Source organism: Klebsiella sp. CN_Kp113, from assembly GCF_040064585.1.
GTDB classification, from domain to species: domain Bacteria; phylum Pseudomonadota; class Gammaproteobacteria; order Enterobacterales; family Enterobacteriaceae; genus Klebsiella; species Klebsiella michiganensis.
Genome location: NZ_JBEAID010000011.1, coordinates 55299 through 112437, shown reverse-complemented (window position 1 = coordinate 112437; position 57139 = coordinate 55299). Strand labels below are relative to the sequence as shown.

The 57139-nt window shown below is 56.6% G+C and carries 55 protein-coding genes, 1 tRNA gene and 1 other RNA gene (2 of these 57 only partly in view); 28 read left to right on the top strand and 29 right to left on the bottom strand.

Translation table 11 applies throughout. From position 1 onward, the window contains the following. The 3 genes from ABLV30_RS05615 to ABLV30_RS05605 form a co-directional block, all read left to right on the top strand. Positions 1–1104: the 3' portion of a glycerate kinase gene (locus ABLV30_RS05615; protein ID WP_032751158.1), read on the top strand. Its footprint begins 72 nt before the window's first position; 1104 of the gene's 1176 nt are visible here — the last part of the coding sequence; its start codon lies off the left edge, out of view; the stop codon is at positions 1102–1104. Then, positions 1101–2258: a sugar diacid recognition domain-containing protein gene (locus tag ABLV30_RS05610; RefSeq protein ID WP_025106025.1), complete on the top strand. Its 1158-nt coding sequence runs from the start codon at positions 1101–1103 to the stop codon at positions 2256–2258. The genes ABLV30_RS05615 and ABLV30_RS05610 overlap by 4 nt, the downstream gene beginning before the upstream one ends. Positions 2259–2538: 280 nt before the next feature. Then, positions 2539–4188: an OFA family MFS transporter gene (locus ABLV30_RS05605; RefSeq protein WP_025106024.1), complete on the top strand. Its 1650-nt coding sequence runs from the start codon at positions 2539–2541 to the stop codon at positions 4186–4188. 28 nt (positions 4189–4216) lie between these two features. On the opposite strand, the gene ABLV30_RS05600 is transcribed toward ABLV30_RS05605, so the two are convergent. Then, the gene (locus tag ABLV30_RS05600) at positions 4217–4747 is read right to left on the bottom strand and encodes an AAA family ATPase (RefSeq protein WP_224254823.1); all 531 of its coding nucleotides are present in this window, start codon (positions 4745–4747) and stop codon (positions 4217–4219) included. Positions 4748–5114: 367 nt separating this feature from the next. On the opposite strand from ABLV30_RS05600, the gene ABLV30_RS05595 reads away from it, so the two are divergent. Beyond that, on the top strand, positions 5115–5543 hold the full coding sequence (locus ABLV30_RS05595; RefSeq protein WP_227627263.1) for a tyrosine-type recombinase/integrase: 429 nt from the start codon (positions 5115–5117) through the stop codon (positions 5541–5543). Positions 5544–5557: 14 nt separating this feature from the next. Here ABLV30_RS05595 and ABLV30_RS05590 read toward each other — a convergent pair whose 3' ends face one another. The 5 genes from ABLV30_RS05590 to ABLV30_RS05570 form a co-directional block, all read right to left on the bottom strand. Further along, positions 5558–6334 (bottom strand): hypothetical protein, encoded by a 777-nt coding sequence (locus tag ABLV30_RS05590; protein WP_265802137.1) that lies wholly within the window; start codon positions 6332–6334, stop codon positions 5558–5560. Positions 6335–6352: 18 nt separating this feature from the next. Beyond that, complete coding sequence (locus ABLV30_RS05585; RefSeq protein ID WP_265802136.1) at positions 6353–6925, bottom strand: hypothetical protein; 573 nt, start codon at positions 6923–6925, stop codon at positions 6353–6355. A gap of 520 nt (positions 6926–7445) precedes the next feature. Continuing rightward, a tRNA-Gly gene (locus ABLV30_RS05580) sits at positions 7446–7519 on the bottom strand. A gap of 80 nt (positions 7520–7599) precedes the next feature. After that, entirely contained in the window at positions 7600–8325 is a 726-nt protein-coding gene (actS, locus tag ABLV30_RS05575; protein ID WP_004124922.1) for an amidase activator ActS, read from the bottom strand. Positions 8326–8413: 88 nt separating this feature from the next. Continuing rightward, positions 8414–9310: a LysR family transcriptional regulator gene (locus ABLV30_RS05570; protein WP_103813942.1), complete on the bottom strand. Its 897-nt coding sequence runs from the start codon at positions 9308–9310 to the stop codon at positions 8414–8416. 216 nt (positions 9311–9526) lie between these two features. Between ABLV30_RS05570 and ABLV30_RS05565 the strand changes: the two genes are divergently transcribed. From ABLV30_RS05565 to idi, 4 genes are read left to right on the top strand one after another with little or no spacing between them, the layout of a single operon-like run. Continuing rightward, entirely contained in the window at positions 9527–11020 is a 1494-nt protein-coding gene (locus ABLV30_RS05565; protein WP_064404217.1) for a UbiD family decarboxylase, read from the top strand. A gap of 12 nt (positions 11021–11032) precedes the next feature. After that, positions 11033–11611 (top strand): UbiX family flavin prenyltransferase, encoded by a 579-nt coding sequence (locus tag ABLV30_RS05560; RefSeq protein ID WP_064404219.1) that lies wholly within the window; start codon positions 11033–11035, stop codon positions 11609–11611. A 14-nt stretch (positions 11612–11625) separates the two neighbouring features. Then, a complete protein-coding gene (locus ABLV30_RS05555; RefSeq protein ID WP_038423599.1) occupies positions 11626–12342 on the top strand; it encodes a DUF554 domain-containing protein in 717 nt (238 codons plus the stop codon). A gap of 52 nt (positions 12343–12394) precedes the next feature. Beyond that, positions 12395–12943, top strand: a complete 549-nt coding sequence (idi, locus tag ABLV30_RS05550; protein WP_025105973.1) for an isopentenyl-diphosphate Delta-isomerase — start codon at positions 12395–12397, stop codon at positions 12941–12943. 77 nt (positions 12944–13020) lie between these two features. Here idi and tnpA read toward each other — a convergent pair whose 3' ends face one another. From tnpA to xerD, 6 genes are all read right to left on the bottom strand, one after another. Further along, positions 13021–13458: an IS200/IS605 family transposase gene (tnpA, locus tag ABLV30_RS05545; RefSeq protein ID WP_064404340.1), complete on the bottom strand. Its 438-nt coding sequence runs from the start codon at positions 13456–13458 to the stop codon at positions 13021–13023. A 159-nt stretch (positions 13459–13617) separates the two neighbouring features. Next, positions 13618–15135 (bottom strand): lysine--tRNA ligase, encoded by a 1518-nt coding sequence (lysS, locus tag ABLV30_RS05540; RefSeq protein ID WP_014226789.1) that lies wholly within the window; start codon positions 15133–15135, stop codon positions 13618–13620. A 9-nt stretch (positions 15136–15144) separates the two neighbouring features. Beyond that, a protein-coding gene (gene prfB / locus ABLV30_RS05535) for a peptide chain release factor 2 (RefSeq protein WP_100248296.1) occupies positions 15145–16243 on the bottom strand; the annotation gives its coding sequence in 2 pieces (ribosomal slippage) (positions 15145–16167 and positions 16169–16243; 1098 coding nt in all). Positions 16244–16328: 85 nt separating this feature from the next. Next, complete coding sequence (gene recJ / locus ABLV30_RS05530; RefSeq protein WP_265802006.1) at positions 16329–18062, bottom strand: single-stranded-DNA-specific exonuclease RecJ; 1734 nt, start codon at positions 18060–18062, stop codon at positions 16329–16331. A 5-nt stretch (positions 18063–18067) separates the two neighbouring features. Next, positions 18068–18781, bottom strand: a complete 714-nt coding sequence (gene dsbC, locus ABLV30_RS05525; protein WP_064381439.1) for a bifunctional protein-disulfide isomerase/oxidoreductase DsbC — start codon at positions 18779–18781, stop codon at positions 18068–18070. A 22-nt stretch (positions 18782–18803) separates the two neighbouring features. Then, a complete protein-coding gene (gene xerD, locus ABLV30_RS05520; RefSeq protein WP_004105555.1) occupies positions 18804–19700 on the bottom strand; it encodes a site-specific tyrosine recombinase XerD in 897 nt (298 codons plus the stop codon). Between the two features lie 121 nt (positions 19701–19821). On the opposite strand from xerD, the gene fldB reads away from it, so the two are divergent. Next, positions 19822–20343: a flavodoxin FldB gene (gene fldB, locus ABLV30_RS05515; protein ID WP_014226792.1), complete on the top strand. Its 522-nt coding sequence runs from the start codon at positions 19822–19824 to the stop codon at positions 20341–20343. 8 nt (positions 20344–20351) lie between these two features. Here fldB and ABLV30_RS05510 read toward each other — a convergent pair whose 3' ends face one another. Both ABLV30_RS05510 and sdhE read right to left on the bottom strand, forming a co-directional pair. Beyond that, a complete protein-coding gene (locus ABLV30_RS05510; RefSeq protein ID WP_004854060.1) occupies positions 20352–20762 on the bottom strand; it encodes a protein YgfX in 411 nt (136 codons plus the stop codon). After that, positions 20743–21009, bottom strand: coding sequence for an FAD assembly factor SdhE (sdhE, locus tag ABLV30_RS05505; protein WP_004124953.1), 267 nt, complete (start codon positions 21007–21009; stop codon positions 20743–20745). The genes ABLV30_RS05510 and sdhE overlap by 20 nt, the downstream gene beginning before the upstream one ends. Positions 21010–21253: 244 nt before the next feature. Here sdhE and ygfZ point away from each other — a divergent pair, with 244 nt between their 5' ends. The 8 genes from ygfZ to ABLV30_RS05465 all read left to right on the top strand — a co-directional run bounded on the left by ygfZ (position 21254) and on the right by ABLV30_RS05465 (position 29916). Further along, complete coding sequence (gene ygfZ, locus ABLV30_RS05500; protein ID WP_014226793.1) at positions 21254–22237, top strand: tRNA-modifying protein YgfZ; 984 nt, start codon at positions 21254–21256, stop codon at positions 22235–22237. Positions 22238–22430: 193 nt separating this feature from the next. After that, positions 22431–25229, top strand: a complete 2799-nt coding sequence (gene dagR / locus ABLV30_RS05495) for a transcriptional regulator DagR (protein ID WP_265802010.1) — start codon at positions 22431–22433, stop codon at positions 25227–25229. 120 nt (positions 25230–25349) lie between these two features. Then, on the top strand, positions 25350–25775 hold the full coding sequence (locus ABLV30_RS05490) for a PTS sugar transporter subunit IIA (protein WP_004854067.1): 426 nt from the start codon (positions 25350–25352) through the stop codon (positions 25773–25775). Between the two features lie 12 nt (positions 25776–25787). After that, complete coding sequence (locus ABLV30_RS05485) at positions 25788–26273, top strand: PTS system mannose/fructose/N-acetylgalactosamine-transporter subunit IIB (RefSeq protein ID WP_004854068.1); 486 nt, start codon at positions 25788–25790, stop codon at positions 26271–26273. A 145-nt stretch (positions 26274–26418) separates the two neighbouring features. Next, positions 26419–27168 carry a PTS sugar transporter subunit IIC gene (locus ABLV30_RS05480; RefSeq protein ID WP_004124968.1) on the top strand — a complete coding sequence of 250 codons (750 nt, stop codon included), beginning with the start codon at positions 26419–26421 and terminating at the stop codon, positions 27166–27168. Beyond that, positions 27165–28025, top strand: a complete 861-nt coding sequence (locus tag ABLV30_RS05475) for a PTS system mannose/fructose/sorbose family transporter subunit IID (RefSeq protein ID WP_014839507.1) — start codon at positions 27165–27167, stop codon at positions 28023–28025. The genes ABLV30_RS05480 and ABLV30_RS05475 overlap by 4 nt, the downstream gene beginning before the upstream one ends. Before the next feature lie 3 nt (positions 28026–28028). Continuing rightward, positions 28029–29138 carry a D-glucosaminate-6-phosphate ammonia lyase gene (gene dgaE, locus ABLV30_RS05470; RefSeq protein ID WP_046878349.1) on the top strand — a complete coding sequence of 370 codons (1110 nt, stop codon included), beginning with the start codon at positions 28029–28031 and terminating at the stop codon, positions 29136–29138. Then, positions 29125–29916 carry a 2-dehydro-3-deoxy-phosphogluconate aldolase gene (locus tag ABLV30_RS05465; protein WP_265802012.1) on the top strand — a complete coding sequence of 264 codons (792 nt, stop codon included), beginning with the start codon at positions 29125–29127 and terminating at the stop codon, positions 29914–29916. The genes dgaE and ABLV30_RS05465 overlap by 14 nt, the downstream gene beginning before the upstream one ends. Positions 29917–30074: 158 nt before the next feature. Here ABLV30_RS05465 and ABLV30_RS05460 read toward each other — a convergent pair whose 3' ends face one another. Continuing rightward, positions 30075–30734, bottom strand: a complete 660-nt coding sequence (locus ABLV30_RS05460; protein ID WP_014839509.1) for a hemolysin III family protein — start codon at positions 30732–30734, stop codon at positions 30075–30077. A gap of 161 nt (positions 30735–30895) precedes the next feature. Beyond that, positions 30896–31207, bottom strand: coding sequence for a N(4)-acetylcytidine aminohydrolase (yqfB, locus tag ABLV30_RS05455; RefSeq protein WP_122117311.1), 312 nt, complete (start codon positions 31205–31207; stop codon positions 30896–30898). 50 nt (positions 31208–31257) lie between these two features. On the opposite strand from yqfB, the gene ABLV30_RS05450 reads away from it, so the two are divergent. The 3 genes from ABLV30_RS05450 to ABLV30_RS05440 all read left to right on the top strand — a co-directional run bounded on the left by ABLV30_RS05450 (position 31258) and on the right by ABLV30_RS05440 (position 34223). Continuing rightward, positions 31258–31986 (top strand): MurR/RpiR family transcriptional regulator, encoded by a 729-nt coding sequence (locus ABLV30_RS05450; RefSeq protein WP_025105967.1) that lies wholly within the window; start codon positions 31258–31260, stop codon positions 31984–31986. Between the two features lie 121 nt (positions 31987–32107). Further along, positions 32108–33541, top strand: coding sequence for a 6-phospho-beta-glucosidase BglA (gene bglA, locus ABLV30_RS05445; RefSeq protein WP_025105966.1), 1434 nt, complete (start codon positions 32108–32110; stop codon positions 33539–33541). A gap of 190 nt (positions 33542–33731) precedes the next feature. Further along, a complete protein-coding gene (locus tag ABLV30_RS05440) occupies positions 33732–34223 on the top strand; it encodes a protein disulfide oxidoreductase (protein WP_004854083.1) in 492 nt (163 codons plus the stop codon). A 106-nt stretch (positions 34224–34329) separates the two neighbouring features. Here ABLV30_RS05440 and ABLV30_RS05435 read toward each other — a convergent pair whose 3' ends face one another. The 8 genes from ABLV30_RS05435 to ABLV30_RS05400 all read right to left on the bottom strand — a co-directional run bounded on the left by ABLV30_RS05435 (position 34330) and on the right by ABLV30_RS05400 (position 44390). Continuing rightward, entirely contained in the window at positions 34330–35073 is a 744-nt protein-coding gene (locus tag ABLV30_RS05435; protein ID WP_025105965.1) for an SDR family oxidoreductase, read from the bottom strand. A gap of 60 nt (positions 35074–35133) precedes the next feature. After that, positions 35134–38007 carry an aminomethyl-transferring glycine dehydrogenase gene (gcvP, locus tag ABLV30_RS05430; RefSeq protein WP_265802014.1) on the bottom strand — a complete coding sequence of 958 codons (2874 nt, stop codon included), beginning with the start codon at positions 38005–38007 and terminating at the stop codon, positions 35134–35136. Positions 38008–38150: 143 nt separating this feature from the next. Then, on the bottom strand, positions 38151–38540 hold the full coding sequence (gene gcvH / locus ABLV30_RS05425) for a glycine cleavage system protein GcvH (RefSeq protein ID WP_004854088.1): 390 nt from the start codon (positions 38538–38540) through the stop codon (positions 38151–38153). A 22-nt stretch (positions 38541–38562) separates the two neighbouring features. Next, complete coding sequence (gene gcvT, locus ABLV30_RS05420) at positions 38563–39657, bottom strand: glycine cleavage system aminomethyltransferase GcvT (protein WP_265802016.1); 1095 nt, start codon at positions 39655–39657, stop codon at positions 38563–38565. A 421-nt stretch (positions 39658–40078) separates the two neighbouring features. Beyond that, positions 40079–41281: an FAD-dependent 2-octaprenylphenol hydroxylase gene (gene ubiI / locus ABLV30_RS05415; RefSeq protein ID WP_004854091.1), complete on the bottom strand. Its 1203-nt coding sequence runs from the start codon at positions 41279–41281 to the stop codon at positions 40079–40081. A gap of 10 nt (positions 41282–41291) precedes the next feature. After that, entirely contained in the window at positions 41292–42470 is a 1179-nt protein-coding gene (gene ubiH / locus ABLV30_RS05410; RefSeq protein WP_049083217.1) for a 2-octaprenyl-6-methoxyphenyl hydroxylase, read from the bottom strand. Next, positions 42467–43783, bottom strand: a complete 1317-nt coding sequence (pepP, locus tag ABLV30_RS05405; protein ID WP_014226807.1) for a Xaa-Pro aminopeptidase — start codon at positions 43781–43783, stop codon at positions 42467–42469. The genes ubiH and pepP overlap by 4 nt, the downstream gene beginning before the upstream one ends. A 28-nt stretch (positions 43784–43811) precedes the next feature. After that, the gene (locus ABLV30_RS05400) at positions 43812–44390 is read right to left on the bottom strand and encodes a YecA family protein (RefSeq protein WP_004133578.1); all 579 of its coding nucleotides are present in this window, start codon (positions 44388–44390) and stop codon (positions 43812–43814) included. A 165-nt stretch (positions 44391–44555) separates the two neighbouring features. Here ABLV30_RS05400 and zapA point away from each other — a divergent pair, with 165 nt between their 5' ends. From zapA to ABLV30_RS05385, 3 genes are all read left to right on the top strand, one after another. After that, the gene (gene zapA / locus ABLV30_RS05395; RefSeq protein WP_004105598.1) at positions 44556–44885 is read left to right on the top strand and encodes a cell division protein ZapA; all 330 of its coding nucleotides are present in this window, start codon (positions 44556–44558) and stop codon (positions 44883–44885) included. A 41-nt stretch (positions 44886–44926) separates the two neighbouring features. Then, positions 44927–45110: non-coding RNA, 6S RNA (gene ssrS, locus ABLV30_RS05390), on the top strand. Between the two features lie 100 nt (positions 45111–45210). Continuing rightward, positions 45211–45807 (top strand): 5-formyltetrahydrofolate cyclo-ligase, encoded by a 597-nt coding sequence (locus ABLV30_RS05385; protein ID WP_047722932.1) that lies wholly within the window; start codon positions 45211–45213, stop codon positions 45805–45807. A gap of 377 nt (positions 45808–46184) precedes the next feature. On the opposite strand, the gene serA is transcribed toward ABLV30_RS05385, so the two are convergent. Beyond that, complete coding sequence (serA, locus tag ABLV30_RS05380; RefSeq protein ID WP_004115297.1) at positions 46185–47417, bottom strand: phosphoglycerate dehydrogenase; 1233 nt, start codon at positions 47415–47417, stop codon at positions 46185–46187. Between the two features lie 269 nt (positions 47418–47686). Continuing rightward, the gene (gene rpiA / locus ABLV30_RS05375) at positions 47687–48346 is read right to left on the bottom strand and encodes a ribose-5-phosphate isomerase RpiA (protein WP_004125006.1); all 660 of its coding nucleotides are present in this window, start codon (positions 48344–48346) and stop codon (positions 47687–47689) included. A gap of 169 nt (positions 48347–48515) precedes the next feature. Here rpiA and argP point away from each other — a divergent pair, with 169 nt between their 5' ends. The 5 genes from argP to ABLV30_RS05350 all read left to right on the top strand — a co-directional run bounded on the left by argP (position 48516) and on the right by ABLV30_RS05350 (position 55027). Further along, positions 48516–49409 carry a DNA-binding transcriptional regulator ArgP gene (gene argP, locus ABLV30_RS05370; protein ID WP_004105608.1) on the top strand — a complete coding sequence of 298 codons (894 nt, stop codon included), beginning with the start codon at positions 48516–48518 and terminating at the stop codon, positions 49407–49409. A 198-nt stretch (positions 49410–49607) separates the two neighbouring features. Then, complete coding sequence (scpA, locus tag ABLV30_RS05365) at positions 49608–51752, top strand: methylmalonyl-CoA mutase (RefSeq protein ID WP_348865567.1); 2145 nt, start codon at positions 49608–49610, stop codon at positions 51750–51752. Beyond that, positions 51745–52740, top strand: coding sequence for a methylmalonyl Co-A mutase-associated GTPase MeaB (gene meaB, locus ABLV30_RS05360; protein WP_064375475.1), 996 nt, complete (start codon positions 51745–51747; stop codon positions 52738–52740). Before scpA ends, meaB begins: the two co-directional genes overlap by 8 nt. A 10-nt stretch (positions 52741–52750) precedes the next feature. Continuing rightward, positions 52751–53536, top strand: coding sequence for a methylmalonyl-CoA decarboxylase (scpB, locus tag ABLV30_RS05355; RefSeq protein ID WP_265802022.1), 786 nt, complete (start codon positions 52751–52753; stop codon positions 53534–53536). A gap of 24 nt (positions 53537–53560) precedes the next feature. Continuing rightward, positions 53561–55027 (top strand): acetyl-CoA hydrolase/transferase family protein, encoded by a 1467-nt coding sequence (locus ABLV30_RS05350; RefSeq protein WP_154920032.1) that lies wholly within the window; start codon positions 53561–53563, stop codon positions 55025–55027. Here ABLV30_RS05350 and ABLV30_RS05345 read toward each other — a convergent pair. The 3 genes from ABLV30_RS05345 to argO form a co-directional block, all read right to left on the bottom strand. Then, entirely contained in the window at positions 55024–55920 is an 897-nt protein-coding gene (locus tag ABLV30_RS05345; protein WP_014226814.1) for a LysR family transcriptional regulator, read from the bottom strand. The two genes, ABLV30_RS05350 and ABLV30_RS05345, sit on opposite strands and share 4 nt — an antisense overlap. 120 nt (positions 55921–56040) lie before the next feature. After that, a complete protein-coding gene (locus ABLV30_RS05340) occupies positions 56041–56808 on the bottom strand; it encodes an oxidative stress defense protein (RefSeq protein WP_265802024.1) in 768 nt (255 codons plus the stop codon). Between the two features lie 90 nt (positions 56809–56898). Next, a protein-coding gene (argO, locus tag ABLV30_RS05335; RefSeq protein WP_014226816.1) for an arginine exporter ArgO crosses the window boundary here: on the bottom strand, positions 56899–57139 show its 3' end. It continues 395 nt past the right edge of the window; 241 of the gene's 636 nt are visible here — the last part of the coding sequence; its start codon lies beyond the right edge, outside the window; the stop codon is at positions 56899–56901.

Below are 57139 nucleotides of genomic sequence, written 5' to 3'. Positions count from 1 at the left end.
CAGGGGTTGCGCCGGGTTGACGAGGAGCTGGAGCTCGTCGAAATGCCCGTGTCGGACGGCGGAGAGGGGCTGCTCTCGGCCCTTGCGGAAAGTCCGCAGCTGAAGGGCGCAAGGTGGCAGCAGCAGCGTTGCGCCTCGCCTTATGGTCTCTCCGTACAGGCCGCGTTTCTGATCCTGCCCGGCGAACGGGCCATTATCGAGATGGCGCAAAGCTGTGGGCTGGAGCTCACGCCGAAAGCGCAGCGGGATGTGCGCCTGGCCAGCAGCTTTGGGCTGGGTGAGCAGGTAAAAGCGGCGCTGGATGCCGGGTGTCGGCGTTTGATTATCGGGCTGGGCGGCAGCGCGACCAACGATGGCGGCATCGGTTTTGCCCAGGCGCTTGGCGCCCGCTTCTGGCGCGAGGACGGCACGCTGCTGCCGGTTCCCGCGGCGGGCAAGGACCTAGCGCATATTCAGCGCATCGATTTAAGCGCCATGGACCCGCGCTTACGACAGGCCGAAATACAGGCCTCCTGCGACGTCACAAATCCTCTACTCGGGGAAGATGGCGCCACCCGGGTGTATGGCGCGCAGAAAGGCGCGGACGAGGCGGCGCTCAGGGAGCTGGAGGCGGGTATGGCGCACTACAGTCGGCAGCTTAAGCAAACGCTCGGCTACGACGTCAGCGAACGGCCCGGCGCCGGGGCTGCGGGCGGTATGGGGGCCGCGCTAATCGCCTATGCGGGCGCCACGCTGCGCCCGGGCATTGACCTGGTGCTCGAACTGCTTAACGCCGACCGTCATCTTAGCGATGCCGCGCTGACCATCGTCGGGGAAGGCTGGCTCGATCGTCAGAGCGCCTTTGGTAAAGCCCCGGTGGGCGTGGCGGGCAAAGCGGCGCGCCACGGTGTACCGGTTGTGGCCCTTTGCGGCGGACGCGATGAGAGCAGTCGGCAATTGTATCAACACCATATTGACGCGATGTGGTCTATCTGCCAGCGCCCTATGCCGCTGGCGGAGTCGATGAACACATGCGAACAGCTCCTCGCCGACGCAGCGGAGAATGTTCTACGAACCTTTCTGAGCGGGCGGCGCGGAGAGGCACATAAGCGGATAACTGTATGATTATTACGACGGCGCTGGCTAATGAAATTGTCGCCCGGGCAATGGCGATAATTCATCATAACGTGAACGTGATTGACCATCATGGACAGATCATTGCCTCAGGTGAACGGCATCGTATCGGCGAGCAGCATGAGATCGCCCGTGAGGTGATACGCACCGGTAAACGTATTTGTATTAACAACACCGCGGAAGCCGCGCGTTTCCAGAATGTGCATCCCGGTATTAATCATCCCATTATCTATGACGATCGCGTGGTGATGGTGGTGGGCATCAGCGGCGATCCCGCAGCGATCAGCCGCTATGCTGAACTGGCGGTACTCACCGCCGAGCTGCTGGTCCGCCAGGCCGTGGAGATGCGGGAAACCAACTGGCGACAGCGTCTGCGCGATACACTGTTTGGTCAATATCTTGATCAAGGCGCTTCGCCCGCCGGACAGGAAGCGCTGCATCGCCTGGTGGAGCTTGGCTTCGCTTTTGATGCGCCGCTGGTGCCGGTCGTGGTAACCGTCCAGGTCGAACAGCACCAGCTAAGCGAAATACTGAGTACGCTGCTGCGGGAATTCTCGCAGCTGTCCGGGGTAAGAGACGTGATTTTGCTGGGCAGCAATGAAATATTGCTCCTCAATACGCTGAGCGAATCCCAGGAAACGCTGCTGCGGGGCATCGAGTTTGTCCTCAGCAATCAGATCAGCCATTACCATATCGGCATTGGCGTGCAGGCGGACAGCGCTCCGGATATTCGCGAGGCCATCCGATTCGCCCGTTCGGTGATTGAGGTGGGGAGCAAAGTGCAGCCGCAGCGGCAGATCTACTACTTTCGTGAAATGGCGATGCTCTGCCTGTTCCGGGTGCTGGAAGACAGCTATATGGTCAATTTTTTTATCAATAACGTACGCCAGCTGCTTGAGCATGATTCCGGCGAAGTGCTGCTGGATACCCTGAGCAGCTTTATTGCCAATAACGCCGAGCCGGGCAAAACGTCGCTGCTGTTGGGGATTCATCGCAATACGCTCACCTACCGGCTACAGCAGATTAAAAAGCATATTCAGCTCGATCCGATGGTCTTCACCGACCTGACGCAGCTGGCGGTGTCGGTACACTGCTATCGTCGGCAGAACCCGCGCCAGAGCGAATGGATTGATACCTTAAGCTAACGTGCGGCGGGCGAGCAGGCCGGTACGCGCCCTCGCCACCTGGTACCGCGTATCACTCTGAGATCGCCGTTTATCAAAATAATAGCGCGCCCGGCGATTTTATCGCGGGCGGTGCCTCCTTCGCCGATGGAGGGCTTTTCGCCTCAGCCGTTCGGCGAAGCTTGCTCGCTTCAGTCGCCATTTTTGTACACAATTTAATCAAATGGCACCGTTCTTGCCTTTTATCTACGTTCCCCGACCGCAGCATTCGTCGGCCAATATCGATAAAAAGGACAGGAAAATGGCGCAAATGAATGAAAACATCGCGACCGCACCGGTCTCTCCTCTCCGCGATTTTTTCGCGAAACCCCGTATCATCGCCAGGCCCGGCTTTAACCGCTGGCTGGTGCCACCGGCCGCGCTGGCGGTTCATCTCTGCATAGGTATGGCCTATGGATTTTCCGTTTACTGGCTGCCTATGTCGCAGCTCATAGGAGGAAGCGCGTCCTTGCAATGCCCCGTCACGATGTCGTTCTGGCAGCAGCTGTTTACCCGCGATTGCGACTGGAAAATCTCCATGCTGGGCTGGACCTACACGCTGTTTTTTGTTTTTCTCGGCTGTTCGGCGGCGCTGTGGGGCAGCTGGCTTGAGAAGGTTGGACCGCGGCTGGTGAGCTTTATTGCCACCTTGTGCTGGTGCGGCGGCCTGCTGCTATCCAGCGTCGCTATCTATTTCCATCAGCTATGGCTGCTGTGGCTGGGGGCCGGGGTCATCGGCGGAATCGGTCTCGGACTGGGCTATATTTCACCGGTTTCGACGCTGTTACGCTGGTTTCCTGACAAGCGCGGAATGGCGGCCGGGATGGCGATTATGGGTTTTGGCGGGGGAGCGCTGGTGGGCGCGCCGCTGGCAAACGGTCTGATGAATTACTTCGCCGGTCCGGCCGGCAACGGGGTATGGCAAAGCATTCTGGCGCTGGCGGCGATTTATGCGCTGTTTATGCTCGCCGGTACCTTTGGCTATCGCCTGCCGCCCATGGGCTGGCATCCTTCGGGTGAGAAGGCGCAAAAAACGATCCGCAATAATCCCACGATCCAGGTGCACGTCCGCGTTGCCTGCCGCACTCCGCAGTTCTGGCTGCTGTGGATGGTGCTGTGGCTCAACGTCACCGCGGGGATCGGCATTCTCGGTATGGCTTCGCCGATGCTGCAGGAGATCTTTGCCGGCAAACTGCTGTCGCTCGATCTCAGCTGGCATGAGCTGAACGGCGAGCAGCTGAAACGCATTGCAACCATGGCCGCAGGATTTACCGGTCTGCTCAGCCTGTTTAACATCCTGGGACGTTTTTTCTGGGCATCGGTATCCGACCTGTGCGGGCGCAAAATGACCTTTGCGATCATTTTCTGCCTGGGCGCCGTGCTGTACGGCACGTTGCCGCTGGTGAATCACGGCGGCTATATCGCGCTGTATGTCTGCGCAATGTGCATTATCATTTCGATGTACGGCGGAGGCTTTGCCAGTATTCCCGCCTATCTGGCCGACGTCTTTGGCTCACAAATGGTGGGCGCGATTCACGGGCGCCTGTTAACCGCCTGGTCGGCGGCGGGGATCAGCGGCCCGGTTCTGGTGAACTATCTGCGCGAGTATCAGCTGACGCACGGGGTTTCGCCCGAGCGCGTCTACGATATTACGCTGATGGTCCTGACCGGCCTGCTGGTGTTGGGTTTTATCTGTAATCAGCTGGTGCGTCCGCTGACGGAAGAGCATGCGATGACCGCGGAACAGCAGCAGCAGGCGAAAGGACTGTATACCATCAACAAGGATGCCCAGCTCACGTGGGAGCCCCGCCCGTCCACGCTGCTGTTAACCGTAAGCTGGCTGGCGGTGAGCGTGCCGCTGTTATGGGGCGTCGGCACCACCCTCCAGCAGGCCGTGAAATTCTTTATGTAGATTGTTGCCGCCGATGGCCCGGCGGCTTCTATGAACCTACCGGCGCGTGGCGGCCGCGTAACGCAATATGCTCAACGATCCGCTCTACCGCCTCTTCGGCGGTCAGCACCGAGGTATCCAGAGTCAGGCTGGCGGTGCGCCAGGGTTCGTACTCACGGGCGATAACCTTTTGCCAGTCCGGCAGGATATGGCCGCGAATGTCCGCTGCGCGGTTTTCCACGCGATACCGATGCTGCGTTTGGTCGGAGCAGGTCAGTTCTATCTCCAGATAAGGCGCGGCATTCTCGGTCGCGACCTCTCTCCAGGCCTGGCGGGTAATGGCGATGGGATTCACCGCATCGGCAATCACCACGTTGCCCAGCCTGAGGTTATCCGCAGCAATGGCATACGCCACCAGATATCCGGCCGGCCCTATATCGTGCCGGGTGACGGTTTCGGCGCGAATCAGCGCCTGTTCAATTGAATCAATCCGTAACCAGACGGCCCCCAGCCTGGCGGCCAGCAGGCGAGCAATGGTTGATTTCCCGGTACCGGGCAGGCCGCCAAAGATCAGTAACATAGATATCCCTTAGATAAATTCGCCTTAATGAATGATAAATGCGGATGTTTATAACATGAGACTTATCGCTGACATTACTCGCTTACGCAGGACGTATCATATTAACCCTGACAGGTGAGACAACGCGCTGATATGCCTCTACGGCAACACCAATTATAGGGAGACAGTAACGATCAGAATGTCAGAATAGTGCAGAGACCGCCAAAGGCTGGAGAAATTCAGTCTTCCCTAACGTTTCCTATCCGGGAGTGAGGATGCAACTGCCGCGGGCTTTACGCATGGTGATCTCCTCAGGGGACATAATCAGTATGTCGGAAGATCTCTAAAAGAGAATGGTCCGGTTTACCGGGATGCTTACAGTGACACGGTGAATTTGAAGTTCAGCCAGTTCAAGGAGGGAAATACGCTGGAAGTGCTGGAGAGTAAGACGGGCAAGAAGAAGGAAATCATAGTCCCTGCGAAGGTGTGGGAGATTGTAGAACGTCGCCGCCAGGCATTCCCGAAAGACGAATATGTTTTCACGTCACACAGCAATCGTGCATCAGGAAAAGCCCCTGTCAGCCGTGAACAGGTGAACCGTGAGATCAAACAGGCTGCTGAGAATGTGGGGATCAAAGGAACTGTAGGGTGCCATTCTTTCAGAAAATTTTCTGCAACCCAAGTTTGGGAGAAGTCTAACGGAAATCTCGCTTTAGCAATGAAAGCGCTGAACCACTCAGATCCTAAAGTCACCATGAACTATTTGAAGATTGACGTTAAGAGCGTGGGCGCTGCCCTTGCAAACATTTGGGAGTGATCAACATGAAATAATTATTTATTTTCATTAGCAGCAGTAAGCAAATCAATAAAAATTTCGGAAAAGAGTGCGTCTTTAAAAATATCAATTTTAAAGATCTTCTGATGACTACCAGAGGCCAATTGTGATTTTAATCGCATTCTCATAACTTCATGGTAATCTTTTGAAGCGGAGAACACATAGAATATAGCAAACCCTTCTACTACAAAATACCAAAGTACACTATCTGCTTCATCTTTTCTTATAAATGCAAAATTGCTAAGAATAGATTTAATAACATGGTCAGGAACGTTGTTCGTGGTGTCAATCAATCTAAAAACACAAATTCGAATGAAATTATCCACCTTCAAGTGACTTAATTTATTTATACGAACTTGCTTATTTTTAATACAATGTCTCATCAAGTCATCCAACTCAGGAACGCCATTCACGGTTGAATAATTAACGCTTTTAGAGATGGATGCTCGCCATAGTATGCTCAACAAGAATAGATAGAATCGCTTATAATCAAATGAGTTGATGATTATATGGTCAGAGTTTTTACGAATATTATGATGGTTTCTCAATAACCTTGTTCCATACGATTCATACTCATTGCTGATAAACTGCTCACATTCGAAACATAGTAGCGGCTCTTTAGGGTCTACATTTTCTCGTTTTGGTTTGCTTCCTTTTTGAAATATAATCAATTGAGAGTCATTTTTCTTCAACCGCTTGAAATAACTTCTCGGAATGCTATGCGATTCCATTAAATCTTTCTCTTCAAGGCATAGCTTACAGATACCTTTCATTCTTGCATACTCTCTATTTTAGTCACCAAACCGTTGAAAACAACGTCGATCAATTTCTTGCTCTAATTTAATACGCATATCTCCATAAGTTAAACGTTCAAAATCACGCGATATCTTCCAATCACAACCATGTATTTGACATTTTATAAGCAGGTACGGATTTAAATTATAGAGATCATTTGCATGCTGAACCAGCATTCCCGAACAAACTGGACATCTCATTGTGAGAGAGTCTAACGAATAATTCTGACTCCCTAATCTTCTTACCCAGCGCCAAGAAACTAAAATCCCAAAAATGGTATCGGTTTTGTAGTCCAAAAAACTCTTTAAATGATTATTCGCTTCTGATGTGACTTTCCGCCGCAATACGAATCCAACAGTTGGCAATAAAACTAATAGGGAAATAGAAATGAGAAGTAAAGCCCAAACAGGCAATGTTACAGGGTAAACAAAAATATCTACCAGCCAATGGAAGAACTTTTTAATGTAGTTCCATAGCCAAACAATAACGGCAATCCCACTACCGCCAGTGACAAGTGTAACGATAACACCCGATATGCTGTCTTTGCTAAGGTCTTTCCACCATGCCATAAAAATTCTTCTTATTTAACCTGTTCTTTATGTTCAATTTTACAGCGAACCAGATTTAAGACAATAGCTACCATAAAGCCCCGTTAGTGGTACAAGCAACAAGCGGAGCGTAGCGACTTCATCAGATTGTCAGATGGATCACACCTTATCAGGGTGCTCGTGTACCGTAAGGAGCGTGAGCGAAGCGCTGGCAGAGCCTGCATATCGTGTGCAGGTACGTTTACCACTATTCACCTGTTTACGCAGGCACAAGGCCGCACATCGGGCTTAAAATGCGTATGATCAGTCTGTCGATGACATAACGATGCCTGGGTGGGCTTTTTCTTCACGTTTTACTGTCGCGGTGTGAGGATGCAACTGCCGCCAATGCTGAGTTATACTGTCATCTCACCATGTAACTTAGCGTGACAGTTACCAAGGGCGGATCACAATGGTAGACCCCACAGGCGGCTAAAAAATAGATAACGATTTTAGTTGCTGATAGAGGAGGCTTTTAAGGCTTCTCCACAAGGGAGAGATCTGGAGCGGGCGAAGGGAATCGAACCCTCGTATAGAGCTTGGGAAGCTCTCGTTCTACCATTGAACTACGCCCGCAAGGAGGTGCGAGGGTCATTATAGACCTTACGCACCCGCTGACAAGCCCAAACCGGGCTAACTGCCGATAAAATAACCTTTTAGCACTTAGGCTTACTGCCCTGTGGCGGCAAATAGCGCAGCGGGTCGATCGCCGTCGCCCGGTAGCGGATCTGGAAGTGCAGGCGCACGGAATCCGCGTCCGAGCTGCCCATGGTGGCAATCTGCTGGCCAATCTTCACGCTCTGGCCGTTATTCACCATCAGCTTGTCGTTGTGCGCGTAGGCGCTGATATAGTCCTCATTATGCTTAATCATAATCAGGTTGCCGTAGCCGCGCAGCTGGTTGCCCACGTACACCACTTTGCCCGCCCCTGCCGCATACACCGGCTGGCCGCGCTTACCGGCGATATCGATACCTTTATTGCCGCCATCGCTGGTGGAATATGGCAGCACTACTTTACCGCTGGTTGGCCAGCGCCAGCAGCGTTGCCCGACCGGTGGCCAGGAGGATTGCGGCACCGCCGAAGATGGCGTCACGGCGGCGGTACGTTTCGCTGACGATTTCTTGCCGGATGCCCCCGCCTTCGCCGTGGTCCCGGAACCGCTGTTTAGCTTCAGCTTTTGCCCGACTTCGATGGTATAGGGAGGTGAAATATTATTGAGACGGGCGAGATCCCTGACGCTGGTGCCAGTGGAACGTGAGATAGCGTACAGCGTGTCGCCGCGCTTCACGGTGTAGGTGGAACCGGAATCGGATGAGCTGGAACACCCCGCGACGATCAGGCTGCTCAGCAACATTATTGCAATAACAAAGCGTTTTCTCATCAGGCGTCCTGCGCTTAACACTAACATTCACCTCAAAACCAGGGCGATTATCATACCAGTCCCCAGGGCATTCCCCAATCGCTACCCGTCATACAGAAGTATTAAACGGATAGCCATGCGCAATAATATCCATCAGCGCGGGCAGATAAGGCATAGACGGTAATTTGACCAGCGCCGGGTAGAATATTTGCGGCGAGGGGAAAACATCGACTACGTAACACTGGCTAAGTTTATCGGCTTCCACTTCAGAAGAAGGTAGCAGCGTCGCCGCCTGAAGTCCTGACTCCAGCCAGTCGAGGATAACGCCCGGCTGCGTAATATGCATAATTACCTTCGCGTTGATTCCGGACTTACGAAATAGCTCCATAAGCATCTCATAAGTCCCTGAATCCTTTGCTCTATGGAGCAGCACCAGCGGCAGTGCCGCCAGCGACGTGTAGCTATAAGGATTAGACGGCGGCCCCGGCAGGCACGTTTTATTGATCACCGCAACCAGCTTAATCGGGTCAAAAGAGACATAATCAAAGCCTTCGCTGCGATAGGGGCGCTGGATTAAGGCGAAATCAATTACGCCCTCAGTTAATAACGTCTCGAGATGGCTGGAGTCGGTAACGGAAATATTTATGGAAGTATCCGGATGACGTCGATATACCTCCATCAGCAACGCTTTAAAATAATTCTGATAGAGGTGAGTTAAGCCGATTCGCAATTCAGTTCTGTTTTTATGCGCAATATCCGCCGTTTCCCGCGCCGTATCTTCTACCTGGCGTAATATTTCACAAGCTTTCCGATAGAGGAAAAAACCGGCTTCCGTAGGCTCAATGCGGTTTCCCCGGCGAACAAACAGCGATACCTGAAGCTCCTCTTCCAGCTCCTGAATCCGCTTGCTGAGCGGCGGCTGAGCCATGTTCAGCGACTTCGCCGCCTGGCTAACCGAACCTTTTTCCACCACCCGACAAAAATAGCGTAAGCGCTTTAAATCCATCACCATCATCCGTAGTTTAATTTATCACCAGTATCACACTTAGCCGGAGAAATAAAAAGCCGCAGCGCTGCGCCTCATACTAATTAATCATTATTTAACACCTTGTTAAAATAAACTTTTTTGATCTACTGACCATCCGGTAAACGGTATTTGTTTATGCGCACCAGGGAAAATATTGTGCAGGGAGCAAAACTTTTTTTCCGAAGGAAACATCCCATGGCAAATAGTGATAACAAAACCCCCTCATCGGTACATGATTTACGCTCCGCGCTGGAACTGCTGAAAACGCTTCCCGGCGAGTATGTTGAAACCGATACCGAAGTCGACCCGCATGCTGAACTCTCCGGCGTCTATCGTTACGTAGGCGCCGGCGGGACCTGCCAGCGTCCGACCCGCAAAAATGGCCCGGTCATGGTCTTCAACAAAATCAAAGGCTTTAAAGATATCAGCGTGGCGATTGGCCTGAATGGCTCACGCCAGCGCGTCAGCCATTTCCTCCAGTGTGAATCGGCAAAACTGGGGCATCTGCTGAAGGATTCGGTGGAGAATGCGATAGCGCCGGTGATGGCTCAGGACGCAGCGGTCTGCCAGCAAGTGGTCCACCTGGCGAGCGATGCCGATTTCGATCTGCGCAAGCTGCTGCCGGCGCCGACGAATACCGAAGAGGACGCGGGCCCCTATATCACTATGGGTCTGTGCTACGCCTCCGATCCAGAAACTCATGAGTCCGATATCACCATTCATCGCCTGTGCGTCCAGAGCCGCGACGAGCTCTCCATGTGGCTAACGCCCGGCCGCCATATTGATGCTTTTCGCATGAAGGCGGAAGCGGCAGGCCAGCCGTTGCCGATTTCAATCAGCATCGGCGTCGATCCGGCCATTGAAATTGCCGCCTGTTTTGAGCCGCCGACCACCCCGCTGGGCTTCAATGAGTTAAGCATCGCCGGCGCGCTGCGCGGCAAAGCGGTGGAGATGACGCAGTGTAAAACTATTAACGAGAAAGCGATCGCCCACGCTGAGATCGTGATTGAAGGCGAACTGCTGCCCAACGCGCGCGTACGAGAAGATCAGAACACCCATACCGGCCGCGCGATGCCCGAATTTCCGGGCTACACCGGCGAAGCTAAAGAGGCGATCCCGGTCATCAAAGTGAAAGCCGTCACTCACCGTATCAATCCCATCTGGCGCACCACCGTAGGACCAGGTGAAGAACACGTCAATATGGCCGGTATCCCGACCGAAGCCAGCATTCTGGATATGGTCGAACGCGCGATGCCCGGCAAGCTGCTGAACGTCTTCGCCCATTCCGCGGGAGGCGGCAAACTGCTGGCGGTGCTGCAGTTTAAAAAATCCTCCCCGGCGGACGAAGGGCGTCAGCGTCAGGCAGCCCTGCTGGCGTTCTCTGCCTTCCCGGAACTGAAGCACGTGATTCTGGTCGATGAAGACGTCGATATTTTCGATAGCGATGACGTACTTTGGGCCATGCAAACCCGCTACCAGGGCGATGTCGATACGATCGTTATTCCCGGCGTACGCTGCCATCCGCTCGATCCGTCGCAGGTACCGGAATACAGCCCGAGCATCCTGCAGCAGGGAATGTCCTGCAAAACGATATTCGACTGCACGGTGCCGTTCCATCTGAAGCACACCTTCCAGCGTTCCAGATTTAAAGAAGTGGATGTGAAGCGCTTCCTGCCGGATTTCGAATAAAGGGAGAACACCATGACGACACGCATCATCATTGGTATCAGCGGCGCATCCGGGTTTCAGTACGGCGTTAAGGCGCTGGAGCTGCTGCGCCCGCATCCCGTTGAGGTCCATCTGGTCGTCTCTAAAGGCGCGGAAAAAACCTGCGAGCTGGAGACGGATTACCGCCTGGACGACGTGATGGCGCTGGCCGACGTGGTGTATCCCATCGCGAATCTTGGGGCGGCTATCTCCAGTGGTTCGTTTAAAACGCTGGGAATGTTGATCGCGCCGTGTTCAATGCGTTCTTTAGGCGCCATCGCCCACTGCCTGACCGACAACCTGCTCACCCGCGCTGCGGACGTGGTGCTGAAAGAGCGTCGCCGCCTGGTGCTGCTGGCCCGGGAAACACCGCTGAACCTTGGCCACATCCGCAATATGGCCGCCGTAACCGAAATGGGCGGAATTATCTTTCCGCCGGTCCCGGCGCTTTACCAGCGTCCGCAAACGGCGGACGACATCGTTACCCATAGCGTTAATCGCGCGCTCGATCTGTTTGACCTGCAGGTCAACAACATCCCCCGCTGGGGTGAAGGCGAGCTACGTATTAATTAACCGGAAATGACTCAATGTTAATTGGCCCATATGTAAACGGAGCCGCCGTGATTATCGGCGGACTCATCGGCGCTGCGGCGGGCGGCAAGCTCCCCGAGCGCGTAAAAACGGCGCTGCCGATGACCTTCGGCCTGTGCTCCGTTGGTCTTGGCATCACGCTGGTGCTCAAAGTGAAATATATGCCCGCCGTCGTGCTGGCCATGGTGATTGGCGCCATCCTCGGCGAACTGCTGCATCTGGAAAAAGGCATCGGTAAAGCCGCAGGCTCCACGCGCGGCTTGATCAACAAGGTGCTGCCGCCGGTCAATGGCCTCGGCCACGAAGAGTTTACCGAGAAATTCGTCGCTATCCTGGTTCTGTTTTGCGCCAGCGGCACCGGCATTTTCGGCGCGATGACCGAAGGCATGAGCGGCGATCCGTCGATTCTGTATATCAAAACGATTCTCGATCTGTTTACCGCCGGGATCTTTGCGACGCTGCTGGGCTACGCGGTAATGACCATTGCTGTCCCGCAGGTCATTATTCAGGTGGCGCTGGCGATGCTGGCGGTGGTTATTCTGCCGTCGATCTCGCCTGACATGATGGCGGATTTCTCCTGCGCCGGCGGACTGCTGATGGTGGCGACAGGGTTGCGCATCTGTAACATTAAGCTCTTTCCGGTAGCCAACATGCTGCCAGGGCTTGTTTTGGTAATGCCTTTGTCCCATTTATGGGCTACCCTAGTGGCCTGAGTACATGACCCGGCGGGTTTGTGCCGGGTCATTTTTTATTTCAGGAGTTGTCATGGCCGGGGAACATGTCATTTTGCTGGACGAGCAAGATAAGCCTACAGGTATGCTGGAGAAGTATGCCGCCCACACCCTCGATACCCCTTTGCATCTCGCGTTTTCCTGCTGGCTGTTCAATGAACAAGGTCAGCTGCTGGTCACGCGCCGTTCGCTGGGCAAAAAAGCCTGGCCAGGCGTATGGACGAACTCAGTCTGCGGGCATCCGCAAACCGGCGAAACCTTCGAACAGGCCGTTGAGCGCCGCTGCCGCTTTGAGCTCGGCGTTGAGATTACCCGCATCGCCCCGGTCTTCCCGGGGTTCCGCTATCGGGCCGTTGCGCCGAATGGCATTGTCGAAAACGAGGTCTGCCCGGTCTATGCGGCACGAGTCGCCAGCGCGTTACGGATAAATCCTGACGAAGTGATGGATTTTCAGTGGAGCAATCTTGCGGATGTGTTAAGCGGGATTCGCGCGACGCCCTGGGCTTTTAGCCCGTGGATGGTGCTGCAGGCGGCGGACGATAATGCGCGTAACGCATTAATCAGCTTTAGCAACCAGGCGTAAAAAACCACCTGCATAGCAGGTGGCATTGATTTCGCCCCATAGGGGCGCACTAAGTCCAGACTCAGAGAGCCTTCCCTTCACACTTCTTTCAGTGGAAGCTGGCTCTCTTCAACTTCATGTTTTTCCTGATACTTCACGTACTTTCTTATCATTTCTTCGTTTATACCTACGGTGTCGACACAATAACCTCTTGCCCAAAAATGATTCCCCCACAGCTTGTTCTTACGCAAGTAGGGAAATTTACTGAACAATCGAAGGGCTGTTTTACCCTTTAAGTGGCCTATTACATGGGAAATCGAAAGCCGTGGAGGCACTTTTACCAGCAAATGGACATGGTCTATCTGGACATTCAGCTCCACTACTTCTATCCCGAGCTGCTCACTTGAGATCCTTATCTGCTTATAGACCTCTTTACCAACATTGTTCCTAAGGATGCGAAATCGGTACTTGGGTGTCCATACGATATGATATTGACAACACCAGTGCACATGAGATGCTTTCTGGAATCTACTCATGGTTAAATCCTTATCAGTTATGGGGATAACAGATTCGGATTTTCCCATGAGTAGCATTACTGGCAGAGCCAACTTATTGCTGACCACCTCCATAGGAGGTGGTGTTCATGCAGGGATAAAAAAACCCAGCTCTGCTGGGTTTTTTTATTCGCGTAATGCTTATTTTACCGGACGCATCGCCGGGAACAGGATCACGTCGCGGATGGTGTGGCTGTTGGTAAACAGCATCACCATACGGTCGATACCGATACCGAGGCCCGCAGTCGGCGGCAGGCCGTGCTCCAGCGCGGTAACGTAGTCTTCGTCATAGAACATCGCTTCGTCGTCACCGGCGGCTTTCGCGTTAACCTGATCGAGGAAACGCTGCGCCTGGTCTTCCGCATCGTTCAGCTCGCTAAAGCCGTTACCGATTTCACGCCCGCCGATGAAGAATTCAAAGCGGTCGGTGATTTCCGGGTTCTCGTCGTTACGACGCGCCAGCGGAGAGACTTCTGCCGGATATTCGGTAATGAAGGTCGGCTGAATCAGGTGCGCTTCCGCCACTTCTTCGAAGATCTCGGTCACGATGCGGCCCAGACCCCAGCTCTTCTCAACGTGGATACCGATGCTTTCCGCAATGGCTTTTGCGGAATCGAAGTTATCCAGATCGGCCATCTCGGTTTCCGGACGATACTTCTTGATCGCTTCGCGCATGGTCAGCTTTTCAAACGGCTTGCCGAAATCAAAGGTCTGATCGCCGTAAGGCACTTCAGTATGGCCCAGAACGTCCTGCGCCAGGGTGCGGAACAGGGATTCGGTCAGCTCAATCAGATCTTTGTAATCCGCATACGCCATGTAGAGTTCCATCATGGTGAACTCTGGGTTATGGCGAACGGAGATACCTTCGTTACGGAAGTTACGGTTGATTTCGAACACGCGCTCGAAGCCGCCAACCACCAGACGCTTCAGGTACAGTTCCGGCGCGATACGCAGGTACATGTCCAGATCCAGCGCGTTGTGATGGGTGATGAACGGACGCGCGGACGCGCCGCCGGGGATCACCTGCATCATCGGGGTTTCAACTTCCATAAAGCCGCGGCCGACCATGAACTGGCGGATGCCCGCCAGGATCTGCGAACGCACTTTAAAGGTGTTGCGCGATTCATCGTTGGAGATCAGGTCCAGGTAGCGCTGACGATAGCGCGCTTCCTGATCCTGCAGGCCGTGGAATTTGTCCGGCAGCGGGCGCAGGGCTTTGGTCAGCAGACGCAGCTCGGTGCAGTGAATAGAGAGCTCGCCGGTCTTGGTTTTGAACAGCTTACCGCGCGCCGCGATGATATCGCCGAGGTCCCACTTTTTGAACTGCTCGTTATAGACGCCTTCCGCCAGATCGTCGCGGGCGACGTACAGCTGAATGCGGCCGCCAACGTCCTGCAGCGTAACGAAGGAGGCTTTACCCATGATACGACGGGTCATCATGCGGCCAGCGACGGCGACTTCAACGTTCAGCGCTTCCAGCTCTTCGTTTTCTTTGCCATCGAAGTCAGCGTGCAGAAGGTCTGAGGTGTGGTCACGACGGAAATCATTCGGGAACGGGATACCCTGCTCACGCAGCGCGGCCAGCTTCTCACGACGGGCTTTCAGTTCATTATTAAGGTCAATTGCCGCGTCAGCGCCCTGTGCTTGTTGTTCAGACATGTTGGTTCCTCATAACCCTGCTTTCAAACTTGCTTCGATAAATTGATCCAGGCTGCCGTCCAGCACCGCCTGAGTGTTGCGGGTTTCCACCCCGGTGCGCAGATCTTTAATGCGGGAGTCATCCAGCACGTAAGAACGGATCTGGCTGCCCCAGCCGATGTCGGATTTGGTATCTTCCATCGCCTGCTTCTCGGCATTTTTCTTCTGCATTTCCAGCTCATAAAGCTTCGCTTTCATCTGCTTCATGGCCTGGTCTTTGTTCTTGTGCTGTGAACGGTCGTTCTGGCACTGGGTCACTAAGCCGGTCGGAATGTGGGTAATACGCACCGCGGATTCCGTACGGTTAACGTGCTGACCGCCCGCGCCGGATGCGCGATAAACGTCAATGCGCAGATCCGCCGGGTTGATGTCGATATCAATATCGTCATCCACTTCCGGATAAACGAAGGCGGAGCTGAAAGAGGTGTGGCGGCGGCCGCCGGAATCGAACGGGCTCTTACGCACCAGGCGATGAACGCCGGTTTCGGTACGCAGCCAGCCGTAGGCGTAGTCGCCGATAATCTTGATGGTCACGGACTTAATGCCCGCCACTTCGCCTTCAGACTCTTCGATGATCTCGGTCTTGAAGCCGCGCGCTTCGGCCCAGCGCAGATACATGCGCATCAGCATGCTGGCCCAGTCCTGCGCTTCCGTTCCGCCGGAACCGGCCTGGATATCGAGGTAGCAATCGGCGCTGTCGTATTCACCGGAGAACATGCGGCGGAATTCCAGCTGCGCCAGCTTCTCTTCCAGCACATCGAGCTCGGCGACGGCTTCGTTGAAGGTCTCTTCGTCTTCGGCTTCAACGGCCAGCTCCAGCAGGCCGGAAACGTCCTCCAGCCCCTGAGACATCTGATCCAGCGTATCAACGATGGCTTCCAGCGAGGAACGCTCTTTACCCAGCGCCTGCGCACGCTCTGGTTCGTTCCAGACGTCAGGCTGCTCCAGCTCGGCGTTTACTTCTTCGAGACGCTCTTTCTTAGCATCGTAGTCAAAGATACCCCCTAAGAACGTCCGAGCGCTCCGTGAGGTCCTGAATACGGTTTTTTACCGGATTTATTTCAAACATGGTCGGTTTCTTTTAATGGATTCGTCAAAATGCGGTGATAAGAGCGGAATTCTACCGGATTCGCGCCCTCATTAATATACTGTTCTCAATTTGGCCAGAGGTGGTCAATGATCAGCTGCAGGCTGCGGTTGCCGCGGAACTCATTGATATCAAGCTTATAGGCAAGCTGAACTTCGCGAACGCCGTTATCCGGCCAAAGGGAAGTATCAACATTGAACGCGATACCGTCCAGCAGCGGGCCGCCGCCGACCGGCTCAACCATCACCTTCAGATGACGCTCGCCGACCAGGCGCTGCTGTAGCAGACGGAAACGGCCGTCAAACAGCGGCTCCGGGAACATCTGCCCCCACGGTCCGGCGTCGCGCAGCATCTGCGCGACCTCCATGCTCATCTCTGCCGCCGCCAGCGGACCGTCGGAGACCACTTCCCCCTGCAGCAGCGCAGGATCGAGCCACTCGGTCACCAGCTCGCCGAAGCGCTGCTGGAACTCTTCAAAGCGCGCCTCTTCCAGCGATAGCCCCGCCGCCATGGCATGGCCGCCAAACTTCAGAATCAGCCCGGGATAGAGCGTATCCAGACGCTCCAGCGCATCGCGCATATGCAGCCCCTGAATCGACCGACCGGAGCCTTTGAGCGTACCGTCGCCGGTGGGCGCAAAGGCGATAACCGGACGATGGAAACGCTCTTTGATACGCGAGGCCAGAATGCCGACGACGCCCTGGTGCCACTGCGGATGGTACATCGCCAGGCCGCCGGGCAGCGTCTCACCGCTGCGCTCCAGCTTCTCACACAGGGTCAGGGCTTCCGCCTGCATCCCCTGCTCTATCTCTTTGCGCGTCTGGTTCAACGCGTCCAGCTCATTGGCCAGCACCCGCGCTTCGCCGGTGTTGTCGCACAGCAGAAGCGCCACGCCGACGGACATATCGTCCAGCCGGCCCGCGGCGTTCAGGCGCGGACCGAGCGCGAAGCCGAGATCGCTTGCCGCCAGCTTTTGCGGGTCGCGGTTGGCGATCTCCAGCAGCGCCTTAATGCCCGGACGGCATTTCCCCGCCCGGATGCGGCTCAGCCCCTGCCAGGTCAGAATACGGTTGTTGGCATCCAGCGGTACGACGTCCGCCACGGTGCCGAGCGCCACCAGATCGAGGAGATCAGCCAGATTAGGCGGCGCAATGCCGCGCTCCTCAAACCAGCCTTTATCGCGCAGAAAAGTGCGCAGCGCCAGCATCAGATAAAAAGCCACGCCCACCCCGGCCAGCGATTTCGACGGAAACTCACAGTCGCGCAGGTTCGGGTTAATAATCGCTTCCGCCGCGGGCAGCGAATCCCCCGGCAGGTGGTGATCGGTCACCAGCACCGGAATACCCAGCGCATGGGCGCGCTCGACGCCAGCGTGCGAAGAAATACCGTTATCCACGGTCATAATCATCTGCGCGCCGCGGGCGTGAGCCTGATCGACCACTTCCGGGCTCAGGCCGTAGCCATCTTCAAAACGGTTTGGCACCAGGTACGAGACGTTGCCGTAGCCCAGCGCCCGCAGGGCCAGAACGCTCAGCGCGGTGCTGGTGGCGCCGTCGGCGTCAAAATCGCCGACCACCACAATATGCAGCCCCTGCTTAAATGCGCCGTAGAGCATCTCTACCGCTTTTTCGACGCCGGTCAGCTGCGACCACGGCAGCATGCCTTTCACGCCGCGCTCCAGCTCCTGCGCGCTACGCACGCCGCGGCTGGCGTACAGCCGCTGCAGCAGCGGAGGGAGATCGGCAGGTAAATCGACGCCGTCAGCCGCCTCGCGGCGGCGTAGTTGTATCTGTTGTTTCACGCGAATCAGTTACCGCTTGTCTGTTTTTGATGCTCATCAAGGAGCGCTTTCAGGTCTTTAGGATCGCGATAGCCGGGCATCAGCGTGCCGTCGCTCAGCACCATCGCCGGCGTGCCGTTAACGCCAAGCTGCACGCCCAGCATGTAGTGTTTAGCGATATCAACATCGCAGTTGGCCGGCTGCACGCCCTTACCGCTCATCGCGTCATCCAGCGCTTTGTTACGATCTTTAGCGCACCAGATAGCCTTCATATTCTGCTCGGCTTCGCTTTGCAGCCCCTGGCGCGGGAAGGCCAGATAGCGCACGGTAATACCCAGCGCGTTATAGTCGCTCATCTGCTCATGCAATTTATGGCAATAACCACAGGTAATATCGGTGAAGACGGTGATGACATGTTTTTCCTGCGGCGCTTTATAGACGATCATCTCTTTTTCCAGCGCGTTCAGCTTACCGGCCAGTAGCGTATTGGTGACGTTTACCGGCTGCGCGCCGCTGACGTCGTACATCGGCCCCTGGATAATGTGCTTACCGTCATCGGTAACGTATATCACGCCGCTGTCCGTCAATACGGTGCTGATGCCTTTGATCGGCGAAGGTTGCACGTCCGAACTCTGCACGCCCAGCTTCGCCAGCAGTTGCTTGATCGCCGCGCTATCGGCATGCGCCGCACCGGATAAGGTGGTCGCCAGCAGAGTGAACATCAGTAAACCTTTTTTCATACTCAGTCCTTTTTTTCAGCACTCACGCACGCGGGTGATGCTGTTGATGGAGTTGTCGCAGACGCTCGGTCGCCACGTGGGTGTAGATCTGCGTCGTGGAGAGATCGCTGTGTCCTAACAGCATCTGCACCACGCGTAAGTCGGCGCCATGGTTAAGTAAATGCGTCGCGAACGCATGGCGTAACACGTGCGGGGAGAGCTTTTCGCTGTCAATCCCCGCCAGTACGGCATAGTGCTTAATTCGATGCCAGAACGTCTGGCGCGTCATCTGCTGCGCGCGCTGGCTGGGAAAAAGCACATCGGACGCCACGCCGTTCAGCAGCCAGGGGCGCCCGTATTCAAGGTAATTCTCAACCCACAGCACCGCCTCTTCACCCAGCGGTACCAGACGTTCTTTATTTCCTTTACCAATCACGCGCAGCACGCCCTGTCGCAGGCTAATGTCGCTCATGGTCAGGCCCACCAGCTCGGAAACGCGCAGACCGGTGGCGTACAGCACTTCCAGCATCGCTTTATCGCGCAGCTCCAGCGGTTGTTCAACCAGCGGCGCCTGGAGCAGGCGTTCCACCTGCGCCTCGCTCAGATCCTTCGGCAGCCTCTGCGGCAGCTTTGGCGAGGCCAACAGCGCGCTGGGATCGTCCGGGCGAATTTTCTCCCGGTAAAGATGCTGGAAGAAACGGCGCACGGCGCTTAGCAGGCGCGCGGTGCTGGTGGCTTTATAGCCGCCGGTTTGCCGCTCCGCCAGCAGCGACTGGAGATCTTCGCCGCTGACGCTGGCAAGCGACAGGCCACGATGATGCAGCCATTCGACCACCATCGTCAGGTCCCGGCGGTAGGCGCTTAGCGTGTTCTCCGCCAGATTCCGCTCCAGCCATAAGGCATCAAGAAACTGCTCGATTTGTGCGAGATCCTGTTCCACTCTGGCCTCTTTGCTTATTAAAACGGCGCCATTATACCCTAAATAATTCGAGTTGCAGGCGGGCGCGGCCTTTCTGGTACACTAAGCGCAAAGTCACAACAAGAATTGAGACGTTTCCGCGATGAACATAGGTCTTTTTTACGGTTCCAGCACCTGCTACACCGAAATGGCGGCGGAAAAAATCCGCGATATTATCGGCCCTGAACTGGTCACGCTGCACAACCTGAAAGATGATTCCCCTGCCCTGATGACGCAATACGATGTGCTGATCCTCGGCATTCCAACCTGGGATTTCGGCGAGATCCAGGAGGACTGGGAGGCGGTCTGGCAGCAGCTCGATACGCTGGATCTGCAGGGTAAAATCGTCGCGCTATACGGCATGGGCGACCAGCTAGGCTACGGCGAATGGTTCCTTGATGCGCTCGGCATGCTGCACGATAAGCTGGCGACCAAAGGGGTTAAGTTTATCGGCTACTGGCCTACTGAAGGCTATGAATTCACCAGCCCGAAACCGGTCATTGCCGATGGGCAGCTGTTCGTTGGCCTGGCGCTTGATGAAACGAACCAGTACGACCTGAGCGATGAGCGCATTCAGAACTGGTGCGAGCAAATCCTCGGTGAAATGGCTGAGCAGTTCTCCTGAGTCCCTGCCTACTCTTGCGTCGGTTTTAGCAACACCAGCCGACGCAGGTCTCGCCATTCTCCCGCGTCCATGCTATCCGCCGCGACCCACAAATGCTGGGTTCGTTGGTTTTCCGTATTCCGCAGGCGCAGCAGCATTCCGCTGTTAATCACCCACGGGGTGCCGATGATATCCCACTCCGCCTTTTGCCAGCGCAGACGGGAGTCGATCAGCAGCTTGATTTCTCCCTGACGGGCATGGATCCGCCGCTGGCTGCGCACGCAGTCGAACACCACCAGCGACAGCAGTATCAGCCACAGCGGGGTATAGCTCAGCGGCCAGGGCATCAGCAGCACCAGCGCCGCCACCACGCCGTGCATCAGCAGCGAAAACCACTGCGCTCGCCACGAGATGCGTAAATCAGATTGCCACAGGACCACGTTCCCGATTCCGTGTCTGAATTAATTTTACCATCCGCTGCAGTTCTGCATCAGCCGGCTCGCCATGATTCATCAACCAGTTGAACAGATCCGGATCGTCGTTTTCCAGCAGGCGGATGAATAACGCTTTGTCGCCATCGCTGAGCGTGTCGTACTCATGCTCGAAAAACGGCATGATGGAGATATCGAGTTCACGCATACCTCGACGGCATGCCCAGTGGATGCGGGCTTTATTGTTAATGTCCATGTTTTACTTCCTGCTTATAAATATCTCTTAGTTTAACCCGTTTTCGGCGCTGACTTCACTGGAATATCAAGTTTCGCGAGCGCTATTCCATGAAAACCCTAAAATAATCAGGCCATTTATTATTTCGCTGGTTTCAGCGCCCCGTTTTTGAGGGCACGAATGGCCTGTCAAAAGCGCTTGCATTGCACCATAGCTCTTTTACCATTAGTCACACACTCTGCGTTAAGCTATTCAGGATATGACTATGGCTTTTACACCTTTTCCTCCGCGTCAGCCTTCCTCTTCCGCTCGTCTGCCGTTAACGCTGATGACGCTGGACGACTGGGCGCTGGCGACGATTACCGGTCCGGATGGCGAAAAATATCTGCAGGGGCAGATTACCGCCGACGTCAGCCACCTGACCGACGAGCAGCATCTGCTTGCCGCGCATTGTGACGCCAAGGGCAAGATGTGGAGCAATCTGCGCGTTTTCCGCCGCAACGAGGGTTTTGCGTGGATTGAGCGCCGCAGCCTGCGCGATGCGCAGCTGACCGAACTGAAAAAATACGCGGTGTTCTCTAAAGTGACCATCGCCGCCGATGATGAATCCGTACTGCTGGGCGTTGCCGGGTTCCAGGCGCGCGCTGCGCTGTCGCCGCTGTTTAGTGAGCTGCCGAACGCCGAGAAACAGGTTGTCAGCGAAGGAGCCACCAGCGTGCTGTGGTTTGCGCATCCGGCCGAGCGTTTCCTGCTGGTGACCGATGTGGCAACCGCCACCCGCATCACCGATGCGCTACGCGGTGAAGCGCAGCTCAACAACAGCCAGCAGTGGCTGGCGCTGAATATTGAAGCCGGGCTGCCGGTTATCGACAGCGCCAACAGCGCGCAGTTTATTCCGCAGGCCACCAACCTACAGGCGCTGGGCGGCATCAGCTTTAAAAAAGGCTGCTATACCGGCCAGGAGATGGTTGCCCGCGCTAAATTCCGCGGCGCCAACAAGCGCGCCCTGTGGTATCTGGCGGGAACAGCCAGCCGCGTACCTGAAGCCGGGGAAGACCTGGAGCTGAAGATGGGTGAAAACTGGCGCCGAACCGGCACCGTTTTAGCGGCCGTGCAGCTGGACGACGGTCGCCTGCTGGTACAGGTGGTGATGAATAACGATATGGAGCCGGACAGCGTGTTTCGCGTACGCGATGATGCCGGTAGCCTGAGCATCGAGCCGCTGCCGTATTCGCTGGAAGAGAGTTAAAACGATATTCCCTGCCGCCTTCTCCCCGGAGGCGGCGCTCACGCGCCTGTCTGGGCTACCCCACCCGCAAACCACGAAACACCCGCGGCCGCGCGCTTTGCGCAAATGCGCCATCTCTGGCCCAGGCCACTTTCTTGCGTAGAAGAATAGTGTATGTTCTGAACAATCATTTATTTCTTAAGCGGTAAAAGAGATGAGACGGATTGAGGTCATACTGGGGGAACTGGAGCGATTAACTCGCGGGCTGAATCTTGCGGATCTGGAACAGGAAACGGCATTTACGGCGGAAGCCATCGGCTTTAACCTCGGGCTTGCGCGCAACTCGGTCAGCAAAGACCTCAATCAGTTATGGAACGACGGCCTGGCGATTAAGAGCAGAGGACGCCCCGTGTTCTTTTGGCACCGTCAGGCAATGGAAACGCTGCTGGGGCGCAGACTGAATGATACCGAATGTGAAGTACGCACGGTTGCCGACCTTCTGCCGCATCAGGAAGGTTGCTCAACGGATGACCCCTTCAGCGGCCTGATTGGCTACGATCGCAGCCTCCGTGATGCGGTGGAAAAAGGCCGCGCAGCGGTGCTTTATCCTCACGGGCTCCACGTATTGCTGACCGGCCCCTCCGGGGTAGGTAAAACTTTCTTTGCCGAGCTGATGCACCGTTTTGCCTGCGAGCAGGCCGCCGGTTCTCCCCCGCCGCTGGTCTACTTTAACTGCGCCGAGTATGCGCATAACCCGGGGCTGCTCTCTTCGCATTTGTTCGGCCACCGGCAGGGCGCATTTACCGGCGCCAGTGAGAATAAAGCCGGTCTGGTGGAGCAGGCGGACGGCGGATATCTGCTGCTTGATGAGGTGCACCGCCTGCCGTATGAAGGACAGGAAAAACTCTTCTCCATTCTCGACAAAGGCCAATATCGCCCGCTCGGTTCAAGCGCCACGGCGCGGTCCATCACGGTGCGCTTGATTTGCGCCACCACCGAACCGGTCAGCTCAGCCCTGCTGCGAACGTTCCAGAGGCGCATCCAGGTCTGTATCGATCTCCCCGGGATCCGTCAGCGCTCGGTGGAAGAACAGGTGGAACTTATTGTCGGTTTTCTCCAGCGCGAGAGCCGCAAAATTGAGCGTACGGTCAGTATCGACAAAACGCTGTTGCTCTGGCTGCTGAATAAACCGCTGGAAGGCAATATCGGCCAGCTCAAAAGCGATATCCAGTTTCTTTGCGCCCAGGCGTGGGCCGCGGGAATGACCGAGCATAACGACACGCTCCAGCTGGATAAACGGCTGGTAGAAGTGCCGTTCAACGCCACCCCGGAACAGCGTCTGCTGGTCGATACCTTGTTTGACGGCCAGGATCGGCTAAGCGTCGATGCGCGCACGTTACCCGCATTGAAAACCTCTCTGGCGACAGGAGCGGAGATCGAAGAAAGCGATCTGTTTTACAGCTTCCTGACCCGCGAATACGTCAACCTGCGCAACAGCAACGTCCCACCGGCTGAGACGCTGGCGATCCTCAAAAACAAACTCAGTTCTATCTTTGAATATGGTCTCTACAGCCGCGACAGCGTGGCCCATCCGCCGCGCTATGGCGATCGGATTGAAGAGCGAGTGACCCTGCTGATTGGCTGTGTGGAACAGGTGCTGGGCTTTACGCTGCCAGAAAACCTGATGAATCCGCTGCGTAAACACTTTCTGGCGCTGATTGGCTACGTGCAGCGCGGGCTGATCCCACAGCTCTACTCTTCCAGCCTGATCCTCGACCGCTGCAAAGACGAGTATGAAAACGCGACTCTGCTGTGCCGGAAAATCAACGAGCTGCTGCATATTCAGTGCCCGGCGACGGAGGTCGTCTGGCTATGTCTGTTCCTGAAAGAGTGCCGCCATTATCGCCAGCGGATCGACGCCAGCCCCGACTGCGGCGTCATTTTAATCGCCCACGGCGCGACGACGGCGACCAGTCAGGCGCAGTACGTCAACCGGGTGCTGGAGCGCGAGCTGTTCAGCGCCATCGATATGCCCTTTGAGCAGTCGGTGCATGACACGCTGGAAACGCTAACCCAGCGGATCCAGAGCCAACGCTACCGGCGGCTGATTCTGATGGTGGATATCGGCTCGCTGGTGCATTTTGGCAGCACCATCAGCAAGCTATTCCAGATTGACGTCCTGTTAATGCCCAATATTACGCTGACCAGTCTGCTGGAGCTGGGTCTGGATTTAAGCTATGAAACCAGCGAGCTACCGCAGCTGGCGGAATTACTGCAGAGTAAAAATATCCCCTGTCAGCTCTGTACTCCGCAGCAGGAAAACGGCGGTAAGGTGCTGGTGATCTCCTGCATTACCGGCATGGGAACCGCAGAGAAAATCAAAAAAGTGCTGGAGGAAAGTTTTGGCGAGCTGATGTCGCAGGATACGCGAATGGTGATCCTCGATTACAACGAGGTTCGCAGCCTGGAGCGCGTTCAGCAGTCGCTGCTGGCCGGTGAGCGACTGGCGGGGATTGTCGGCACCTTCCAGCCGGGACTGCCGGATATTCCGTTTATCTCGCTTGAAGAGCTGTTCTCCGAGCAGGGGCCGGAACTGGTGCTCAGCCTGCTCACGCCGGACCTCTCAAGCAGTGAGCGCCGTCTGGAGATGGAGCGCAGCGCGATGCGCTTCATCAGCGCGCTGACCATGGAAAGTATCATCAACCATATTTCGGTACTCAATCCCCAGCGCATTCTCAAAGAGATGGAGGGGGTGTTTAACCATTTAACCACCTCGCTTTCGCTGAAACCCAGCCGCCAGGTGACACTGCGCTTCCTGATCCACTGCTGTTGCATGGTCGAGCGTATCGTAATTAACCGGAAACCGTTACAGATGTCGCTGGAGAGCCAGCCCGCGCTGGACGTCCGCGCGTTTAGTGTCATTAAATCCGCCTTCCAGCCGATCGAAGAGGCTTATGCCATTCGTTTATCCGACGCGGAATATTTTTATATCTACGAACTGTTGTATCGCTGATCCCTTAACTGGCGTGGCTTTACGCCGCGCCTGCCCCTCTTCGCCCCCCATGTGACACAAATTCTGGCACAGCCTTTGCTCTTATTACGTATATCAACGTAATAGCGCCAGGAGGCCATTTTGATTACCACTGAACCTTTGTCCCAGATCCTGCTGCTGACCCATGGCGGCTGGGGACAACAGCTCTGCAACAGCCTGTGCATGGTGACGGGCGAAATTAAAGGCGTAACGGAAATCGCCCTGATGCCCGTCGATACCTTGGGCGAATTTTATCAGCGCGTAGAAGCCGTCGTGAAAACCCTGCCCGAAGGCTCGCTTATTCTGACCGATTTTATTGGCGGGACCACCTCTAACGTGGCCGCGCGGCTAAGCGCCGATTATCCGGTGGCGGTGATTTCCGGACTGAATGCCTCGCTGCTGCTGGAGGCCCTGGACAAGCGGGAACAGGGGCCGCTATCCGCCTGCGTAGCTGAATTAGTGGAAGCCGCGCGCAGCAGCTGTCTGGACGTTGTCGCCCACGTTCGGCAATTACAACAATCACAATAAGGAAAAAATATCATGGCTAACATCGTGTTATGTCGCATCGACAGCCGCCTCATTCATGGACAAGTGGTGACGAAGTGGGTCGGACAATCCCAGGCCAACCGGATTGCGGTAGTGAGTGATGAGCTGGACGCCGATCCGTTTATGAAAAATATCTATCTGATGGCGGCACCGCCAAACATCAAAGTGGATTGCTACAGCAATCAGAGCTTTGCCGCATCGTGGAAAGAAAACCAGCTTGGCGACGGCAGCGTGCTGGTGCTGTTCCCCTCTCTCGCGGCGATTCAGGAGGCCGTACAGCTCGGGTTTGATGTTTCCGCCATTCAGGTTGGTGGCTTAGGCGGCGGGCCGAACCGCAAGGTCGTTTTCCAGAACATCACGTTGGATGAAAAAGACGTTGGCATTCTCCACGACCTGAAAAGTCGAGGGATTAAGGCGGTCTTCCAGACTATCCCGGAAGATAAGCCGCAGTCGCTGGACGATATCCTGAAAAAATTCTAACCATTTAACATACACAAAATCATTCTGGATGCATCGAGGCGGCAACTGAGTGAATCCCCAGTCACTTACTTAAGTAAGTGACTGGGGTGAGCGAAGGCAACCAACAAAGAGGCAGCCTGAAAGATGAAGTGTACAGGAAAAAACTATGGATACTTTAGTCTTCGCAAGCCTGATGGGGTTGTATTACTGGTTTGCCCGCTTACGCCTTGGCTACACCTTCTCCGCCATGCTGTTACAACCTGTTGTAATCGCCGTTTTTGTCGGCCTGCTGTTGGGCAATATGGAAACGGCGATGATTATTGGCGCAGGTATGCAGCTGGTTTACCTCGGCGTGACCTCAACGCCCGGGGGTAACGTGCCGTCAGATCCGGCGCTGGCAGCCTGTATCTCGATTCCTATCGCCGTAAAAGCCGGGATGGACCCGAACCTGGCCATCGCGCTGGCCATCCCGTTTGGCGTGATCGGCGTCTTCCTTGACCAGCTCAGACGCACGCTGAACGCCGCATGGGTGCATATGGCGGATAAACACGCGGAAACGGCCAACATGGGCGGTATTATGCGCTGCGCGTTCCTCTACCCGGCGTTGCTCGGCCTGGTGCTGCGTTTCCCGGTGGTGTTTGCTGCCAACTATTTTGGCCAGGACGTGGTAGAGAGCTTCCTTAAGCTGATGCCGCACTGGTTGACCCACTCCTTTGAAATTATGGGCGGAATTCTGCCGGCGCTGGGCTTTGCCATCACCATCATGGTGATCGGTAAGAAGAGCCTGCTGCCGTGGTTTATCGGCGGATTCTTTGCGGTGCTGTACCTGAAGGTGGACATTATGGCGATGGCAATCTTTGGTACCTGCGTGGCCTTCCTGATTAAAGGCCTGGCGAAAAATGAAGGAGCAGCATGATGAGCAGCGATGTAATGCAGCATGAACTGGTGGAGCGCGCGCGGGAGAACGGCACGCTGACCAAAGCGGACATCACCAAAGCCTGGTTTATTTACTGGCTGGGCGCGGAAGTTTCCAGCTCCTATGAGCGTTTACAAAGCCTGATTTTCTGCGCCTCAATGACGCCGATTATCAAAAAACTCTACCCGCAAAAAGAAGAGCAGGTGGAGGCGCTAAAACGCCATCTGAACTTCTTCAACTCTGAGCAGACCTTTGGCGCGGTGATTCAGGGGATCTCGATTGCGATGGAGGAGCAGAAAACCCGCGGTGAACCGATTAGCGACGCGTCTATCACCGGGATTAAAACCGGGCTGATGGGGCCGCTGGCCGGAATGGGGGACTCCATCATCTGGGCGGCCGTCATGCCGTTGCTGATTGCGATTTTCATCCCGTTCGCCGCCAGCGGCAGCGCGATGGGCGGCATTGTGCCCTTAATTCTCTATCCGGCCATTACGCTGGCGATCAGCTACGGCATGGTGCACAAAGGCTACACGCTGGGACGCGACTCAATCATCGGTCTGCTCCAGGGAGGGCGAATTAAGGAGCTTATCTACGGCGCGAACGTGCTGGGCCTGATAATGATGGGCGCGCTCTCCGCAAGCTACGTCAAAATAACGACCCCCTTAAAGCTCAGCGCGCTGAAGGGCTCGGAGGTGGTGGTCCAGCAAATCCTCGACTCTATCGCGCCCGGCCTGTTGCCGCTGGCGGCGGTGTTTGCCATCTACTTCTATCTGGTGAAAAAAGGGCCGCGCTACACCACCATTCTGCTGTCAATTGTCGCGCTCAGCGTGGTCTGTTCGCTGCTGGGAGTGCTGTAAACCATGACGCAGAATATCTATCAACAGCTGGGGTTAAAACAGGTGATTAACGCCTGCGGCAAAATGACGATTCTGGGCGTTTCCAGCGTGGCGCCGGAGGTGATGCAGGCAACGGCGCGGGCGGCCTCGGCCTTTGTGGAAATCGACAGGCTGGTAGACCGAACCGGCGAGCGGGTCTCCCGCTTTACCGGCGCGGAGGACAGCTATATCACCTCCTGCGCCTCGGCGGGAATCGCCATCGCCGTGGCCGCCGCGATTACCCATGGCGACCAGGCGCGAGTGATGCAGATGCCGGACAGTCGCGGTATGGCTAACGAAGTCGTCATGCTCCGCGGGCATAACGTCGATTACGGCGCGCCCATCACCAGCGCGATTCGCTTAGGCGGTGGGCGCGTTGTGGAGGTCGGTTCAAGCAATCTGGCGGCGCGCTGGCAGCTGGAGAGCGCGATCTCTACCAGCACCGCCGCCCTGCTGTATGTGAAATCACACCACTGCGTGCAAAAAGGGATGTTGAGTATCGAGGATTTCGTGCAGGTCGCACAGACTCACAACCTGCCGCTGATTGTCGATGCCGCCGCCGAGGAGGATTTACGCGTCTGGGCGGCGAGCGGAGCGGACATGGTTATCTATAGCGGGGCAAAAGCGTTTAACGCGCCCACCTCCGGATTCATCACCGGGAAAAAACAGTGGATAGCGGCGTGTAAGGCGCAGCATCACGGTATTGCCCGGGCGATGAAAATCGGCAAGGAGAATATGGTCGGTCTGGTTTATGCGCTGGAACACTATCATCAGGGGCAGAAGGGGGTCACAGCCGAGGAACTCCTGCCCGTCGCGAAAGCGATCTCAGCGATAAACGGCTTACAAGCCGATATTGAGCAGGATGAAGCCGGACGCGCTATCTGGCGTATCCGCATTCAGGTGAATGCCCAGGAGCTGGGCCTGGATGCCCGCGAAGTCGAAGCACAGCTGCGCAACGGCGAGATCGCCATTTACGCCCGGCGCTATAACCTCCATCAGGGGGTTTTTAGCCTGGACCCACGAACGGTAGCCGAGGGTGAAATGAGCCTGATCGTGGCGCGCCTAAAGGAGATTGCAGACCATGCAGCAAATTAATTTTTACCGTCAACGCGTCGCGATTAACGTGCTGGCGAAAGATATCGCCAACGCCCGGGACATTTATGATGCCGCCGAAGGCCATGCGGCGATTGGCGTCCTCTCGGCACAGTTTGCCTCCGTGGAAGAAGGTGTTCAGGAGGTAAAACGCTGGATGGCGGAGATACCCTCCATCTCCGTAGGCCTGGGTGCCGGCGATCCTGCGCAGTATTACAAAGCGGCGATGATCGCGTCAGCGCTTCACCCGGCGCACGTTAATCAGACCTTTACCGGCAGCGGGTTTGCCGCAGGGGCGCTGGCGGCTACGGGCGGGCAGCAGACCTGCATTAACGCGCTGGTCAGCCCGACGGGAACCCCTGGCGAGGTTCTTATCTCCACCGGCGTCAGCAGCTGTCAGGGCACGCCGGCCCGCGTCTCCTGCGATGCGGCGGTACGCATGATGCAGGACATGGGGGCCCGCGTCTCCTGCGATGCGGCGGTACGCATGATGCAGGACATGGGGGCCCATGCGGCGAAGTTTTTCCCCATGGGCGGCGAAAAGTCGCTACCGGAGCTGTATATGCTGGCGACCACGGCAGCCCGTAACGGGATGACGTTAATCGAACCAACCGGCGGAATCGATCTCGATAACTTTGGCATTATTTTGCAAAGCTGTCTGGAGGCAGGCGTACCTCGCGTGATGCCTCATGTTTACAGCTCGATAATCGACCCGCAAACCGGCAATACCCGGCCAGAAGATATCCGCAGATTAATGGATATCGTGAAAGCCGTGGTCTGAATAAAAATACCGGGCCGTAGCCCAGGCAAGCAAGCCATCACCAACGGAGAATGTCCCGGAGGCGGCGCTGGCGCGCCATGTCCGGGCTACCAGCCCTCAGACGACGGTGAACCTGTAACCCGGCTAAGCGTAGCGCGAGCCGGGAGATTTCGCGAAATTTAAACCTGCCCGACGTACAAATAAATGGCCAGGAAGTGGCACACGCTGCCGCCCAGGACAAAACCGTGCCAGATAGCGTGGTTGTACGGAATACGTTTGCAGACGTAGAAAATAACCCCCAGCGAATAGACCACGCCACCCACGGCAAGCAGCGTCACGCCGCCCACCGCCAGCTTAATCGCAAGCTGATAAACGACGATCAGCGACAGCCAGCCCATGGTCAGGTAGGTCACTAAAGAGAGGATCTTAAAACGATGCGCAATGGTCAGCTTAAACAGGATCCCCAGCAGCGCCAGGCTCCAGATGACGATCATCAGCCCGCGCGATAGCGGCGAATTTAGCCCCACCAGCAGAAACGGCGTGTAGGTCCCGGCAATCAGCAAATAGATGGCGCAGTGGTCGAATTTTTTCAGCCACAGCTTAGCCCGCTGATGCGGAATCGCGTGATAGAGGGTCGAGGCGAGGAACAGCAAAATCATGCTGCCGCCGTACAGGCTGTAGCTGGTAATGGCCGTGGCGCCGGCGTTGCTGTCCACCGCCTGCACCAGCAACAGCACCAGACCGACGATACCGAACACCAGCCCAATCCCGTGACTGACGCTGTTGGCAATTTCCTCTGCCAGAGAATATCCCTGTGTGATTAACGATTTGCGAACCATATTTGACTCCGAAAACAAGTACGCTTTCAATGCACACTTAGGTTAACTGAGAATGATTCCAGTGAACACCTGTTCGCTAAAATAAAAAGATGAATATTTATGAACAGTATAAAATCAATAGGTTATATAAATATTTCAACTAACAGACGTTCACTGTTTATTTAAAGCTTTTCGAATTCAATAACATAAAACTGCTTTTCTTCAGGATAGATCTCCGTAATCACCTCACGCAGCTGCGCCAGGGTCATATTCTCCTGCTGCGCGTGCAGTTCACTCAGCGTATCCAGCGTCACCGTTGAGGTGGCCACCACGCGAATGGTGCAAAAATAGCCGTCATCTTCATAGCGGCCAACGCGCAGCACATCGCCTGCTTTAAAGTGCGATTCCGCAGCATCGCGGATGGTAATGGTTTTGCGTCCGGCGAGGATGTCGTCCTGAAAACGCTGAAAAAAGGTTATGTCATTTGGCTGCATGATATCATTCCGTCCTGGTCATTATGAATTGTGAGTTTGCCACTGTGAGTATCTTCTCCCACGCCGCTATCGCCAGTCTCAATAATCTTGAGATGATGGTCTATCACTACGTCATTAAAAATCGCGACAAAGTGATGTACATGACCATCCGCGAGCTGGCGGAAGCGGCCGGAGTCTCCACGACTACCGTTTTGCGCTTCTGCCGCAAGCTGCAGTGCGAAGGCTACTCGGAGTTTCGCGTACGCTTTAAATTATATCTGGAGCAGAATGAGCCTCAACAGGCAAATATCGGCGCCAGCGAAATAATGAGCTTTTTTAAAAGCGTTAATAACGATGAATTTGACCAGCTGCTCGAGCAGGCGGTCGATATTATTCTGTCTTCAGAACGTATTATTTTTGTTGGTGCCGGCACCTCCGGCGCGCTGGCAAAATATGGCGCGCGTTTCTTTTCTAACGTCGGGAAATTCAGTAACCATATCGACGACCCTTATTTCCCGGTGACCAATGATATGGCGCGTAATGCGCTGGCCATCGTGCTGTCGGTCTCCGGCGAAACCGAAGAGATCCTGCGCTTCGCCAGCCAGTTCAGCCTTCATCGCTGTAAAGTGATGTCCATCACCAGCCACGAGCACTCGCGGCTGGCAAAGCTTGCCGACTTTAATCTCTCCTGGCACGTTCCGCAAACGCGCATCGGCGGCGTCTATGACATTACCACCCAGATCCCGGTCATTTATATTCTGGAAACGCTTGGGCGTAAATTAGCGCGCAAACTCGCCTGAAAATAACAGGGTGTTTTTTCGATGTAACAAATTCCATTCCGGGCAAATTGTTATATCGTGACATTTATATTCCCTTTGTTAGACTCGCAGCCAACAAGTCATTAAGACGAGATGAGCAAAGATGAAGAAAATTCCTTTACCAAAAGACTTTTTATGGGGTGGCGCCGTCGCCGCGCACCAGGTTGAAGGCGGCTGGAATAAAGACGGCAAAGGCCCGAGCATCTGCGACGTGCTTACCGGCGGCGCGCACGGCGTGCCGCGCGAGATAACCCAGCAGGTAGAGCCGGGCAAGTACTATCCGAACCACGAAGCCATCGATTTCCACGGCCGCTACAAAGAAGACATCAAGCTGTTCGCCGAGATGGGCTTCAAGTGCTTCCGCACCTCTATCGCCTGGACGCGCATCTTCCCGCTGGGCGACGAAAGCCAGCCGAATGAAGAAGGGCTGAAATTCTACGATGACATGTTCGATGAACTGCTGAAGTACAACATCGAACCGGTTATTACCCTCTCCCACTTTGAGATGCCGCTGCATCTGGTTCAGCAGTACGGCGGCTGGACCAACCGCAAAGTGGTCGATTTCTTTGTGCGCTTCGCCGAAGTGGTCTTCGAGCGCTATAAGCACAAAGTGAAATACTGGATGACCTTTAACGAGATCAACAACCAGCGTAACTGGCGCGCGCCGCTGTTTGGCTACTGCTGCTCCGGCGTGGTCTATACCGAGCATGAAAACCCGGAAGAGACCATGTACCAGGTGCTGCACCATCAGTTTGTCGCCAGCGCGCTGGCGGTGAAGGCGGCGCGTCAAATCAATCCGGAGATGCAGGTGGGCTGCATGCTGGCAATGGTCGCCCTCTATCCGTTCTCCTGCAAGCCGGAAGACGTGATGTTTGCCCAGGAATCAATGCGTGAACGCTACGTCTTTACCGACGTCCAGCTGCGCGGCTACTACCCGAGCTACGTCCTGAACGAATGGGAACGCCGCGGCTTCAATATCAACATGGAGGACGGCGATGCGCAAATCCTGCGCGAAGGCACCTGCGCGTATCTCGGCTTCAGCTACTACATGACCAACGCGGTGAAAGCGGAAGGCGGCACCGGCGACGCGATCTCCGGCTTTGAAGGCAGCGTGCCCAACCCGCACGTCAAAGCCTCCGACTGGGGCTGGCAGATTGACCCGGTCGGCCTGCGCTATGCGCTGTGTGAACTGTATGAGCGCTACCAGAAGCCGCTGTTTATCGTCGAAAACGGCTTCGGCGCGTACGATAAAGTCGAAGAAGACGGCAGCATCAACGACGACTATCGCATCGACTATCTGCGCGCTCACGTCGAAGAGATGATCAAAGCGGTGACTTACGACGGCGTTGAGCTAATGGGCTATACCCCGTGGGGCTGCATCGACTGCGTCTCCTTCACGACCGGTCAGTACAGCAAGCGCTACGGCTTTATCTACGTCAACAAACATGACGATGGTACCGGCGATATGTCCCGCTCGCGCAAGAAGAGCTTTAACTGGTACAAAGAGGTTATCGCCAGCAACGGCGAAAAACTGTAATCATCTTGCCCCTTTTCAGCCGGAAGGGGGCAAAACTTACCACAAAACAGACACTTCTTTACAGCTTTAGCATTGCTAACCCACGCTCAGCCGATAAGATAAACCACATCAATCGTTGAGTCGCTGACGCTGACTTCGTGAATCAACGCCGCACGCTGCCGGCCTTTCCGGCGCATCACAATGTAGAAAAATGATGCTAAACGTCTTCAGACAGATCCTGATATGGCTGCTGATTGTCGCCGCCGTCAGCCTGGCGGTGGATTACCTGCGCAGGCCCGCGCTGCCGCAGAATTTCTCCAGCATGCCGTTGCAAACGCTTGATGGCCGAACGGTCGATCTGGCGGCAATGAGCCACGAGCGCCCTTTGCTGCTGTACGTCTGGGCCACCTGGTGCGGCGTTTGCCGCTATACCACCCCGTCGGTGGCCGCTTTAGCCAACGATGGCGGCAATGTGATGACGGTAGCGCTACGCTCCGGCGACAACGCCGCTCTGGCACGATGGCTGGCGCATAAAAAAATGGCGCTGCCAACGATCAATGACGCCAGCGGTCAGCTATCCCAACGGTGGGAGGTGCAGGTCACGCCGACCCTTATCGTTATCTCGCGCGGCGAGGTGAAGTCAGTCACCACCGGCTGGACCAGCGGCTGGGGGATGCGCCTGCGGCTGTGGCTGGCGTCGTAGCGCATTTCCCTGCTTGCGCTGCGCTTAGCAGGGCCAGGGATGGGGTGAGGTAAACAGATTTTGTATCCCGGGCAAGGCGTTAGCCCCCCCGGAAACGAGTTGCCGATTATCTCCCGCCCGCCAGCTCCAGAAAGCTGCCGGTCACGTAGGAAGCCTTCTCACTCAGCAGCCAGACGATGGCCTGAGCCACCTCCTCCGGCTGCCCGCCGCGCCGCATGGGCAACATCGACTTCACGCGATCCACGCGCCCCGGTTCACCGCCGCTGGCGTGCATGTCGGTATAAATTAAGCCGGGGCGCACGCCGTTAACCCGAATCCCCTGCGCCGCCACCTCCAGCGACAGGCCGGTGGTCAGAGTATCAACCGCGCCCTTTGACGCGGCATAATCCACATACTCCCCCGGCGCCCCGAGGCGCGATGCCGCGGACGACACATTCACAATCGCCCCGCCCTTACCGCCGTGCTTGTGCGACATCCGCTTTACCGCCTCCCGGCAGCAGAGGAAGTAACCGGTCACGTTGGTGGCCAGCACCCGGTTAATCCGCTCCGCGCAAAGGCTTTCAATCGTCCCCTGGGTAAATAAAATGCCGGCGTTATTGACCAGCGCGGCGAGCGGTTCGCCGAGGCGATCGATAGCGGTAAACATCGCCATCACCTGCGCTTCATCGCTGACGTCCGCCCGTAGCGCAACGGCTTTGCCACCGCTGGCGATAATTTCGTTCACCACGCCGGTCGCGGCAGCGCTATTTTGATGGTAATTCACCGCCACGGTATAGCCTTCCTGCGCCAGCAGCAGCGCCGTCGCTTTACCTATTCCCCGGCTGCCGCCCGTCACCAGTGCTATCGTCATGCCATTCTCCCAAAAAATAAAGGCGCCGCAGCGCCTTTAAAAGATAGTCTAATCAGCAGATTACTGGTATTCGCTCATCGGCACGCAGGAGCAGAACAGATTACGGTCGCCGTAAACATCGTCCAGACGCTTAACGGTCGGCCAGTACTTATTGTTCAGCCCCGCCGGGAAGACCGCCAGTTCACGGGTGTACGGATGGTTCCACTCGCTCACCAGTTCACCCTGAGTATGCGGCGCGTTCACCAGCGGGTTATCCTCCAGCGGCCATTCACCGCCTTTCACGCGGTCGATCTCGCCGCGAATCGCCAGCATCGCATCGATAAAGCGGTCCAGCTCCACTTTGCTTTCCGATTCGGTCGGTTCCACCATCAGCGTGCCGGCAACCGGGAAGGACATGGTCGGAGCGTGGAAACCAAAATCAATCAGTCGCTTGGCAATATCCAGCTCGCTGATGCCGGTCTCTTCTTTCAGCGGACGAATATCCAGAATACATTCGTGCGCCACGCGACCGTCGCGGCCGGTATACAGCACCGGGAACGCGTCTTTCAGCCGGGTAGCGATGTAGTTGGCGTTCAGAATCGCCATCTGGCTCGCCTGTTTCAGCCCCTCTGCGCCCATCATACGGATATACATCCAGCTGATCGGCAGAATGGAGGCGCTGCCGAACGGCGCGGCGGAAACCGCGCCCTGACGGGTCAGCATGCCTTCAATTTGCACCACGCTGTGGCCCGGCACAAACGGCGCCAGATGCGATTTCACGCCGATCGGCCCCATACCCGGGCCGCCGCCGCCGTGCGGAATGCAGAAGGTTTTATGCAGGTTGAGGTGCGAGACGTCCGCGCCGATAAAGCCCGGAGAGGTAATGCCGACCTGGGCGTTCATGTTCGCGCCGTCAAGGTAAACCTGGCCGCCAAACTGATGCACCACTTCGCACACTTCGCGAATAGTCTCTTCATAAACGCCGTGGGTGGACGGATAGGTCACCATGATGCAGGAGAGGTTCGCCGCATGCTGCTCGGCTTTCGCCCGCAGATCCGCCAGGTCGATGTTGCCATTTTTATCGCAGGCGACCACCACTACCTGCATTCCCGCCATCTGCGCGGAAGCCGGGTTGGTGCCGTGCGCAGAGCTTGGGATCAGGCAGATATCGCGATGCCCTTCGTTGCGGCTCTCGTGGTAATGGCGAATCGCCAGCAGGCCCGCGTATTCGCCCTGCGCGCCGGAGTTCGGCTGCATGCAGACCGCATCATAGCCGGTCAGCTTAACCAGCCAGTCGGAGAGCTGGGCAATCATCTGATGATAGCCTTCGGCCTGATCAACCGGGCAGAACGGATGCAGTTCGGCGAATTCCGGCCAGGTGATCGGGATCATCTCCGCGGCGGCATTCAGCTTCATGGTGCAGGAGCCCAGCGGGATCATCGCCTGGTTCAGCGCCAGATCCTTACGCTCCAGCGCGTGCATATAGCGCATCATCTCGGTTTCGCTGTGGTAGCGGTTGAACACCGGGTGAGTGAGGATCGCATCGTCACGCAGCATGCTGGCCGGGATCGAACGGCTGTCCAGGGCCACGTCTTTATCCAGCATGTCGATATCCAGGCCGTGATCGTCGCCCACGATGGCGCGGAACAGGTTCAGGACGTCTTCACGCGTGGTGGCTTCATCGAGCGTGATCCCGACGGCGTGATGAATATCGCTGCGCAGGTTGATCTGCAGCGCTTCCGCCCGCGCCAGCACAGCGGCTTTATCGGCGACGTCCACGCAAAGGGTATCGAAGTAGTGCGCATGGCGGAGCTTAAGGCCTTTTTTCTGCAGGCCATCGGCGAGAATATCGGTCAGGCGATGAATACGGCTGGCGATACGCTTCAGCCCTGCCGGGCCGTGGAATACGGCGTACAGGCTGGCAATATTGGCCAGCAGCACCTGGGAGGTACAGATATTGGAGTTCGCTTTCTCGCGGCGAATATGCTGCTCGCGCGTCTGCATCGCCATGCGCAGCGCGGTATTACCCGCCGCATCTTTCGATACGCCGATAATACGGCCCGGCATGGAGCGTTTGAATTCATCTTTTGCGGCAAAAAACGCCGCGTGCGGGCCGCCGTAGCCCATAGGTACGCCGAAGCGCTGGGCGGAGCCAAACACAATGTCCGCGCCCTGCTTGCCCGGGGCAGTCAGCAGAACCAGGGCCATAAAATCGGCCGCGACGCTGACAATCACTTTGCGCGCTTTCAGGTCAGCTATCAGTTTGCTGTAATCGTGAACCTCGCCGGTGGTGCCTACCTGCTGCAGCAGCACGCCAAAGACGTCCTGATGGTCGAGCGCTTTTTCCGCATCATCGACAATCACATCGAAACCAAAGGTTTCCGCGCGGGTGCGCACCACGTCCAGCGTCTGCGGATGAACGTCGGCGGCGACGAAGAAACGGTTGGCGTTTTTCAGTTTGCTTACGCGTTTGGCCATTGCCATCGCTTCCGCAGCGGCGGTGGCTTCGTCCAGCAGCGAGGCCGAGGCAATATCGAGCCCGGTCAGGTCGAGGGTCACCTGCTGGAAATTCAGCAGTGATTCCAGGCGCCCCTGGGAAACCTCCGGCTGATAAGGCGTATAGGCGGTATACCAGCCCGGATTTTCCAGCATGTTGCGCTGAATCACCGGCGGCAGCTGCACGGCGGTGTAGCCCATGCCAATGTACGACTTGAAGCGCTTGTTACGACCGGCGATCGCCTTCAGTTCCGCCAGCGCGGCGAATTCCGTGGTTGCTTCGCCCACCTGCGGCGGCGTTGCCAGCTGGATATCCTGCGGCACAATCTGGCCAATCAGGGCGTTAAGCGAATCGGCGCCAACGGTTTTCAGCATCTCCTGCTGCTGCCGGGCATCCGGGCCGATGTGACGTTCAATAAAGGCGTCACGGTTTTCAAGCTGGCCTAAAGTCTGGGTCATGAGCGATGGTTCCTGAACGTGCGGTGAATCGTGATTGTCTGACGGGTTTGCCCGGCGAGCACTGACGCTAACCGGGCCAGAAGACGCAAATCATTCGCGTTGCAGGAAGCCAACGCCCCTGCAACGTGAAGGATGAAGCGTATTTATTCGTCTTCTAACAGAGCTTCATATGCGGTCGCATCCAGCAGCGCGGCAACCTGAGCTTCATCGCTGGCTTTGATTTTAAAGATCCAGCCGCCGGCGTACGGCTCGCTGTTGACCAGCTCAGGGGAGTCGTTCAGCTCTTCATTGACGGCAACAATTTCGCCGCTAATTGGCGCGTAGATATCGGAAGCGGCTTTGACGGATTCGGCAACCGCGCAGTCGGCGCCCGCTTCTACGGCGGCGCCCACTTCCGGCAGGTCAACGAAAACCATATCGCCAAGCAGCTCCTGCGCGTGCTCGGTGATACCGACGGTATAGGTGCCGTCCGCTTCTTTACGCAGCCATTCGTGTTCTTTGCTGTATTTCAGTTCTGCTGGTACGTTGCTCATCAATTCATCTCCAAATGGGAAATCACACCACGGCTTTGCCGTTGCGTACAAAAACGGGTTTCGTCACTTTGACCGGCATTTCGCGATTGCGAATCTGCACCACGGCGGTTTCACCGATGCCTTCCGGTACGCGCGCTAAGGCAATACTGTAGCTCAGCGTCGGGGAGAAGGTGCCGCTGGTGATAATGCCTTCTTTCTGATTGCCATCGGCATCGCTGAAGCGCACCGGCAGGCCGCCGCGCAGAACGCCTTTCTCGGTCATCACCAGGCCGACCAGCTGTTCGGTGCCTTTTTCACGCTGGAGTTCCAGCGCTTCACGCCCGATAAAATCACGGTCAGCCGGTTCCCAGGCAATGGTCCAGCCCATGTTAGCCGCCAGCGGAGAGACGCCTTCGTCCATCTCCTGGCCATAAAGATTCATGCCCGCTTCCAGGCGCAGCGTATCGCGCGCGCCAAGGCCGCACGGCTTAACGCCCGCGTCCAGCAGGCCGCGCCAGAAATCCACCGCCTGCTCGTTCGGCAGCGCGATTTCATAACCCGCTTCACCGGTATAGCCGGTAGTCGCAATAAACAGATCGCCCGCCTGCACGCCAAAGAACGGCTTCATGCCTTCCACGGCCTGGCGCTGCGCGTCGGTAAACAGCGTCGCCGCTTTCTCTTTCGCCTTTGGACCCTGTACGGCGATCAGGGATAGATCGTCACGCACGGTTATCTCAAGACCATAGGATTCAGACTGCTGGGTGATCCAGGCGAGGTCTTTTTCACGGGTGGCGGAGTTAACAACGAGGCGGAAATAGTCTTCAGAAAGGAAATAAACAATCAGGTCATCAATGACGCCGCCGGAGGCGGTCAGCATGCCGCTATAGAGCGCTTTACCCGGCACGGTGAGCTTCGCAACGTCGTTAGCCAGCAGATAGCGCAGAAACTCGCGGATTCGGCTGCCGTGAAAATCGACGATGGTCATGTGCGACACATCGAACATTCCGGCATCACCGCGCACCGCATGATGCTCATCGATCTGGGATCCGTAATGCAGCGGCATCATCCAGCCATGGAAATCCACCATGCGCGCGCCGCATAGCGTGTGTTGTTCAAACAACGGAGTCTGTTGAGCCATCTTTTCCTCATCGAATAAAACGGAACCAGCCACGATTTTTGGCGTTTTCGCGCCGCGAAAAACGCCGCCAGCATCGCTCAAGGACGCCGACGCAAACGTTCTCTTTGGCCTGAACTTACCACCGATATCCGCACTAAACCATAAGCCTGGTCAGGACATCACATTAGCTTATGACCAAAATCAGCCGCAGAGCCTACAGAGTTTTTATCTACAATAAAGCGATTCAATCCGCACAAAACCAAACTAATTAGTTAAAAAAGCAGCGCATGATGATATTTTCTGCGAAATGACGGGCCTAATTTCTATAACAAAAAAAAGGTAACATTAATAAAACTAATGCGAAAAACGAGGTGAAATTAGATTATTTCAAATGAGAGGGGATAACCCGGCGCGGCGGCCGGGTGAGAGAAGTGTGACGTACTTAACGTAACCAGGCGGGCAGGTCGTTGAGCCCCATCGCTTGACGGATAAGCTGCGGCTTCACGCCGGGCAATGTATCCGCCAGCTTAAGACCGATATCGCGCAGCAGCTTCTTCGCCGGATTGTGGCCGGAGAACATGTCGCGAAAGCCCTGCATCCCCGCCAGCATCAGCGCAGCGCTATGTTTACGGCTGCGTTCATAGCGACGCAGATACAGATGCTGGCCGATATCCTTGCCCTGCGCGTGCAGGCGCTTCAGTTCGTCGATCAGCTCGGCGGCATCCATAAAGCCAAGATTAACGCCCTGCCCCGCCAGCGGATGAATGGTATGGGCGGCATCGCCGACCAGCGCCAGACGATGGGCGGCAAACTGACGCGCATAGCGGCCGGTGAGCGGGAAGACCTGGCGCTCGCTCTCCACGGCGCATAAGCCGAGGCGGTTATCGAAGGCAATATTCAGCGCCTGGTTAAAAGCGGCATCGTCCGCCTGCCGCATCCGCTCAGCCTCTTCGGGAGAGAGCGACCAGACAATCGAGCAGAGGTGCGGATCGCTCAGCGGCAGAAACGCCAGAATCCCTTCGCCGTGGAACGCCTGACGCGCCACCGCTTCGTGCGGTTCTTCGGTGCGAATAGTGGCAACCAGCGCATGATGGTGATAATCCCAGTAGGTGAGCGGGATATCAGCTTTATTGCGCAACCATGAATTGGCCCCATCGGCGCCAACCACCAGCCGGGCGGTTAACATCGTGCCGTCCTGCAGGCTAAGAAAGGCCTCGTTCTCCCCCCACGCAACCTGCTGCAGCTGCGCCGGGGCCAGCAGAGTGACGTCCGCGCAGCGCTGCGCTTTTTGCCACAGGGCGTGGTGAATCACGGCGTTTTCAATAATATGCCCAAGGTGGCTAAAGCCCATGCTCTGGTCATCAAAGCTGATGCGGCCAAAACTGTCTTTATCCCACACTTCCATACCGTGGTAGCAGCTGGCGCGCTGGGCGATAATATCCTGCCAGACGCCCAGTTTGCTCAGCAGCTTCTCGCTGGCGGCGTTAACCGCCGACACCCGCAGCGCCGGCGGCGCATCCGCGCTTAACGGCTGAGGCGCGGCCTGTTCCAGCACCGCAACGCGCAGCCCGCTGCCCTGCAAACCGCAGGCAACCGCCAGCCCCACCATTCCACCGCCAACAATAGCGACATCAACACTTTGCACGTTTCACTCCTTAACGGGGAACCCAACCGAGGGTACGCTGCGCCAGCGCATCGCGCGCCGGGGTAAATAATTCCATCGCCATCAGGCCGACGTTGCGCCCCACCACCAGCGGCGCCCAGCGATTGGCGAACAGATGCACCAGCCCATCGGTCACGCCGACGGTGGCGGCTTTATCTGCGGCGCGTCGGGTCTGATAGCGGCTCAGAAGCGGATAGCCGCCCGGATCCTCTCCTTCTGCCTGCGCCTGCGCTAGCATTTCCGCCAGGCTCATGACGTCGCGCAGACCGAGGTTAAATCCCTGCCCGGCAATAGGATGCAGCGTTTGCGCCGCGTTGCCGACCAGCGCCAGCCGATGCGCAACCGTGCGGCTGGCTCGGGTGAGCGAGAGCGGATACACGCTGCGCTTTCCGGCATGGACGATCCGGCCAAGACGCCAGCCGAATGCCTGCTGAAGCTCATGGCGGAAGCGTTCGTCCGACCAGCTCAGCACCTCTTCACGCCGCGACTGCGGATGACACCACACCAGCGAGCAGCGGCCCTGCGACATGGGCAGCATCGCCAGCGGGCCGTGTGGGGTAAAGCGTTCAAACGCGCGCCCGCTATGCGGCTGCGCGGTACTGACGTTGGCGATAATCGCCAGCTGTTCATAGGGTTCCTGCTGCCAGCTGATACCACAGCGGGCCCCCAGCGTCGAGCGCGAGCCGTCGGCGGCGACCAGCAGTTTACCGCTGAGGGTTTCGCCGTTGTCCAGAACCAGGCTTACGCTCTCTTCGCTGCGGCTGACATTTTCCACCTTTGCCGGGCAGTGCAGCGTCACGCCCGGCGCCTTGCGCAGCTGCGCAAACAGGCGCTGGCCGACATCGTGCAGCTCAACCACCTGGCCCAGCGCCGCCAGCCCATACTCCTCAGCCTCGAGCGTCACAAACCCCGCGTGGCCGCGATCGCTGACGTGAACGCGCTGAATGGCCGTGGCGCAGTCGGCTATCTCTTGCCAGATATCCACGCGAGCCAGCTGCTGGCAGGTACCGGCAGCCAGAGCGATGGCGCGGGCGTCAAAGCCCGGATGCTGCGCGGAATCCGGCGCAGATGCTTCAACCAGATGCACCGGCAGCGTACCGCCGGTCAGGCGAGATATCGCTAGCGCCAGCGTCGCGCCGGTCATTCCTCCGCCGACGATCAGGACGCTCATAGCTGGCGCGCCGCCGCCATCAGCGCCTCGATATCGTCCGCTTTTTTCACTACGCCGGCGGTGAGGTTCTCATTACCGTCTTCGGTAATGACGATGTCGTCTTCAATACGAATGCCGATGCCGCGGTACTGGGCCGGCACGTCGGCATCCGTCGCAATATACAGCCCCGGTTCAACGGTCAGCACCATTCCCGGCTCAAGAATACGCGAGCGGTCAACGTCATAGCTGCCGACATCATGCACGTCGAGCCCCAGCCAGTGGCTCAGGCCATGCATAAAGAAAGGACGATGGGCGTTATTAGCAATCAGCTCATCAATTTCACCTTTCAGGATCCCCAGACGCACGAGGCCGGTAATCATAATCCGCACCACCTGCTGGTTAACCTCTTTAATTGAGGTACCCGGGCGATAGAGCTTCAGCGAGGTTTCCAGAGATTCAAGGACGATATCGTAAATCTCGCGCTGGGCCGGGCTAAATTTGCCGTTAACCGGGAAAGTTCGGGTGATATCGCCCGCGTAGCCGCGGTATTCGCAGCCTGCGTCAATCAGCACCAGATCGCCGTCGCGCAGCTCGCACTCATTTTCGGTGTAGTGCAGGATGCAGCCATTTTCGCCGCCGCCCACGATGGTGTTATAAGAAGGAAAGCGCGCGCCGTGACGGTTGAATTCGTGAAGGATCTCGCCTTCCAGATGATATTCGAACATCCCGGGACGGCATTTTTCCATAGCGCGGGTGTGGGCCAGCGCGGAGATCTCCCCTGCGCGGCGCATGACCTCCAGCTCTTCTGCCGATTTAAACAGGCGCATCTCATGCACCATCGGCCGCCAGTCAATGACCGAGCCTGGCGCCTGCAGATTCTGCCGTACGCCTTTGCGCAGTTTTTCCAGCGCGTTAAACACGATGTCGTCGGCGTAGGCATATTCGCCCTGCGCAAAGTAGATAGCGTCGAGGCCGTTAAGGAGCTGGAACAGCTGCTGATTGATTTCACTAAATGCCAGCGCGCGATCGACGCCCAGCTTCGCGGGGGCAGCTTCCTGCCCGAGGCGGCGGCCAAACCAGATTTCAGCGGTCAGATCGCGCACGCGGTTAAACAACACGCTGTGGTTGTGCGTCTCATCGCTTTTAATCAATACCAATAGCGCTTCTGGCTCATTAAAGCCGGTGAAGTACCAAAAATCGCTGCTCTGCCGGTAGGGATATTCTGAATCTGCGCTGCGTACCGCTTCCGGCGCGGCGAAAATGAGCGCTGCGCTGCCCGGCTGCATCTGCGCCAGTAGAGCCTGGCGACGAGAGAGAAATTCCTGCTGAGTCATGACGCCCCCTGAACGATTTAATGAATGATTAGTGTAGCGTCGGCTTTTGAACTTCCGGCGCAGTGGGTTTCTGAAGAGAGAAGGTGTCGTGGCACAGCAGCGCAGCAACGCGTACGTATTCGATAATCTCCTCCAGAGACATTTCGAGCTCTTCCTGATCCTCGTCTTCGTCATACCCGAGCTGAGCAATATTGCGCAGATCGTCGATGGCTTCACCCGTTTCGTCTTTGACTTTATCCAGCTTAGGCTGCGTCACGCCCAGCCCAAGCAGAAAATGGTTCACCCAACCCGCGAGCGCATCGGCGCGATCGAACACGCTCACCTCGTCGCCATCCGGCAGGTAGAGCTGGAATAAGAAACCGTCATCCTCCAGCGAATCGCTGGTGGCGGAATGCATGTTACGCAGCGCCTGCGCCAGCTCGTGACCAAAAGCCAGGCCTTCGTTAGTCAGATCGTGCACCAACGGCTGCCAGCTGCTGTCTTTGTTGCCGCCGCACAGGATCCCGCTAATCAAACCGTGCATTTCGGCAGGGGTTAATCCTACCCCTTGTTGGTTCAGTAACTGGTCTACAGCGTTGTAGCCAGGCATTTCGTTCTGTATAGACATGCGCATTCGTCATCGTTGGGAGGAATATTCATGATATGCTACCACTTTGGACCCTGGTGAACCAGAATAGGGCTTGTATCTTAAAACCAGGGTAGCTATAGTGTCGCCCCTTCGCAGACCCTCCCAGGGCGTGAAGGCCGCGCAGTCAATCAGCAGGAAGGTGGCATGTCTGCACAACCCGTAGATCTCCAAATTTTTGGCCGTTCACTACGAGTGAATTGCCCGCCTGAACAAAGGGATGCCTTAAACCAGGCAGCTGACGACCTGAATCAGCGGTTGCAAGATTTAAAAGAACGCACTAGAGTCACAAATACTGAGCAGCTGGTCTTCATCGCCGCGTTGAACATCAGCTATGAGTTGACTCAGGAAAAAGCGAAAACCCGCGACTACGCCGCCAGCATGGAGCAGCGTATTCGGATGCTTCAGCAGACCATCGAACAAGCATTGCTTGAGCAAGGTCGCATAAGCGAAAGACCCGGGCAGAAGTTTGAATAACACTTTGCATTTAACTGTGTTAGAGTAATCGCAAGAACAAAATTTCTCTGAGATGTTTGCAAGCGGGCCAGTCCCCTGAGCCGATATTTCATACCACAAGAATGTGGCGCTCCACGGTTGGTGAGCATGCTCGGCCCGTCCGAGAAGCCTTAAAACTGTGACGACACATTCACCTTGAACCAAGGGTTCAAGGGTTACAGCCTGCGGCGGCATCTCGGAGATTCCCTTCTTTTTCGTTTCATCCCCCTAAGTTAATTTTCGGCTTTCGCCGCCGTGTATTAGACTACGCCTGTTGGTATCGTTTGCTCACCGATGAGACTCAGGTATGACCCTATTGTCAGATATCCCCTTTACCAGGCAGCAAATTCGTCAGCAGATCCGCCAGCGCCGACGCGCGTTAACGCCGGAGCAGCAAACCCAGTTCGCCCTCCAGGCGGCGGACAGAATGATGGCGTATCCGCCGGTTCTGCTCGCGCAGACGGTCGCGGTATTTCTTTCGTTTGATGGCGAGCTGGATACGCGGCCGCTGATTGATCAGCTCTGGCGGGCAGGCAAACGGGTCTATCTCCCCGTGCTTCATCCGTTCAGCCCCGGCAATCTTCTGTTTCTGCACTACCACCCAAGCAGCGATCTGGTGGTGAATCGTCTGAACATCCGCGAACCGAAGCTCGACGTGCGCGATGTCCTCCCGCTTAGCCAGCTGGATGTACTGGTAACGCCGCTGGTCGCGTTTGATGCCGCCGGACAGCGCCTGGGTATGGGCGGCGGATTTTACGACCGGACGCTGCAAAACTGGCGGCAGTATCGCCTGCAGCCGGTCGGCTACGCGCATGATTGCCAGCAGGTTGACGCGCTGCCGACGGAGCAGTGGGATATCCCGCTGCCAGCGGTCATCACGCCGTCAAAAACCTGGCTCTGGTAAAACGCCCGAACAATTGACATTGCTGTTTTTTTCACCTAAATTCCTGGGTGAAGGGTGAGGGAGGCGAACCTCCCTCCTGCATTCTCTCTGTTAATATGCTGGCCAGGCGATGATTAACAGGATAAGCAGCATGATGAAGAGTCTCATCATCGTCCCTTTCCTTTTAGAGCCCCTGCCTCGGTAGGGGCTTTCCCGTTTCAGCCCCACGCTGAGTCTTTATCGTAAATCCCTTTCTTTCAGGCACAACGACATCCGACGGTTTTAATCGTCGTTTGCGGCAAGCCTCGCAAAGCGTTTGGGTGGCGACGGGAAATTGCAGAAGGGTCTATCAGGAGAAAAGGGGCAGGTCGATGACCTGCCCGCTGGCATAAAAGGAGTTAGAACAGCAGACGGGCGCGGATGGTACCAGGAATAGCCTTCATCGCCTGCAGCGCGCTCTGGGCGACATCTTCTTCGGCTTCGATATCAATGACCACGTAGCCCATTTGCGGAGTGGTTTGCAGATACTGCGCCGCGATGTTAATGCCCTGCGCGGCGAAAATCTGGTTAATCGCGGTCAGAACGCCCGGACGGTTTTCATGGATATGCAGCAGACGGCGCCCGCCGTGCAGCGGCAGCGACACTTCCGGGAAGTTAACCGCCGAGAGCGTAGAACCGTTATCGGAGTATTTCGCCAGCTTGCCCGCCACTTCCAGACCGATGTTTTCCTGCGCTTCCTGAGTTGAGCCGCCAATGTGCGGGGTCAGGATAACGTTGTCGAACTCACAGAGCGGAGAGTTGAACGGATCGCTGTTGGTCGCCGGCTCGGTCGGGAAGACGTCGATCGCCGCGCCCGCCAGGTGCTTGCTCGCCAGCGCATCGCACAGCGCCGGGATATCCACCACGGTGCCGCGAGAGGCGTTGATCAGCAGCGCGCCGGGTTTCATCAGCGCCAGCTCTTCCGCGCCAATCATGTTCTTCGTGGAGGCGTTTTCCGGCACGTGCAGGCTCACCACATCGCTCATGTTCAACAAATCAGAAAGATGCTGGACCTGAGTCGCGTTACCTAACGGCAGCTTGCTTTCAATATCGTAGAAATAGACATGCATCCCCAGCGATTCGGCCAGAATACCCAGCTGCGTGCCGATATGACCATAGCCGATAATACCCAGCTTTTTGCCGCGCGCTTCAAAGCTGCCGACCGCCAGCTTGTTCCATACGCCGCGGTGCGCTTTGGCATTTGCCGCCGGTACGCCGCGGAGCATAAGCAGCAGTTCGCCGATCACCAGTTCAGCAACGGAACGGGTATTGGAGAACGGGGCGTTAAACACCGGGATACCGCGTTTCGCCGCCGCGTTTAAATCAACCTGATTGGTACCGATACAGAAGCAGCCAACCGCGACCAGCTTCTCCGCCGCCGCGAAGATCTCTTCAGTCAGATGAGTACGGGAACGCAGGCCGATGAAATGGGCATCACGGATGGACGCTTTCAGCTCTTCGCTATCCAGCGCGCCTTTATGAAATTCGATATTGGTGTAGCCCGCTGCGCGAAGGCTGTCCACCGCTTTTTGGTGCACACCTTCAACCAGCAGAAATTTAATCTTGTCTTTTTCCAGTGATACCTTAGCCATTTCCCCGTCCTGTTTTTGTCTTAACTGATGTCGTGCGGAACGAAAGTTCTTCTCAGCAACATATCAAAAAAAACTATTGCGGCAATATGAACGTTTGCGTCGGCAACCTGAAGAAATATCAATCAGCGGGAAATAGCAGGACAAAACACCAGAAAGTAAAAGAAAGGTAGATTGTTACTAAGACAAGGCGCATAAATGTGACAGAAGTCACCAAAATAGGCCTGGAGAAAAAATATTTGCGAGGGAGCGATTCGCTCCCTCGGATCAGACTATTTAGTGATAGTTTTTACACCATCAGCGGTGCCAATCAGCGCAACGTCCGCACCGCGATTCGCAAACAGGCCAACGGTCACGACGCCCGGAATACCGTTAATGGTATTTTCCAGCGCAATAGCGTCCAGAATTTCCAGACCAAACACATCGAGGATCACGTTGCCGTTATCGGTCACGACGCCCTGACGATACTCCGGACGGCCGCCCAGCTTAACCAGCTGACGCGCCACGGCGCTGCGCGCCATCGGGATCACTTCCACCGGCAGCGGGAATTTACCCAGAATATCCACCTGCTTGGAAGCATCGGCGATACAGATAAATTTGTCGGCGACCGAAGCGATAATTTTCTCACGCGTCAGCGCTGCGCCACCGCCCTTGATCATCTGCATGTGGCCGTTGATTTCATCTGCGCCGTCCACGTAAATACCAAGACGATCAACGCTGTTCAGATCAAAAACCGTAATACCAAGGCTTTTCAGTTTTTCAGTAGAGGCATCAGAGCTGGAAACCGCCCCTTCTATTTGCCCTTTCATGGTACCCAGCGCATCGATAAAGTGCGCCGCCGTCGAGCCCGTACCGACCCCAACGATAGTGCCCGGTTGTACATACTGCAGTGCCGCCCAGCCTACCGCTTTTTTCAGTTCATCTTGCGTCATGATTATGGTCCGAGATGTGAATTCCTGAGGCGCATTATAGAACATCAGGGGGGTCATTGTCCCTGCGACGGCGATCACACAACGCGGTCGCCAATTTTTCATCTTCATCAAAAACAAATTTATGTCATAGTGCGAGTTAACGAAAAGTATTAGGGGGCACGCCAGAGCAATGAAACGACCGGACTACAGAACACTACAGGCGCTGGACGCGGTAATCAGGGAACGAGGGTTTGAGCGCGCCGCGCAGAAGCTTTGTATTACGCAGTCCGCCGTCTCTCAGCGCATCAAACAGCTGGAAAACATGTTTGGACAACCGCTGCTGGTGCGAACCGTACCGCCGCGTCCCACCGAACAGGGGCAAAAGCTGCTGGCCCTGCTGCGTCAGGTCGAACTGCTGGAAGAGGAGTGGCTGGGCGATGAACAAACCGGCTCCACGCCGCTGCTGCTATCGCTGGCGGTCAACGCCGACAGCCTGGCCACCTGGCTGCTGCCCGCGCTCTCCAGCGTGCTTTCCGACTCCCCTATTCGGCTGAACCTGCAGGTGGAAGACGAGACCCGGACCCAGGAACGCCTGCGCCGCGGCGAAGTGGTCGGCGCGGTCAGTATTCAGCCGCAGGCGCTGCCCAGTTGCCTGGTCGATCAGCTCGGTGCCCTCGACTACCTGTTCGTCGCCTCGAAGGAGTTTGCCCAGCGCTATTTCCCCAACGGGGTGACCCGCTCGGCGCTGCTGAAAGCGCCGGTGGTGGCATTCGATCATCTCGATGATATGCACCAGGCCTTTTTGCAGCAGAACTTCGATTTGCCGCCGGGCAGCGTGCCCTGCCATATCGTGAACTCCTCGGAAGCCTTTGTGCAGCTGGCCCGTCAGGGAACAACCTGCTGTATGATCCCGCATCTGCAAATTGAGAGAGAGCTGAACAGCGGCGAACTGATTAACCTCACGCCGGGCCTGTTCCAGCGCCGGATGCTCTACTGGCACCGTTTTGCTCCGGAAAGCCGCATGATGCGCCGGGTGACCGATGCGCTGATCGATTACGGCCATAAAGTGTTGAGACAAGATTAACCCCCGCAAGCAGGCCGGCGCCGTCCGGCCTGTATGACCCACCTTCTCCTGTTCATATCTTTGAAATACATCACAAAATAAAACATTTCATGCGGCAAAAAACGACGCATCGATGGCTATTTTTTGCTGGCGACAGGGGCGATGAAAAAGCTCACCGTATTCGCAATATCCCATTTCATTGCGCATACGGAGCACAACATGTCAGAGTTACGGGAGTGGCAAACGCTCGCCAACAAAGAGCTCAGCTGGCGGGAAAAAACCGTCGATGCCCTGGTAAAACAGACGGCAGAGGGCATTGACGTTAAGCCGCTGTATACCGAAGCCGATCTTGATAATCTGGAAGTGACCGGCACCCTACCCGGCCTGCCGCCTTTCGTTCGCGGCCCGCGCGCCACCATGTACACCGCACAGCCGTGGACCATCCGCCAGTACGCCGGTTTCTCCACCGCCAAAGAGTCCAACGCTTTCTATCGCCGCAACCTCGCCGCGGGGCAGAAAGGGCTTTCCGTCGCCTTCGACCTCGCGACCCACCGGGGCTATGACTCCGATAACCCGCGCGTGGCGGGCGACGTGGGGAAAGCCGGCGTGGCGATCGATACCGTCGAAGACATGAAGATTTTATTCGATCGGATCCCGCTGGATAAGATGTCCGTATCGATGACCATGAACGGTGCGGTGCTGCCGATAATGGCGTTTTATATCGTCGCGGCGGAAGAACAAGGGGTTGCGCCTGAACAGCTCACCGGCACGATCCAGAACGATATTCTGAAAGAGTACCTGTGCCGGAATACCTATATTTACCCGCCAAAGCCCTCAATGCGCATTATTGCCGACATCATTGCCTGGTGTTCGGGCAACATGCCGCGCTTTAACACCATCAGCATCAGCGGCTACCACATGGGCGAAGCCGGAGCCAACTGCGTGCAGCAGGTGGCCTTTACCCTGGCCGACGGTATCGAATACATCAAGGCCGCGCTCTCCGCCGGACTGAAAATCGATGACTTCGCCCCGCGCCTGTCGTTTTTCTTCGGCATCGGTATGGATCTGTTTATGAACGTCGCGATGCTGCGCGCCGCACGCTACCTGTGGAGCGAAGCGGTAAGCGGCTTCGGCGCCACCAATCCGAAATCCTTAGCCCTGCGCACCCACTGCCAGACCTCCGGCTGGAGCCTCACCGAGCAGGATCCGTATAACAACGTAATCCGCACCACTATCGAAGCGCTCGGCGCCACGCTCGGCGGCACCCAGTCACTGCACACCAACGCTTTCGACGAGGCGCTTGGCCTGCCCACCGACTTTTCCGCCCGTATCGCGCGTAATACGCAGATCATCATCCAGGAGGAGTCAGAGATCTGCCGCACCGTAGACCCGCTGGCCGGATCGTACTACCTCGAATCGCTGACCGATCAAGTCGTTAAGCAGGCGCGAGCCATTATGCAGCAGATCGACGACGCGGGCGGAATGGCGAAGGCGATCGAGGCCGGACTGCCGAAACGGATGATCGAAGAGGCCTCCGCCCGCGAACAATCGCTGATCGACCAGGGCAAGCGCGTCATCGTCGGCGTCAATAAGTACAAGCTGGAAAAAGAAGATGAAACGGCGGTACTGGAGATCGACAACGTCAAGGTGCGCAACGAACAGATCGCCTCGCTGGAAAAAATTCGCGCCAGTCGGGACGACGTGACGGTAAAAGCCGCGCTGAACGCCCTCACCCACGCCGCGCAGCATGGTGAAAACCTGCTGGCCGCCGCCATCAACGCCGCCCGCGTCCGCGCCACGCTGGGCGAAATTTCCGACGCGCTGGAGGCGGCGTTTGACCGCTACCTGGTGCCCAGCCAGTGCGTCACCGGCGTGATTGCGCAAAGCTACCACCAGTCAGACAAAGCCGCCGGCGAGTTCGACGCTATTGTTGCGCAAACCGAAAAATTCCTCGCGGAACGCGGCCGCCGCCCGCGCATTCTGATCGCCAAAATGGGTCAGGACGGTCACGATCGCGGGGCCAAAGTGATCGCCAGCGCCTATTCCGATCTCGGCTTCGACGTTGACCTGAGCCCGATGTTTTCCACGCCAGAAGAGATCGCCCGCCTGGCGGTGGAAAACGACGTGCACGTGGTGGGCGCCTCATCTCTGGCGGCAGGCCACAAAACCCTGATCCCCGAGCTGATCGATGCCCTGAAAAAATGGGGGCGGGAAGATATCTGCGTCATCGCCGGCGGCGTCATCCCGCCGCAGGATTACGCCTTTCTACAGGCGCGCGGCGTGGCCGCCATTTACGGCCCCGGTACGCCGATGCTGGAGAGCGTACGCGACGTCCTGATGAGGATTAGCCAATATCATGATTAACCACGCCACGCTGACGGACGCCGTGCGGCGACTACGCCTGGGCGAGCGGGCCACGCTCGCCCAGGCCATGACGCTGGTGGAGAGCCAGCATCCCCGCCATCAGGCGCTAAGCGCACAGCTGCTGGATGCCATTATGCCCTTCACCGGCAACGCCCTGCGCCTCGGCGTCACCGGCACGCCGGGGGCCGGAAAAAGCACTTTTCTGGAAGCTTTCGGCATGCTGCTGATTCGCCACGGCCTGCGGGTCGCGGTGATAGCGGTCGATCCGAGCAGCCCGGTCAGCGGCGGCAGCATTCTTGGCGACAAGACGCGCATGATCGAACTGGCGCGATCGGATTCGGCCTTTATTCGCCCGGTGCCCTCCAGCGGCCATCTGGGCGGCACCAGCCTGCGCGCGCGGGAGCTGATACTGCTGTGCGAAGCGGCGGGCTATGACGCGGTGATTGTCGAAACCGTCGGCGTCGGCCAGTCGGAAACGGAACTCTCCCGGCTGGTGGACTGCTTTATCTCGCTGCAGATCGCCGGCGGCGGTGACGATCTGCAGGGCATTAAGAAGGGGATTATGGAGATGGCGGATATCGTGGTTATCAATAAAGATGATGGCGAGAACCGCGCCAGGGTGGCAATCACCCGTCATATGTATGAATCCGCCCTGCATATTCTGCGCCGCAAGCACGCCGCGTGGCAGCCGCGCGTTTTGAGCTGTAGCGCGCTGGAGCAGCGCGGCATCGAAGCCGTCTGGCTCGCAATTCTTGACTTCAAAACCACCCTCACCGACAGCGGCGATCTGGAAAAACTGCGCCAGCGCCAGGCGCTGGAGTGGCTACAAAAGCAGGCCGAAACCGAGGCGCTGCACCTGCTGTTTGCCCGAACCGACTTTGCGCGCTACTTCCAGCAAACGCTACAGGCGGTAAAAAACAACGGCCTCTCGCCGCGCACCGGCCTGCGGCAGATTAGCGAATTCCTCCAGAATCATTACTTTGCGTAAAAGGATATTTATGTCTTATCAATATGTTAATGTCGATATTATCCGCAAGGTTGCGGTGATTGAGTTCAACTATAGCCGCAAGCTCAACGCCTTAAGCAAGGTGTTCATCGACGATCTGATGCAGGCGCTGAGCGACCTCAACCGGCCGGAAATTCGCTGCGTCATTTTACGCGCGCCCGGGGGAGCAAAGGTTTTCTCCGCCGGCCATGACATCCACGAATTGCCCGGCGGGCGCCGCGATCCGCTCTCGTATGACGATCCGCTGCGTCAGATCACCCGTATGATCCAAAAGTATCCGAAACCGGTGATCTCCATGGTCGAAGGCAGCGTCTGGGGCGGCGCGTTTGAGATGATCATGAGCTCCGATCTGATCATCGCCGCCAGCACGTCCACGTTCTCTATGACGCCGGTGAATCTCGGCGTGCCCTACAACCTGGTCGGCATTCACAATCTGACCCGCGACGCCGGCTTTCATATCGTGAAAGAGCTGATTTTCACCGCCCTGCCGATTACCGCCCAGCGCGCGCTGGCGGTCGGTATTCTCAATCACGTGGTGGACGCCGACGAACTGGAAGATTTTACCTTGCAGATGGCGCACCACATCTCCGAGAAAGCGCCGCTGGCGATCGCGGTCATTAAGGAAGAGCTGCGCGTGCTTGGCGAAGCCCACACCATGAATTCCGATGAGTTCGAACGTATTCAGGGAATGCGTCGCGCCGTCTACGACAGCGTGGATTATCAGGAAGGCATGAGCGCGTTTATGGAAAAGCGTAAACCTGAGTTCGTCGGCCATTAATCACGCCGGATTAAGGAGTATAAAATGAAACGGATGAGCGCCGATGAAGCGGCGGAGATTATCCAGCACGACCAGATGGTGGCGTTCAGCGGATTCACGCCCGCCGGTTCGCCTAAAGCGCTGCCCGCGGCCATCGCTCGCCGCGCTGACGAATTACATCGGGCGCAGAAGCCTTTTCAGATCCGCTTGCTGACCGGCGCCTCCATCAGCGCCGCCGCCGATGATGCGCTATCGGCAGCCGATGCCGTCTCGTGGCGCGCGCCGTATCAGACCGCCTCCGGACTGCGGCAAAAAATCAACCAGGGGCAGGTGAAGTTTGTCGATCTGCACCTGAGCGAAGTGGCGCAAATGGTCAACTATGGGTTCTTTGGCGAGATTGATGTCGCGGTGATCGAAGCTTCGGCTATCGCGCCGGACGGACGGGTCTGGCTCACCAGCGGTATCGGCAACGCGCCAACCTGGCTGCTGCGGGCGAAGAAAGTGATCATTGAGCTGAATCACTACCACAGCCCGCGGGTTGCCGAGCTGGCCGATATCGTGATCCCCGGCGCCCCGCCGCGGCGCAACAGCATCGCCATCTTTCATGCGATGGATCGCGTGGGCAGCCGGTACGTGCAAATCGATCCGAAAAAGATTGTCGCTGTGGTGGAGACCGAGCTGCCCGACGCCGGAAACGTTCTGGATAACAATAATCCGGTTTGTCAGAAAATTGCCGATAACGTGGTCACCTTTCTGCTGGAAGAGATGGCTCGCGGACGCATCCCGCCTGAATTTCTGCCGCTGCAAAGCGGCGTGGGCAATATCAACAACGCGGTCATGGCGCGGCTGGGCGAAAATCCGGATATCCCCGCTTTTATGATGTACTCGGAAGTTTTACAGGAGTCGGTGGTTCATCTGCTGGAAACGGGGAAAATCACCGGCGTCAGCGCCTCCAGCCTGACGATATCCGCCGATTCGTTGCGCAAGATTTACGACAATATGGATTTCTTCGCCAGCCGCATTGTCCTGCGCCCGCAGGAGATCTCCAATCATCCGGAAATTATCCGCCGTCTGGGGGTTATCGCCCTCAACGTGGGGCTGGAGTTTGATATCTACGGTCACGCCAACTCGACGCACGTAGCCGGGGTGAATCTGATGAACGGCATCGGCGGCAGCGGCGATTTTGAACGCAACGCCTGGCTCTCTATCTTTATGGCGCCGTCCATCGCCAAGGACGGGAAGATCTCCACCATCGTGCCGATGTGCAGCCATGTCGATCACAGCGAGCACAGCGTGAAGGCGATCGTTACCGAGCAGGGTATCGCCGATCTGCGCGGGCTATCGCCGCTGCAGCGCGCCCGCGCCATCATTGATAACTGCGCGCATCCGCTCTACCGGGACTATTTACATCGCTATCTGGAGAGTGCTCCCGGCGGACATATTCACCACGACCTCGCCCACGCCTTCGACCTGCATCGTAATCTGCTTGAGCACGGTTCAATGCTCGGCTAGCCCTCCGCGCCGTCGCGATCTTCAGTAATATGCTGAAGCATCGTGGCGGTATAGCGATGATTTTTCAGCGAATAGAGATACTCCTGCATATACATCGCGCTGCCGGGCGCGTCGAAGTACTTCAGCTTCGCCGGATTCACCAGACGCCAGGCGAAGTAAGGAATAACCGTCAAAAACTGCCCGCGCTCTACGGCGCTAATTTTGGCCATAAAGCTGTAGGGGCGATAGATAATCGTCGGGTTGATCCCGCTGGGGCGCATATACGCGTCCAGCATCGCCTCAAAATTGGCCCGGTTCTGGAAACGCATCTGCAGCCAGGGCAGCTCACGTAACAGATCCTGCGGCGGCTTATCTTCATAACGGCGGGAAACAAGAAACCCCAGACGCAGCGGCGCCAGTTCGCTAATGGTCAAATTTTCCAGCTCCTGCACGCGGGGCGAAACATGCTGCGGCGAGATAATAAAATCCAGCTGGCGATCGAACAGGTTATCAATCACGCCATTCTCGCTGAACTCCACGGCCTGGGTGGTTACGCCATCGTATTTATCGCCCAGGCTGATGAGCTGATCGAAAATAATCGTTGGATAGGTATTGTCGATGCCGATAACGATGTTGCGCGAGCGGTGCGCGGAATAGTGAATTTCGTTATCGATGGCCGATAAGCGCTGATAAATGGGAAACAGTTTCTGATAGAGCTCCTGCCCCGCTTTATTGAGGCTGATGCTGTTATCTTTACGGGTAAATAGCGTATAGCCGATCTGATCCTCCAGCGCAGCGATGCTTTTGCCGAAGGGAGACGCGGTCATATGAATTTTTTCCGCCGCTCTGGCGATATTATTGGTCTGCGCCAACAGAATGAAATTGCGCATCTTTTTTGAAATAAAGATATCCATGCTCACCTCATCGTAGAACAGGGATATATCCTTACCTTATTCAGGGAAAAGACTTTTGTCGCGCTCTCAATTTTACAGATAGTGACAGAAAAAACCCGGCGCGAAGGCCGGGCGACAGGATTACTGCGCGGCTTTGGGTTCTTCAGCGGGTTTCGCCGGTTCCGCAGGTGCTGGCGCAGGCTGGGTCGGCTGCAGCTCAAACACCACGTCTACCTGGTCATCAAACTGAATGGTCGCCTGCTCGTAGGTTTCCTGAGCAGAAACCGGCGCCGCATCGGCTTTCATCATCCGCACCATCGGGCTCGGCTGGTAGTTGGAGACATGATAGCGAACGCTGTAGACGGGCCCCAGTTTGCCGTGGAACCCGGTAGCCAGCTCCTGAGCCTGGTGAATGGCATCATCAATCGCCGCTTTACGCGCTTTATCTTTATAAGCGTCCGGCTGCGCCACGCCCAGTGAAACCGAACGGATCTCATTCAGACCGGCTTTAAGCGCCCCATCTAACAGACCGTTGAGCTTATCCAGCTGGCGCAGCGTCACTTCAACGCTACGCACCGCGCGGTAGCCCTTAAGAATGCTTTTACCGTTCTGATAGTCGTAATCAGGCTGGGTACGCAGGTTAGCTGAGTTAATGTCTTTCTTCGCAATGCCGCTCTTCTCCAGGAAGGAGAGATACTGGGCCACGCGCTCATCGGCCTGTTTTTTAGCGGATGCCGCGTCTTTCGCGGAGACGTTTACTTCAATCGCCAGCGTAGCGATATCAGGAACCGCTGCGACGCTGGCGGTACCTGAAGTGACGATATGTGGGCCGTTTGGCAACTCGTTTGCCTGAACTTCCATTGCGCTAAATCCGAGTGCCGCCGCCAGGGCCATGACTTTTAACTTCACTGTCGTTTCTCCATCTTACATTGGTCGTCTATACGCAGACGCATGCCTGCAAGCTTAGCGCGTACGCGGAGAAAGTCCATCGGACAAGGCTTAGTTAAGCAGCGCCTGCACATGAGCGAAGCCGTCCTTCGCCAGCTGGAAGGCAATGACCCACATCACCAGACCGACCAGCACGTTGATAACGCGCTGCGCCTTTGCCGTACGCAGGCGCGGGGCGAGCCAGGCGGCCAGCAGGGCCAGCCCAAAGAACCATAAGAATGAGGCGCTGATGGTACCTAAGGCAAACCAGCGCTTCGGCTCCATCGCCAACTGCCCGCCAAGGCTGCCGAGA

Coding starts and splice junctions, on each gene's coding strand:
- yqfB (WP_122117311.1), bottom strand. CDS start 31,207: ATGCAGCCAAATGACATAACCTTTTTTCAGCGTTTTCAGGACGACATC.
- gcvP (WP_265802014.1), bottom strand. CDS start 38,007: ATGACCCAGACTTTAGGCCAGCTTGAAAACCGTGACGCCTTTATTGAA.
- ABLV30_RS05610 (WP_025106025.1), top strand. CDS start 1,101: ATGATTATTACGACGGCGCTGGCTAATGAAATTGTCGCCCGGGCAATG.
- tnpA (WP_064404340.1), bottom strand. CDS start 13,458: ATGAGTAGATTCCAGAAAGCATCTCATGTGCACTGGTGTTGTCAATAT.
- ABLV30_RS05460 (WP_014839509.1), bottom strand. CDS start 30,734: ATGGTTCGCAAATCGTTAATCACACAGGGATATTCTCTGGCAGAGGAA.
- ABLV30_RS05560 (WP_064404219.1), top strand. CDS start 11,033: ATGACGACACGCATCATCATTGGTATCAGCGGCGCATCCGGGTTTCAG.
- ABLV30_RS05600 (WP_224254823.1), bottom strand. CDS start 4,747: ATGTTACTGATCTTTGGCGGCCTGCCCGGTACCGGGAAATCAACCATT.
- ABLV30_RS05345 (WP_014226814.1), bottom strand. CDS start 55,920: ATGGATATCTTTATTTCAAAAAAGATGCGCAATTTCATTCTGTTGGCG.
- ABLV30_RS05400 (WP_004133578.1), bottom strand. CDS start 44,390: ATGTCTATACAGAACGAAATGCCTGGCTACAACGCTGTAGACCAGTTA.
- zapA (WP_004105598.1), top strand. CDS start 44,556: ATGTCTGCACAACCCGTAGATCTCCAAATTTTTGGCCGTTCACTACGA.
- rpiA (WP_004125006.1), bottom strand. CDS start 48,346: ATGACGCAAGATGAACTGAAAAAAGCGGTAGGCTGGGCGGCACTGCAG.
- ygfZ (WP_014226793.1), top strand. CDS start 21,254: ATGGCTTTTACACCTTTTCCTCCGCGTCAGCCTTCCTCTTCCGCTCGT.
- ABLV30_RS05590 (WP_265802137.1), bottom strand. CDS start 6,334: ATGAAAGGTATCTGTAAGCTATGCCTTGAAGAGAAAGATTTAATGGAA.
- ABLV30_RS05605 (WP_025106024.1), top strand. CDS start 2,539: ATGGCGCAAATGAATGAAAACATCGCGACCGCACCGGTCTCTCCTCTC.
- ABLV30_RS05485 (WP_004854068.1), top strand. CDS start 25,788: ATGGCTAACATCGTGTTATGTCGCATCGACAGCCGCCTCATTCATGGA.
- dagR (WP_265802010.1), top strand. CDS start 22,431: ATGAGACGGATTGAGGTCATACTGGGGGAACTGGAGCGATTAACTCGC.
- scpA (WP_348865567.1), top strand. CDS start 49,608: ATGTCAGAGTTACGGGAGTGGCAAACGCTCGCCAACAAAGAGCTCAGC.
- ABLV30_RS05350 (WP_154920032.1), top strand. CDS start 53,561: ATGAAACGGATGAGCGCCGATGAAGCGGCGGAGATTATCCAGCACGAC.
- ABLV30_RS05565 (WP_064404217.1), top strand. CDS start 9,527: ATGGCAAATAGTGATAACAAAACCCCCTCATCGGTACATGATTTACGC.
- ABLV30_RS05385 (WP_047722932.1), top strand. CDS start 45,211: ATGACCCTATTGTCAGATATCCCCTTTACCAGGCAGCAAATTCGTCAG.
- ABLV30_RS05480 (WP_004124968.1), top strand. CDS start 26,419: ATGGATACTTTAGTCTTCGCAAGCCTGATGGGGTTGTATTACTGGTTT.
- gcvH (WP_004854088.1), bottom strand. CDS start 38,540: ATGAGCAACGTACCAGCAGAACTGAAATACAGCAAAGAACACGAATGG.
- meaB (WP_064375475.1), top strand. CDS start 51,745: ATGATTAACCACGCCACGCTGACGGACGCCGTGCGGCGACTACGCCTG.
- ABLV30_RS05570 (WP_103813942.1), bottom strand. CDS start 9,310: ATGGATTTAAAGCGCTTACGCTATTTTTGTCGGGTGGTGGAAAAAGGT.
- lysS (WP_014226789.1), bottom strand. CDS start 15,135: ATGTCTGAACAACAAGCACAGGGCGCTGACGCGGCAATTGACCTTAAT.
- scpB (WP_265802022.1), top strand. CDS start 52,751: ATGTCTTATCAATATGTTAATGTCGATATTATCCGCAAGGTTGCGGTG.
- dsbC (WP_064381439.1), bottom strand. CDS start 18,781: ATGAAAAAAGGTTTACTGATGTTCACTCTGCTGGCGACCACCTTATCC.
- ABLV30_RS05465 (WP_265802012.1), top strand. CDS start 29,125: ATGCAGCAAATTAATTTTTACCGTCAACGCGTCGCGATTAACGTGCTG.
- ABLV30_RS05475 (WP_014839507.1), top strand. CDS start 27,165: ATGATGAGCAGCGATGTAATGCAGCATGAACTGGTGGAGCGCGCGCGG.
- dgaE (WP_046878349.1), top strand. CDS start 28,029: ATGACGCAGAATATCTATCAACAGCTGGGGTTAAAACAGGTGATTAAC.
- ABLV30_RS05435 (WP_025105965.1), bottom strand. CDS start 35,073: ATGACGATAGCACTGGTGACGGGCGGCAGCCGGGGAATAGGTAAAGCG.
- ABLV30_RS05440 (WP_004854083.1), top strand. CDS start 33,732: ATGATGCTAAACGTCTTCAGACAGATCCTGATATGGCTGCTGATTGTC.
- sdhE (WP_004124953.1), bottom strand. CDS start 21,009: ATGGACATTAACAATAAAGCCCGCATCCACTGGGCATGCCGTCGAGGT.
- pepP (WP_014226807.1), bottom strand. CDS start 43,783: ATGACTCAGCAGGAATTTCTCTCTCGTCGCCAGGCTCTACTGGCGCAG.
- ABLV30_RS05555 (WP_038423599.1), top strand. CDS start 11,626: ATGTTAATTGGCCCATATGTAAACGGAGCCGCCGTGATTATCGGCGGA.
- bglA (WP_025105966.1), top strand. CDS start 32,108: ATGAAGAAAATTCCTTTACCAAAAGACTTTTTATGGGGTGGCGCCGTC.
- ABLV30_RS05585 (WP_265802136.1), bottom strand. CDS start 6,925: ATGGCATGGTGGAAAGACCTTAGCAAAGACAGCATATCGGGTGTTATC.
- actS (WP_004124922.1), bottom strand. CDS start 8,325: ATGAGAAAACGCTTTGTTATTGCAATAATGTTGCTGAGCAGCCTGATC.
- fldB (WP_014226792.1), top strand. CDS start 19,822: ATGAACATAGGTCTTTTTTACGGTTCCAGCACCTGCTACACCGAAATG.
- ubiH (WP_049083217.1), bottom strand. CDS start 42,470: ATGAGCGTCCTGATCGTCGGCGGAGGAATGACCGGCGCGACGCTGGCG.
- gcvT (WP_265802016.1), bottom strand. CDS start 39,657: ATGGCTCAACAGACTCCGTTGTTTGAACAACACACGCTATGCGGCGCG.
- argP (WP_004105608.1), top strand. CDS start 48,516: ATGAAACGACCGGACTACAGAACACTACAGGCGCTGGACGCGGTAATC.
- idi (WP_025105973.1), top strand. CDS start 12,395: ATGGCCGGGGAACATGTCATTTTGCTGGACGAGCAAGATAAGCCTACA.
- serA (WP_004115297.1), bottom strand. CDS start 47,417: ATGGCTAAGGTATCACTGGAAAAAGACAAGATTAAATTTCTGCTGGTT.